Origin of the sequence: Rhodococcus sp. MTM3W5.2 (assembly GCF_001984015.1) — a bacterium.
In the GTDB taxonomy this organism is placed as follows: Bacteria; Actinomycetota; Actinomycetes; order Mycobacteriales; family Mycobacteriaceae; genus Rhodococcus_G; species Rhodococcus_G oryzae.
The window spans coordinates 5,517,388-5,572,351 of the sequence record NZ_CP019572.1; the positions used below are offsets into that span (position 1 = coordinate 5,517,388).

61 protein-coding genes and 4 pseudogenes (2 of these 65 running past the window's edge) are annotated in these 54,964 nt (G+C 70.0%); 26 read left to right on the top strand and 39 right to left on the bottom strand.

Features of this window, described 5'->3' with window-relative positions; all coding sequences use genetic code 11:
* Together BTZ20_RS25255 and BTZ20_RS28740 are read right to left on the bottom strand one after the other, a co-directional pair.
* Positions 1-453, bottom strand: the 5' portion of a protein-coding gene (locus BTZ20_RS25255) for an MFS transporter (protein ID WP_262982519.1). 732 nt of this gene lie to the left of the window's left edge; 453 of the gene's 1,185 nt are visible here — the first part of the coding sequence; its start codon is at positions 451-453; the stop codon falls past the left edge of the window.
* Positions 378-719, bottom strand: a complete 342-nt coding sequence (locus tag BTZ20_RS28740; RefSeq protein ID WP_223263518.1) for a hypothetical protein — start codon at positions 717-719, stop codon at positions 378-380. The genes BTZ20_RS25255 and BTZ20_RS28740 overlap by 76 nt, the downstream gene beginning before the upstream one ends.
* 106 nt (positions 720-825) lie before the next feature.
* On the opposite strand from BTZ20_RS28740, the gene BTZ20_RS25260 reads away from it, so the two are divergent.
* Positions 826-1,275, top strand: coding sequence for a winged helix-turn-helix transcriptional regulator (locus BTZ20_RS25260; RefSeq protein ID WP_077043242.1), 450 nt, complete (start codon positions 826-828; stop codon positions 1,273-1,275).
* Between the two features lie 3 nt (positions 1,276-1,278).
* On the opposite strand, the gene BTZ20_RS25265 is transcribed toward BTZ20_RS25260, so the two are convergent.
* Positions 1,279-3,066: an AMP-dependent synthetase/ligase gene (locus tag BTZ20_RS25265; RefSeq protein ID WP_077043243.1), complete on the bottom strand. Its 1,788-nt coding sequence runs from the start codon at positions 3,064-3,066 to the stop codon at positions 1,279-1,281.
* A gap of 50 nt (positions 3,067-3,116) precedes the next feature.
* On the opposite strand from BTZ20_RS25265, the gene BTZ20_RS25270 reads away from it, so the two are divergent.
* Positions 3,117-3,764, top strand: coding sequence for a TetR/AcrR family transcriptional regulator (locus tag BTZ20_RS25270; protein WP_223263520.1), 648 nt, complete (start codon positions 3,117-3,119; stop codon positions 3,762-3,764).
* A 22-nt stretch (positions 3,765-3,786) separates the two neighbouring features.
* On the opposite strand, the gene BTZ20_RS25275 is transcribed toward BTZ20_RS25270, so the two are convergent.
* Positions 3,787-4,179, bottom strand: coding sequence for an ankyrin repeat domain-containing protein (locus tag BTZ20_RS25275; RefSeq protein ID WP_077043245.1), 393 nt, complete (start codon positions 4,177-4,179; stop codon positions 3,787-3,789).
* 21 nt (positions 4,180-4,200) lie between these two features.
* A complete protein-coding gene (gene serS / locus BTZ20_RS25280) occupies positions 4,201-5,457 on the bottom strand; it encodes a serine--tRNA ligase (protein WP_027501942.1) in 1,257 nt (418 codons plus the stop codon).
* Positions 5,458-5,678: 221 nt separating this feature from the next.
* On the opposite strand from serS, the gene BTZ20_RS25285 reads away from it, so the two are divergent.
* The 5 genes and pseudogenes from BTZ20_RS25285 (at position 5,679) to BTZ20_RS25305 (ending at position 9,545) form a co-directional block, all read left to right on the top strand.
* Positions 5,679-6,671 (top strand): septum formation family protein, encoded by a 993-nt coding sequence (locus BTZ20_RS25285; protein WP_077043999.1) that lies wholly within the window; start codon positions 5,679-5,681, stop codon positions 6,669-6,671.
* A 1-nt stretch (position 6,672) separates the two neighbouring features.
* Positions 6,673-7,023, top strand: a complete 351-nt coding sequence (locus BTZ20_RS25290) for a metallopeptidase family protein (RefSeq protein WP_077043246.1) — start codon at positions 6,673-6,675, stop codon at positions 7,021-7,023.
* 131 nt (positions 7,024-7,154) lie between these two features.
* Entirely contained in the window at positions 7,155-7,463 is a 309-nt protein-coding gene (locus BTZ20_RS25295; RefSeq protein ID WP_077043247.1) for a PE family protein, read from the top strand.
* Between the two features lie 32 nt (positions 7,464-7,495).
* Entirely contained in the window at positions 7,496-8,722 is a 1,227-nt protein-coding gene (locus BTZ20_RS25300) for a PPE domain-containing protein (protein WP_077043248.1), read from the top strand.
* Between the two features lie 107 nt (positions 8,723-8,829).
* Positions 8,830-9,545 (top strand): annotated as a pseudogene (locus BTZ20_RS25305) (ESX secretion-associated protein EspG).
* A gap of 70 nt (positions 9,546-9,615) precedes the next feature.
* Here BTZ20_RS25305 and BTZ20_RS25310 read toward each other — a convergent pair.
* The 3 genes from BTZ20_RS25310 to BTZ20_RS29340 are packed head-to-tail and all read right to left on the bottom strand — an operon-like array spanning position 9,616 to position 11,683.
* The gene (locus tag BTZ20_RS25310; RefSeq protein WP_077043249.1) at positions 9,616-10,197 is read right to left on the bottom strand and encodes an NADPH-dependent FMN reductase; all 582 of its coding nucleotides are present in this window, start codon (positions 10,195-10,197) and stop codon (positions 9,616-9,618) included.
* Positions 10,198-10,199: 2 nt separating this feature from the next.
* Positions 10,200-11,132, bottom strand: a complete 933-nt coding sequence (locus BTZ20_RS29335; protein ID WP_262982520.1) for an MFS transporter — start codon at positions 11,130-11,132, stop codon at positions 10,200-10,202.
* On the bottom strand, positions 11,129-11,683 hold the full coding sequence (locus BTZ20_RS29340) for an MFS transporter (RefSeq protein ID WP_262982521.1): 555 nt from the start codon (positions 11,681-11,683) through the stop codon (positions 11,129-11,131). Before BTZ20_RS29340 ends, BTZ20_RS29335 begins: the two co-directional genes overlap by 4 nt.
* Positions 11,684-11,751: 68 nt before the next feature.
* Here BTZ20_RS29340 and BTZ20_RS25320 point away from each other — a divergent pair, with 68 nt between their 5' ends.
* On the top strand, positions 11,752-12,429 hold the full coding sequence (locus BTZ20_RS25320; protein WP_077043250.1) for a TetR/AcrR family transcriptional regulator: 678 nt from the start codon (positions 11,752-11,754) through the stop codon (positions 12,427-12,429).
* A 93-nt stretch (positions 12,430-12,522) separates the two neighbouring features.
* Here the strand turns inward: BTZ20_RS25320 and BTZ20_RS25325 are convergent, their stop codons facing one another.
* Positions 12,523-12,804: a hypothetical protein gene (locus BTZ20_RS25325; protein WP_077043251.1), complete on the bottom strand. Its 282-nt coding sequence runs from the start codon at positions 12,802-12,804 to the stop codon at positions 12,523-12,525.
* 121 nt (positions 12,805-12,925) lie between these two features.
* Here BTZ20_RS25325 and BTZ20_RS25330 point away from each other — a divergent pair, with 121 nt between their 5' ends.
* From BTZ20_RS25330 to BTZ20_RS25340, 3 genes are all read left to right on the top strand, one after another.
* A complete protein-coding gene (locus tag BTZ20_RS25330; protein WP_077043252.1) occupies positions 12,926-13,141 on the top strand; it encodes a hypothetical protein in 216 nt (71 codons plus the stop codon).
* Complete coding sequence (locus tag BTZ20_RS25335) at positions 13,116-14,357, top strand: HNH endonuclease signature motif containing protein (protein WP_223263857.1); 1,242 nt, start codon at positions 13,116-13,118, stop codon at positions 14,355-14,357. Before BTZ20_RS25330 ends, BTZ20_RS25335 begins: the two co-directional genes overlap by 26 nt.
* A 141-nt stretch (positions 14,358-14,498) precedes the next feature.
* Complete coding sequence (locus tag BTZ20_RS25340; RefSeq protein WP_077043254.1) at positions 14,499-15,335, top strand: alpha/beta fold hydrolase; 837 nt, start codon at positions 14,499-14,501, stop codon at positions 15,333-15,335.
* 99 nt (positions 15,336-15,434) lie between these two features.
* Here the strand turns inward: BTZ20_RS25340 and BTZ20_RS25345 are convergent, their stop codons facing one another.
* The 5 genes and pseudogenes from BTZ20_RS25345 to BTZ20_RS25365 all read right to left on the bottom strand — a co-directional run bounded on the left by BTZ20_RS25345 (position 15,435) and on the right by BTZ20_RS25365 (position 19,674).
* Entirely contained in the window at positions 15,435-16,607 is a 1,173-nt protein-coding gene (locus tag BTZ20_RS25345; RefSeq protein ID WP_077043255.1) for a lipase family protein, read from the bottom strand.
* Positions 16,608-16,685: 78 nt separating this feature from the next.
* Positions 16,686-17,294, bottom strand: a complete 609-nt coding sequence (locus BTZ20_RS25350) for a TetR/AcrR family transcriptional regulator (RefSeq protein ID WP_077044000.1) — start codon at positions 17,292-17,294, stop codon at positions 16,686-16,688.
* 4 nt (positions 17,295-17,298) lie between these two features.
* Positions 17,299-18,104: pseudogene (locus tag BTZ20_RS25355) on the bottom strand (histidine phosphatase family protein).
* Positions 17,986-18,903: a prephenate dehydratase gene (pheA, locus tag BTZ20_RS25360; RefSeq protein ID WP_077043256.1), complete on the bottom strand. Its 918-nt coding sequence runs from the start codon at positions 18,901-18,903 to the stop codon at positions 17,986-17,988. Before pheA ends, BTZ20_RS25355 begins: the two are co-directional and overlap by 119 nt.
* A gap of 39 nt (positions 18,904-18,942) precedes the next feature.
* A complete protein-coding gene (locus BTZ20_RS25365; RefSeq protein WP_223263521.1) occupies positions 18,943-19,674 on the bottom strand; it encodes a hypothetical protein in 732 nt (243 codons plus the stop codon).
* Positions 19,675-19,798: 124 nt separating this feature from the next.
* Between BTZ20_RS25365 and BTZ20_RS25370 the strand changes: the two genes are divergently transcribed.
* From BTZ20_RS25370 to BTZ20_RS25385, 4 genes and pseudogenes are all read left to right on the top strand, one after another.
* Entirely contained in the window at positions 19,799-20,569 is a 771-nt protein-coding gene (locus BTZ20_RS25370; RefSeq protein ID WP_077044002.1) for a DUF2470 domain-containing protein, read from the top strand.
* Between the two features lie 22 nt (positions 20,570-20,591).
* Positions 20,592-21,400, top strand: a pseudogene (locus tag BTZ20_RS25375) (CPBP family intramembrane glutamic endopeptidase).
* Positions 21,401-22,017: 617 nt separating this feature from the next.
* Positions 22,018-22,916: pseudogene (locus BTZ20_RS25380) on the top strand (LCP family protein).
* Between the two features lie 75 nt (positions 22,917-22,991).
* Positions 22,992-23,537, top strand: coding sequence for a ferritin (locus BTZ20_RS25385; protein WP_077044003.1), 546 nt, complete (start codon positions 22,992-22,994; stop codon positions 23,535-23,537).
* A gap of 30 nt (positions 23,538-23,567) precedes the next feature.
* Here BTZ20_RS25385 and BTZ20_RS25390 read toward each other — a convergent pair whose 3' ends face one another.
* The gene (locus tag BTZ20_RS25390; protein WP_077043257.1) at positions 23,568-24,761 is read right to left on the bottom strand and encodes a serine hydrolase domain-containing protein; all 1,194 of its coding nucleotides are present in this window, start codon (positions 24,759-24,761) and stop codon (positions 23,568-23,570) included.
* Between the two features lie 119 nt (positions 24,762-24,880).
* Positions 24,881-25,876 (bottom strand): AraC family transcriptional regulator, encoded by a 996-nt coding sequence (locus BTZ20_RS25395; RefSeq protein ID WP_077044004.1) that lies wholly within the window; start codon positions 25,874-25,876, stop codon positions 24,881-24,883.
* 213 nt (positions 25,877-26,089) lie between these two features.
* On the opposite strand from BTZ20_RS25395, the gene BTZ20_RS25400 reads away from it, so the two are divergent.
* Positions 26,090-26,638, top strand: a complete 549-nt coding sequence (locus tag BTZ20_RS25400) for a ferritin (protein WP_077043258.1) — start codon at positions 26,090-26,092, stop codon at positions 26,636-26,638.
* Between the two features lie 68 nt (positions 26,639-26,706).
* Here BTZ20_RS25400 and BTZ20_RS25405 read toward each other — a convergent pair whose 3' ends face one another.
* Positions 26,707-28,107, bottom strand: coding sequence for a PLP-dependent aminotransferase family protein (locus BTZ20_RS25405; RefSeq protein ID WP_077043259.1), 1,401 nt, complete (start codon positions 28,105-28,107; stop codon positions 26,707-26,709).
* 50 nt (positions 28,108-28,157) lie between these two features.
* On the opposite strand from BTZ20_RS25405, the gene BTZ20_RS25410 reads away from it, so the two are divergent.
* Together BTZ20_RS25410 and BTZ20_RS25415 are read left to right on the top strand one after the other, a co-directional pair.
* A complete protein-coding gene (locus tag BTZ20_RS25410) occupies positions 28,158-28,616 on the top strand; it encodes a carboxymuconolactone decarboxylase family protein (protein WP_077043260.1) in 459 nt (152 codons plus the stop codon).
* Between the two features lie 27 nt (positions 28,617-28,643).
* The gene (locus tag BTZ20_RS25415) at positions 28,644-29,597 is read left to right on the top strand and encodes an NADP-dependent oxidoreductase (RefSeq protein WP_077043261.1); all 954 of its coding nucleotides are present in this window, start codon (positions 28,644-28,646) and stop codon (positions 29,595-29,597) included.
* Between the two features lie 81 nt (positions 29,598-29,678).
* Here the strand turns inward: BTZ20_RS25415 and BTZ20_RS25420 are convergent, their stop codons facing one another.
* Genes BTZ20_RS25420 through BTZ20_RS25435 form a run of 4 tightly spaced genes read right to left on the bottom strand, consistent with a single transcriptional unit; the run spans position 29,679 to position 32,742 of the window.
* Positions 29,679-30,596: a DUF5926 family protein gene (locus BTZ20_RS25420; protein ID WP_077043262.1), complete on the bottom strand. Its 918-nt coding sequence runs from the start codon at positions 30,594-30,596 to the stop codon at positions 29,679-29,681.
* Between the two features lie 23 nt (positions 30,597-30,619).
* Positions 30,620-31,369 (bottom strand): glycerophosphodiester phosphodiesterase, encoded by a 750-nt coding sequence (locus BTZ20_RS25425; protein WP_077043263.1) that lies wholly within the window; start codon positions 31,367-31,369, stop codon positions 30,620-30,622.
* Positions 31,366-32,397, bottom strand: a complete 1,032-nt coding sequence (locus tag BTZ20_RS25430) for a DUF4328 domain-containing protein (RefSeq protein WP_077043264.1) — start codon at positions 32,395-32,397, stop codon at positions 31,366-31,368. Before BTZ20_RS25430 ends, BTZ20_RS25425 begins: the two co-directional genes overlap by 4 nt.
* A complete protein-coding gene (locus BTZ20_RS25435) occupies positions 32,398-32,742 on the bottom strand; it encodes a rhodanese-like domain-containing protein (protein WP_077043265.1) in 345 nt (114 codons plus the stop codon).
* Between the two features lie 123 nt (positions 32,743-32,865).
* On the opposite strand from BTZ20_RS25435, the gene BTZ20_RS25440 reads away from it, so the two are divergent.
* Positions 32,866-33,795, top strand: a complete 930-nt coding sequence (locus tag BTZ20_RS25440) for an LLM class F420-dependent oxidoreductase (protein WP_077044005.1) — start codon at positions 32,866-32,868, stop codon at positions 33,793-33,795.
* Positions 33,796-33,805: 10 nt separating this feature from the next.
* Here the strand turns inward: BTZ20_RS25440 and msrA are convergent, their stop codons facing one another.
* Positions 33,806-34,516 (bottom strand): peptide-methionine (S)-S-oxide reductase MsrA, encoded by a 711-nt coding sequence (gene msrA, locus BTZ20_RS25445; RefSeq protein ID WP_077043266.1) that lies wholly within the window; start codon positions 34,514-34,516, stop codon positions 33,806-33,808.
* A gap of 125 nt (positions 34,517-34,641) precedes the next feature.
* Between msrA and BTZ20_RS25450 the strand changes: the two genes are divergently transcribed.
* Positions 34,642-35,031 carry a hypothetical protein gene (locus BTZ20_RS25450; protein ID WP_077043267.1) on the top strand — a complete coding sequence of 130 codons (390 nt, stop codon included), beginning with the start codon at positions 34,642-34,644 and terminating at the stop codon, positions 35,029-35,031.
* Here BTZ20_RS25450 and BTZ20_RS25455 read toward each other — a convergent pair.
* Entirely contained in the window at positions 34,953-36,089 is a 1,137-nt protein-coding gene (locus BTZ20_RS25455) for an acyltransferase family protein (protein ID WP_077044006.1), read from the bottom strand. The two genes, BTZ20_RS25450 and BTZ20_RS25455, sit on opposite strands and share 79 nt — an antisense overlap.
* A 266-nt stretch (positions 36,090-36,355) precedes the next feature.
* On the opposite strand from BTZ20_RS25455, the gene BTZ20_RS25460 reads away from it, so the two are divergent.
* From BTZ20_RS25460 to BTZ20_RS25475, 4 genes are all read left to right on the top strand, one after another.
* The gene (locus tag BTZ20_RS25460) at positions 36,356-36,979 is read left to right on the top strand and encodes a superoxide dismutase (protein ID WP_072752934.1); all 624 of its coding nucleotides are present in this window, start codon (positions 36,356-36,358) and stop codon (positions 36,977-36,979) included.
* An 85-nt stretch (positions 36,980-37,064) separates the two neighbouring features.
* On the top strand, positions 37,065-37,907 hold the full coding sequence (locus tag BTZ20_RS25465) for an SMP-30/gluconolactonase/LRE family protein (protein WP_077043268.1): 843 nt from the start codon (positions 37,065-37,067) through the stop codon (positions 37,905-37,907).
* A gap of 118 nt (positions 37,908-38,025) precedes the next feature.
* On the top strand, positions 38,026-38,553 hold the full coding sequence (locus tag BTZ20_RS25470) for a peptidase (RefSeq protein ID WP_077043269.1): 528 nt from the start codon (positions 38,026-38,028) through the stop codon (positions 38,551-38,553).
* A gap of 284 nt (positions 38,554-38,837) precedes the next feature.
* Positions 38,838-39,554: a TMEM165/GDT1 family protein gene (locus tag BTZ20_RS25475; RefSeq protein ID WP_077043270.1), complete on the top strand. Its 717-nt coding sequence runs from the start codon at positions 38,838-38,840 to the stop codon at positions 39,552-39,554.
* 3 nt (positions 39,555-39,557) lie between these two features.
* On the opposite strand, the gene BTZ20_RS25480 is transcribed toward BTZ20_RS25475, so the two are convergent.
* The 15 genes from BTZ20_RS25480 to BTZ20_RS28750 all read right to left on the bottom strand — a co-directional run bounded on the left by BTZ20_RS25480 (position 39,558) and on the right by BTZ20_RS28750 (position 53,282).
* A complete protein-coding gene (locus BTZ20_RS25480) occupies positions 39,558-40,298 on the bottom strand; it encodes a hypothetical protein (RefSeq protein ID WP_145982416.1) in 741 nt (246 codons plus the stop codon).
* A 160-nt stretch (positions 40,299-40,458) separates the two neighbouring features.
* The gene (locus BTZ20_RS25485) at positions 40,459-41,133 is read right to left on the bottom strand and encodes a hypothetical protein (RefSeq protein WP_077043272.1); all 675 of its coding nucleotides are present in this window, start codon (positions 41,131-41,133) and stop codon (positions 40,459-40,461) included.
* A gap of 191 nt (positions 41,134-41,324) precedes the next feature.
* Positions 41,325-41,957 carry a hypothetical protein gene (locus tag BTZ20_RS27015; protein ID WP_145982417.1) on the bottom strand — a complete coding sequence of 211 codons (633 nt, stop codon included), beginning with the start codon at positions 41,955-41,957 and terminating at the stop codon, positions 41,325-41,327.
* Between the two features lie 159 nt (positions 41,958-42,116).
* Positions 42,117-43,592 carry an ABC transporter ATP-binding protein gene (locus tag BTZ20_RS25495; RefSeq protein ID WP_083742853.1) on the bottom strand — a complete coding sequence of 492 codons (1,476 nt, stop codon included), beginning with the start codon at positions 43,590-43,592 and terminating at the stop codon, positions 42,117-42,119.
* Entirely contained in the window at positions 43,589-44,377 is a 789-nt protein-coding gene (locus BTZ20_RS25500; protein WP_223263523.1) for an ABC transporter permease, read from the bottom strand. Before BTZ20_RS25500 ends, BTZ20_RS25495 begins: the two co-directional genes overlap by 4 nt.
* A gap of 50 nt (positions 44,378-44,427) precedes the next feature.
* The gene (locus BTZ20_RS25505; protein ID WP_223263524.1) at positions 44,428-45,387 is read right to left on the bottom strand and encodes an ABC transporter permease; all 960 of its coding nucleotides are present in this window, start codon (positions 45,385-45,387) and stop codon (positions 44,428-44,430) included.
* A complete protein-coding gene (locus tag BTZ20_RS25510) occupies positions 45,375-46,700 on the bottom strand; it encodes an ABC transporter substrate-binding protein (RefSeq protein WP_223263525.1) in 1,326 nt (441 codons plus the stop codon). The genes BTZ20_RS25505 and BTZ20_RS25510 overlap by 13 nt, the downstream gene beginning before the upstream one ends.
* Positions 46,640-46,942, bottom strand: a complete 303-nt coding sequence (locus BTZ20_RS28745) for a twin-arginine translocation signal domain-containing protein (protein WP_223263526.1) — start codon at positions 46,940-46,942, stop codon at positions 46,640-46,642. The genes BTZ20_RS25510 and BTZ20_RS28745 overlap by 61 nt, the downstream gene beginning before the upstream one ends.
* 55 nt (positions 46,943-46,997) lie before the next feature.
* Positions 46,998-47,825 carry a class I SAM-dependent DNA methyltransferase gene (locus BTZ20_RS27020; protein WP_077043276.1) on the bottom strand — a complete coding sequence of 276 codons (828 nt, stop codon included), beginning with the start codon at positions 47,823-47,825 and terminating at the stop codon, positions 46,998-47,000.
* Positions 47,822-49,087 carry an MFS transporter gene (locus BTZ20_RS27025; protein WP_077043277.1) on the bottom strand — a complete coding sequence of 422 codons (1,266 nt, stop codon included), beginning with the start codon at positions 49,085-49,087 and terminating at the stop codon, positions 47,822-47,824. The genes BTZ20_RS27020 and BTZ20_RS27025 overlap by 4 nt, the downstream gene beginning before the upstream one ends.
* Positions 49,084-50,112, bottom strand: coding sequence for an enolase C-terminal domain-like protein (locus BTZ20_RS25525; RefSeq protein ID WP_077043278.1), 1,029 nt, complete (start codon positions 50,110-50,112; stop codon positions 49,084-49,086). Before BTZ20_RS25525 ends, BTZ20_RS27025 begins: the two co-directional genes overlap by 4 nt.
* Positions 50,109-51,182, bottom strand: coding sequence for a PLP-dependent cysteine synthase family protein (locus tag BTZ20_RS25530; protein WP_077043279.1), 1,074 nt, complete (start codon positions 51,180-51,182; stop codon positions 50,109-50,111). The genes BTZ20_RS25525 and BTZ20_RS25530 overlap by 4 nt, the downstream gene beginning before the upstream one ends.
* The gene (locus BTZ20_RS25535; protein WP_223263527.1) at positions 51,179-52,006 is read right to left on the bottom strand and encodes a Rossmann-like domain-containing protein; all 828 of its coding nucleotides are present in this window, start codon (positions 52,004-52,006) and stop codon (positions 51,179-51,181) included. The genes BTZ20_RS25530 and BTZ20_RS25535 overlap by 4 nt, the downstream gene beginning before the upstream one ends.
* Complete coding sequence (locus tag BTZ20_RS25540) at positions 52,003-53,133, bottom strand: ATP-grasp domain-containing protein (protein WP_223263858.1); 1,131 nt, start codon at positions 53,131-53,133, stop codon at positions 52,003-52,005. The genes BTZ20_RS25535 and BTZ20_RS25540 overlap by 4 nt, the downstream gene beginning before the upstream one ends.
* Positions 53,028-53,282, bottom strand: a complete 255-nt coding sequence (locus BTZ20_RS28750) for a hypothetical protein (RefSeq protein ID WP_223263890.1) — start codon at positions 53,280-53,282, stop codon at positions 53,028-53,030. The genes BTZ20_RS25540 and BTZ20_RS28750 overlap by 106 nt, the downstream gene beginning before the upstream one ends.
* Before the next feature lie 137 nt (positions 53,283-53,419).
* On the opposite strand from BTZ20_RS28750, the gene BTZ20_RS25545 reads away from it, so the two are divergent.
* Together BTZ20_RS25545 and BTZ20_RS25550 are read left to right on the top strand one after the other, a co-directional pair.
* Positions 53,420-53,812, top strand: coding sequence for a PPOX class F420-dependent oxidoreductase (locus BTZ20_RS25545; protein WP_077043281.1), 393 nt, complete (start codon positions 53,420-53,422; stop codon positions 53,810-53,812).
* Positions 53,813-53,864: 52 nt separating this feature from the next.
* Positions 53,865-54,212 carry a TraR/DksA family transcriptional regulator gene (locus tag BTZ20_RS25550; protein WP_077043282.1) on the top strand — a complete coding sequence of 116 codons (348 nt, stop codon included), beginning with the start codon at positions 53,865-53,867 and terminating at the stop codon, positions 54,210-54,212.
* Between the two features lie 63 nt (positions 54,213-54,275).
* On the opposite strand, the gene BTZ20_RS25555 is transcribed toward BTZ20_RS25550, so the two are convergent.
* Positions 54,276-54,964, bottom strand: the 3' portion of a protein-coding gene (locus tag BTZ20_RS25555) for a hypothetical protein (RefSeq protein ID WP_145982418.1). It continues 43 nt past the right edge of the window; only the last 689 of its 732 coding nucleotides appear in the window; the start codon falls outside the window, past its right edge; it ends in the stop codon at positions 54,276-54,278.

Sequence of the window (54,964 nt, forward strand, 5' to 3'; positions counted from 1 at the left end):
GCCGAGCGGGACGTCGGGCGCCCGGACCACGCCGTAGACCAGCAGCAGCATCGCGCCGGTGACGCTGAACGCACCGATCAGGTCGAAGTCCCGCATCGACCGGGCGGCCGGGCGTGCCTGCACCGGGATCAGCCGGACGCCTGCGAGCAGGATCAGCGTCGCGAGGATCACCGGGGCGAAAAAGACCCAGCGCCAAGAGAACTCGGCGAGCACGCCGCCGACCACGAGGCCAAGCGAGAACCCGGCCGCGCCCGTCCCCGCGTACACCAGCAGCGCCTGGTTGCGTTTGCGCCCCTCGGCGATCGTCGTGGTGATGATCGACAGTCCGGCCGGGGCCATGAAGCCGGCGGCCACCCCGGTCACGAAGCGGGCGGCGATCAGGACCCAGCCCTCGGAGGCGAGTCCCCCGAGACCGGAGAACGCGATGAACACCGCGAGCCACAGCAGGAACATCCGGCGACGGCCAAGCAGGTCGGCCGCCCTGCCCCGAGCAGCATGAATCCGCCGTAGCCGAGTACGTAGGCGCTGATCACCCACTGCAGCTCTGTGGTGGACATCGACAGGTCGGCGCGGATCGAGGGCAGCGCCACGCCGAACATCGACACGTCGACGCCCTCGAGGAAGATCGCGCCGCACAGCACGAGGAGCATGGCCCACTCCCGCCCGCTGAAGCCGTCGCGGTCTCGTTCGAGTAGGGGTGGTTGCGGTGATTCCAGCACTGAACGCTCCTTCGGTCGACCGTCGGGAACCGATCACCCCGAGTTCCTTGCCGTGGGGTCAGTTCCCTCTTGTAACTGGCCCAATCATTCGGCACCATTGAGAACCATGGAAGAAGGCACTTTGAAGGAACCGACTCACTGCGCCGATACCGGCGACGACCGGGACCCTTACCAGTGGGACACCAGGGAGGACTGCGAGGTCCGGCAGATCCTGGACCGGATCGCGGACAAATGGTCGCTGTTGGTGATCGCGCTGCTGGACCGGCGAACCCTGCGCTTCACCGAATTGCGCCGGGAGATCGACGGCATCAGCCAGCGGATGCTGACCGTCACGCTGCGGCAACTCGAACGCGACGGGCTGGTCCGCCGCACCGTGTACCCCGTGGTGCCGCCACGGGTCGACTACGCGCTCACCCCGCTCGGCGAGACGCTGCACGAGACGATCCAGGCGTTGGTCAGCTGGACCGAACTGCATCAGGACGAGGTCGCGAAGGCCCGCGCCGAGTACGACCTCCGCGCGGACGCCGAGCGCGACCTCGTGACCGGCGCCCGCTGACCGTCAGGCGTAGATCTCCTCGACGTCGATCGCGTGCCGCTCGAGGACCACGTTGCGCTTGAGCGACATCTTCGGGGTCAGCTCGCCGGTCTCCTGCGTCCAGTCGACGGCCAGGATCCGCACCTTCTTGATCTGCTCGGCTGAGGACACCTGCGCATTGGTCTCCGCGACCGCGGCATCGATCTCCGCGACGAGAGCCGGGTGACCGATCAGCTCCGCGAGCGGCACCTCGGCGGCCACCCCGTTGCGCTCCCGCCATCCGGGCAGTGCCTCGGGGTCGATCGTGATAAGCGCCCCGACAAAGGGTTTCGCGTCGCCGACGACCATGCACTGACCGATCAGCGGGTGTGCCCGCAGCGCGTCCTCGGGCTGCGACGGCGAGACGTTCTTTCCCGCCGCGGTCACGATGATCTCCTTCTTGCGGCCGGTGATGGTGACGAACCCGGCGTCGTCGATCGTCCCGAGATCGCCGGTCCGGAACCAGCCGTCGACGAAGGCGTCCGCGGTGGCCTCCTCGTTGTGCCAGTACCCGTCGAACACCACCGGCCCGCGCACCAGCAGCTCGCCGTCGTCTGCGATCCGCGCTCCGTGTCCGTCGAGCGGGCGACCCACGCTGCCGACCCGCTGGCGTGACGAGGTGTTCACGGTGACCGCGGCGGTGGTCTCGGTGAGGCCGTACCCCTCGTAGATCGGCAACCCGACACCGCGGAAGAAGTGCCCGAGCCTGGCGCCGAGCGGGCCACCACCGGAGACGGCCAGGTCGCACTCGCCGCCGAGCGCCGCCCGCAGCTTCCCGTAGACCAGCCGGTCGAACAGCGCGTGCCGCAGCCGAAGCCCCAGCCCAGGGCCACCCTCGTCCCTGACCCGACTCCACTCGATCGCGGTCACCGCCGCCTTGTCGAAGATCTTGGCCTTGCCGCCGTCGACGGCCTTCTGCCGGGACGCGTTGTAGACCTTCTCGAACACCCGCGGCACGGACAGGATGAAATTCGGTTTGAACGCGGCGAACTGGTCGACGAGCGTCGTCCAGTCCGAAGTGTGCGCGACGGTGACCTTGGCGTCGAACGCACCCACCGAGATGGCGCGCGCGAATACGTGCGCCAACGGCAGGAACATCAGGGTCCGCTTGCCCTCGACGAGGGCCTCGCTCAGCGCGGTGCGCACGGCCACCGACTCGGCGTACAGGTTCGCGTGGGTCAGCTGCACGCCCTTCGGGCGACCGGTGGTGCCGGAGGTGTAGATGAGCGTGGCCGGCGAGCTCGCCCCCACCGCGGTACGCCGGGCGCGCAGCTCCGCGTCGTCCACCCCCGCGCCGCGGCGGATCAGCTCATCGACAGCGCCCTCGTCGATCTGCAGCGTCTCGCGCAGCGCGGGCGCGGTGGCCGCCACCTCTCGGACCGTGTCGGCGTGCCGCTGCGCCTCGACGATCAGCAGCGTGGTCCCCGAGTCCTCGAGGATCCACTTCGCCTGTGCCGCAGCCGAAGTCTCGTAGATCGCCACCGTGCAGGCGCCCGCGGTCCAGATGGCGTAGTCGAGCAGCACCCACTCGTACCTGGTCGCCGACATGATCGCGACGCGGTCCCCCGGCGCGACCCCGGAGGCGACCAGGCCCTTCGCCACCGCGGTGACGCTCTCGGCGAACCGGGCGGCGGTGACGTCGGACCAGCCCGACCCGGACGGCAGCTGGAAAGGGACGAAATCCGGCGAGTCCTGCGCGTACCGGAACACCGTGTCCGCCATCGACACATCCGCCGGGATGGTGAACGTCGCTGGAACCTCGAACTCGCGCATGCGCAGATCCCTCCGCTAAAATTAGAGAGCTTTTCTAGAAAGCATTGTCAATGCGCGGCGGCCTGTCAATGGCCTGCCCGTGGGCCATGGAGGTGGACATCGGCACGCAGCATCGGGGCACCGAGACCAGGCAGCGGCTCCTCGACGGGGCGCTGACTGTGTTCGCTCGGTCCGGGCCCTCCGGGTTCACCATGACCGCGGTGACCACGGAGAGCGGCGTCAGCGTCGGCAGCCTCTACCACCACTTCGGCAGCTTCGACGGCTTGTCCGCGGCGCTGTACAGCCGGTGCATGTCCGATCTGCTGGACTCGCTGATCGCCGAATTGGTGCGCTGCCGCACCGCGCGGACGGGGGTCAAGGCGATGGCCGCGGCCTACCTGCGCTGGGTGGGGCGGCACCGCGCCCAGGCACACTTCATCCACGCCTCGGCGTACTCGGGCTTCCTGCCCGCGCACGCCGAGGAGCTCGCGGTCGAGAAGACGCCCCGCATGCAGGCGATGTCCGACTGGATGACCCCGCACGTCGAGGCGGGCCGGGTGGTCGCGCTGTCCCCCGCCCTGATCGAGATGCTGGTGATCGGACCGGTCGCGGAGACCAGCAGGCGCTGGCTGTCGGCGGCGCCGGGCATCGACCTGGACGAGGCGGCGAAGGTACTGCCCGAACGGATCTGGCAGTCGGTCCGCGGCGAGCACGGCTGAGCCCGCCGACTCGGCTGACCGACTACGAGCCCCACAGCAGCAGATAGTCCTCCCGGCCGAACATCTTCGCCGAGTCCACCGCGGTCGGATGGCCGGCATTCGGATCGGCCCCGGCGGCGGCGAGCGCACGCACCACGGCCTCCTCGCCCTTGAAGATGGCGCCCGCGACCGGCGACTGACCGCGGTCGTTGAGGCGATCGACGTCCGCGCCCCTGTCGATCAGCAGCTGCACCACCTCGACGTGCCCGTGGTACGCGGCGAGCATCACCAAGGTGTCGCCTGCGCCGTTGGTGAGGTTCACCGGGACACCCGCGTCGACGTAGGCGGCGATGGTCGCGGCGTCGCCCTCCCTTGCCGCGCCGAAGACGCGCTCCGCGATCTCCTGGAGCCGGGGGTCGATCGGATCGTCCGTCATGTCGACCGAAGTTACCGGGAACTACGGCCGCAGGACGTCGGTCCCCACGAAAGGCTGCAGCGCGACGGGCACGGTGACGCTGCCGTCGGCTTGCTGATGGTTCTCCAGGATCGCCACGATCCAGCGTGTGGTCGCCAGCGTGCCGTTGAGGGTCGCGGCGGTCTGCGGCTTGCCGTTCTCGTCCCGGTAGCGGGTGCCGAGCCTGCGGGCCTGGAAGGTCGTGCAGTTCGAGGTCGACGACAGCTCGCGGTAGGCCTGCTGGGTCGGAACCCATGCCTCGCAGTCGAACTTTCGCGCCGCGGACGAACCGAGGTCGCCGCCTGCGACGTCGATCACCCGGTACGGCACCTCGATGGCCGCGAGCATCTCCCGCTCCCATGCGAGCAGCCGCTGATGCTCGGCGTCGGCATCCTCCGGCTTGCAGTAGGTGAACATCTCCACCTTGTCGAACTGGTGCACGCGAATGATGCCGCGGGTGTCCTTGCCGTGGCTACCCGCCTCACGCCGGAAGCAGGAGGACCAGCCGGCGTACCGCTTCGGGCCCTCGCTCAGGTCGATGATCTCGCTGGAGTGGTATCCGGCGAGCGGGACCTCGGAGGTGCCGACGAGGTACAGGTCGTCCTGCTCCAGGTGGTACACCTCCTCGGAGTGCTGGCCGAGGAACCCGGTGCCCTGCATGATCTCCGGCCGCACCAGCACCGGCGGGATCATCAGCGTGAAGCCGTTCGCGGTCGCCTTCTGCGCGGCCAGCTGCAGCAGGCCGAGCTGCAACATCGCGCCGTAGCCGGTCATGAAGTAGAAGCGCGCGCCGGACACCTTGGCGCCGCGCTCCATGTCGATCAGGCCGAGCGACTCGCTGAGCTCGAGGTGATCCTTCGGCTCGAAGTCGAAGGACGGGATCTCGCCGACGGTGTCGAGGGTGATGAAGTCGTCCTCGCCGCCCGCCGGTGCACCCTCCTGCACGATGTTCGAGATGGCGCGGGCCGCGGCATCGAGGGCGGCGTCCGCCTCGTGCTGCGCGGCCTCGGCGTCCTTGACCTTCTGCGCCAGTTCCTTCGAGCCGGCGAGCAGCGCGGGCCGTTCCTCCGCGGACGCCTGACCGACCTTCTTGCCGAGCGCCTTCTGCTCCGCCCGGAGGTTGTCGCCGGCCAGCACCGCGGCGCGGCGGGCCTCGTCGGCCGCCAGCAGCGCGTCGACCAGGGCCGGGTCCTCGCCCCTTGTGCGCTGTGACTCGCGGACGACGTCGGGATTCTCGCGCAGGAACTTGAGGTCAATCACGACCACAAACCTTACTTGGTACGCGAGCACGGCCCTCAACGCGTGCAGGGGAAGGTTCGGCATCGGCGGGACCAACGGGCATGATGGACGAGATGTCGGACGAACACGCCAACGAACGCGACGCCTCCGGGCGGGGCGACGACGCGCGCCTCGACGCCGAGGCGACCCACGAATCGGGCACCCCGTCGGCCGACAAACCCGGACACCATCTGTCCGCGACCATGACCCGGCGCGCCCTCGTCGCGATCGCGCTCGGCGCGGTCATCGCCGCCATCGCGACCGCGGTCTTCTCCGGCGGCTTCAAGAGCGAGAACGACCTCAGCACGCACGCCAACACCGGCGGCCCGATGTCGACCGGCGCTGTGTCGGGCAGCGCGTTCGGCACCGCCCACGCGGGCGACTGCCTGAGCTGGACCGAGGACGACGCCAGCGACCTGGAGAAGGTGGACTGCTCGTCGGAGCACCTGTTCGAGGTCGCCTCCGAGGTGGACCTGAGCAACTTCCCCGGCACCGAGTTCGGCCCAGGCTCGAAGTTCCCGGGCGTGCTCCGGTTCTCCCAGCTCCGCGACGAGCACTGCACCCCGGCGGTGAACGAGTACCTCGGCGCCAAGTTCGATCCGAACGGCAAGTTCAGCGTCGGCCTGATCAACCCGGGGGTCGCCGGCTGGGCGGCCGGGGAACGCACGCTGCGCTGCGGTCTGCAGTACTCGGGCACGACAGGCAACCCGCAACCGATCTACGGGACGGTCGCCGGGCAGGACCAGTCGAAGACATGGGACGCAGGCACCTGCATCGGCATCAACCAGAACGTCCCCACCGACCCGGTTCCCTGCACGGACCCGCACGCCTTCGAGGTGATCTCGGTTGTCGACCTCGGCGCCAAGTTCACCGGTGGCTTCCCGGACATCCCGGACCAGGACAAGTACCTGGAGGAGACGTGTACGCAGGCGTCGAACGAGTTCCTCGGCTCGCCGGACGCGCTGCGGAACAAGACCCTCACCCTGTTCTGGGACAACATCGACCTGACCAGCTGGCTGGCGGGCAGCCGGAAGGTCACCTGCTCGGTCGGCAAGGAACTCGACACCGGCGGGTTCGCCTCGATCGTCAACTCGGCCAAGGGCGACATCCTGATCAACGGTGCCCCGCCGATTCCGCCGCCGCCGGTTCCCGAGGGCCGTTCGCTGCCCGTTCCGCTGCCGGGCGCGGGCAATTGACGTGACCGTGCAGATGACCGAGGCCCGCTTCGAGGAGCTGGTCTCCGAGGCGCTGGACCTCATCCCCGCCGAACTCGCCCGCGCGATCGACAACGTCGTGGTGCTGGTGGAGGACCGCGATCCCGAGGAACCCGGACTGCTCGGGCTCTATCACGGCATCGCGCTGACCGAACGCGACAGCCACTACGGCGGTTCGCTGCCGGACACCATCACCATCTACCGCGAAGCCCTCCTCGACGTCTGCGATTCCGAGGAACAGGTGATCGAGGAGGTCGCGATCACGGTGATCCATGAGGTCGCGCACTATTTCGGCATCGAGGAAGAGCGCCTGCACCAGCTCGGCTGGGGGTAGCGGGCGCGGTCGGCGAAATTGGTGGGAACCGGTCGGGCGCGCGCCGCGTCCAACCTCTTGACGACCAATCTCGGTGTCTGCGGATCGCCTCGCAGGCCCCGCTCCGCCGAGCCCTCAAGGAGGCCGCGACCATGTCAGGCCATGTGTATGTCGCTCCCGAAGCCCTGATCTCCGCCGCGACGCAGCTCGATGCCCTGGCGGCGCGCCTGGAGGCCACGGTCCGGGTCAACGCGCCTGCGCTGCACCTGGCGCCCGCGGGGACCGAAGAGGTCTCTGTCATGGTCGCCAACTCGTTCAACTCGGTCGCCGACAGCTTCCTGCCGTCCGCCGCCACCGGCGTCGCCGAGCTGCGGGTCGCCGCCGAAACCCTGCGCAAGCACGCCGCCGAGTACGAGAACCAGGACCATTCCCTCGGCGCCTCGCTCGCCGCGGGCATGTGAGCGTCCGACACCGGATCTGAGGAGACACCGATATGACCATGGGATTCACCGGCGTCGTCTGGATGCCTCGCGGGGCCACCTGGAACTCGAGCGCCCTCAACGCGGGAGTCGGGCCGGTGCAGCTGTCCGCGGCGGGCGTCGCCTGGACGAACATCTCGGCAGGCCTGATGGACGCGTCCGCGACCATGACCAAGGTGATGGGTGAGCTGCGGGTGGGCTGGGAGGGGCTCGCCTCCGACGCCGCCCTCGCCAAGCTCGTCCCGTTCACCGCCTGGACCGAGGAATCCACGGCGATGGCGACGACGACGGCTGCCAAGGCCGCCGCCGCGGCCAGCACGCACTCGGTGGCCCGGATCACCATGCCGAGCCTGCCCGAGATCGCGGCCGTCAAGACCGCGAAGGTGGTGGCGCACACCGTCGGGGGCTCGCTGGCCGGTGCGGGCGCCGCCGCGGAGGCCGCCGACCGGGCGATGGATCTGCGGGCGGCGCTGGTCATGGAGAGCTACGAGGCCGCGTCGACCGCGGTCTCGGTGCCGCAGAGCTTCACCCCGCCGCCGCAGTTGGCGACCGGGGCGCAGGCCCCGGGCGCGGGCACGCAGGAGGCGGTGCCCACGAACAAGGACGACGTCGACTGGCGGACCAACCCGGCGGGCGCAGCGATGGCCGCGGTGATGGCGCAGGCGCAGAACCCGGCCGTGGTCAGCGCCGCATCGCAGGCCGGTTCGATCGCAGGCGCCGGGTTCAGCACCGTCACCTCGACCGCGACCTCACTCGCTCCCGCCGCGGTGTCCGCGATCACCGGCGGTGGCCCCGGCCAGTCGTTCGGCGGCTTCGCCGCGAGTCCGACGGCGGGTGCCGGTGCGGGCGGCCGTTCGGGCTCGGGTTCGGGCGCCACCCGCACCATGACCTCGGCCGGCGGCATGGGCCGGGGCGGCTTCGGCGGCGGTGGCGCGGGGCGCGCCACGCTGCCCGAGGGTTGGGGCCGCGGCACCGGTGGCGGCATCGGCGGCGGGGTCACGGGCGTACCGGGCGCCTCGGAGGTCTTCGCCTCCGGAACCACACGCGCGGAGGCGGCTATGGCGGCCGGTCCGCGCGGTGGCCAGCTCGGCGCCCCGATGATGGGCGGCGCGGCGGGCGGCGGCCAGGACGACGAGGAACACCACACCCCCGCCTATCTGAAGAACTTCGAGCACTTCAGCGACGGCCGCGTCGTCATCCCCGCGGTCCTGGGCGCGGATCCCCAGGAGTACGAGCGGTGATCGACTCGGGCACCCTTTCCGCGCCGTCCCGGTTGGAGTCGGTGACGCTCGGCCTCGACGAGCTGGACCTGCTGGTGAACGTCCTCGGCATCGACGAGCTGCCGGTGGTGTTGAACGCGACGGCACGGTTCGACTCGGTGGCCGCAAGGGACGCCGCGTTCGACACCGCCCGGGTGTCCCTCGCCGAGCGCGGGCTCCTCGAGGCGGGCGCGGTGCACCCGGACGTCGCCGAATGGCTGCAGGTGCTGGCCCGTCCGTACTGGGAGGTGGCGCTGCGGTGGTATGTGCCTTCGGATGGTCGCTCCGCAGGCTCCGCTCCTGCCGAGGAGATCTCCCGGCTCTGCCTCGCGCACGGACCGACCGGATCGGTGCTCGCCCTCCGCGGGCCGGACTCGTATGTGCTGCAGCGCGCGGAGCATCCCCCGGGGAGCTGATGCTCGACGCGATCGGACGGCAGGCGCCGGTCGACCTCGGAGTGGTCAATGCGCCGACCGAGCAACTGGTCGCCGCGTTGGCGGACTGCGCCGACGCCAGGTCCACCGCGCGACGGCTCGCCGCGCTCGGGGTGGCCGATCAGGATGTCGTGGCGGTCTCCGCCGCGCTTGCCTGCTGCCGGGAGCGCGCCGAGATCGTCGCCATCCGGCACGGCGACGGCAAGATCGAACCGATCGGCGGTCCCGTGACCGTGTTCGACACCGACAGGGGCCGGATCGTCGGTACCTCGAGCGTCTCGGCCGACGGAGTGGCCTGGTCCACGCTGAGCGCGGGCAGCGATGCGCGCTTCCGTCAGGCGATCGACGTTCTGGTCGGCGCCGTCAGCTGACGGGTACCGGCGAATGCCGGCCCCGCCCCAGAACCCGCTTGCGCCCCGCCGATTCGGCGGGGCGCAAGCGTCAAGCCGCCTCGGCGTAGGGCCGGGCCTCGCGTGCCGAGCGCAGGGCGGATCCCCACCATGCGAGCTGCTCGAGCATGTTCACGCCCGCCGAGTGACTGATCGCCGGGTCGACCGGCCTGCCACCGTCGAACACCGACGCAGCGCCATGGAAGCTGACGCTGTCGCGCACGCTCGTTGCGTGCAGTTCCGCGAAGACGAGTCGCAGCTGCTCGACGGCTCGCAAGCCGCCGCCCTGGCCGCCGTACGACACGAATCCGACCGGCTTGGCCCGCCATTCCGCACGGAACAGGTCGATGGCGTTCTTCAACACCGCGGGAAAGCTGTGGTTGTACTCGGGGGTGACGATGACGAAGGCGTCGGCAGCGTCGAGCCGCGCCCCCAGGCCCGCGACCGACGCACTGGGCTGAGCGCCCCAGGCCGGGTGCGCCACAGGCAATTCGATGTCCGCGAGGTCGACGACGTCGAGGTCCATCTCCGAGACCGACGACGCGAGACCGGTGAACCAGCTCGTCACCGTGGGGCCGAAGCGGCCGTCGCGGGTGCTGCCGGTGATGACGACGAGGCGAAGGGGTCGGATCATGATCAGTTCTCCTTGGTCGGATGGGACGGGGCCGGGCGGAGCAGTACGGCGACGGTCGCGGCGGATGCCGCGCAGAGCGCAGCGATGCCGACGAGGGTGAATCGCCAGACGGTGGTCAGTGAGTCGGCGAGCAGGGCGGGATCCGGACCGCGCAGGTTTCCGGATGAAACCTGTTGTGCCAGAGCATCGTCACCGAGTGACACCCGGAGAAGCGTGACCATCGCGGCGCCGACCAGCGCGAGGAGGACGGCATTGGAACCGCCTCGCACCGTGTTGAGCAGGCCCGAGGCCATGCCGACCCGATCTGGTGACACGAGCGCCATGGCCCTCGCGTCGATGATGCCGATGGCCAGTCCCGCGCCTGCGCCGATGGTGACGAGGGGTCCGAGGAGCCCCGCGGCGGAGATCCCTGGGTGCAGCACCAGCAGCCAGGCGTTGCCGAGGGCCATCGCGGCCAACGCCGCGGTGATCACCAGTCGCGGCGGCGCCCCGCCGTTGACCAACCGGGCACCGAGCGAGGGGACCGCGATGATCGGGACCGTGAGCATCAGCATCACCGCGCCGGCGCGGCCCGGCGAGATGCCGTTCACCCCCTGAAGGTAGGTCGGCAGGGTGACGAGCACGGCCGTCGAGCCGAGAGCGAGGCTGGCACAGGCCAGGCACCATGCGGCAAATTGCCTGTCCCGCAACAGGTCGAGATCGAGCAGGGGGTGCGCAGCTCGCTTCTCGATCATGACGAATGCGATCAGCAGCGCCACGCCCGCCGCGAACTGGGCCAGCAGCAGGGGGCTGAGGGAGGCCGCGCCGGGCAACTGCGTGATCGCCAGCATGAGGAGCCCGAGGCCGGCGATGAACGTGACCGCGCCGCGCCAATCGATGCGTACGTCCGCGTCCGACCGGGACTCGGTTGCGAAGGCGGTGCCGATGAGTATCACCGATCCGAGGATCGCGAAGACGGAAATGTTGCCCGCCAGCCCAGTCCGCCGATGAGCAGGCCCGCAATGGTCGGACCGACGGCCAGCCCGACGCCCGCCGCCGTGCCGACGGCGGCGAAGGCCCGCGTCCTGGCAGGCCCGTCGAAGGTGGCGGCGAGCAGCGCGCCGCCGGCCGCCATGATCCCGGCGGCACCGACGCCGGAGACGGTCCGCGCCACGTCGACGATCCAGATGTTCGGCGCGGCGGCCACCGAGGCGGTCCCGGCGACGTAGACGAGTGCGCCGACACGCAGGACCCGGCGCCTGCCGAGCAGGTCGGCCAGCGACCCCGCAATGAGCATGAAGCACGCGGCCGAGAGGAAGTAGCCCGTGACGACCCACTGCAGCGGGCCGCCGGAGGCGTTCAGGTCGTCGCCGATCTCTGGGAGTGCGACGGTCGTCCCCGACATCAGCATCGGCCCGATCACGGCGCCCAGCAGAACGACGGAGAGCGTGATCCGTCCGCCGGCGGGCTCGAGGACGTCCCGGGGAGCTTCGCGTGTCATGGTCATAGCGGCAAAGGTACAACGATCGTTGCACTCTGTAAAACGGTCGTTGTAAGTTTGCTAGAATCAGGGGCATGAGCAGCACAGACGCGACGAGCCCCCGACCCAGGGGCGGGTCCGCCGAGAAGCGCAACGCGATCCTTCGGGCGGCACGCAAGGTGTTCGGCCGCGACGGCTATGCGCGAGCGAGCATCGACACGATCGCGGCCGAAGCCGGCGTCTCCACCCGGACGCTGTACAACCATTTCGGCGGCAAGGAGGCACTGTTCACCGAAACCGTCACCGACAGCGCAACCGGGGTCTCCGCGGCTCACATCGCGACGGTGGGCCGACACCTCGACAACGTCACCGACCTTCAGGAAGACCTCGTCGCGCTCGGGTTCGATCTGGTCATCAGCCCAGTGCAGGAGGAGTTCGCGGACCATTTCGCGATGGTCCGACAGATCAACTCGGAGGCGGCGCACTTCCCCCAGGTGTCGCTGGAGGCCTGGCAGGAATCGGGCCCACGGCGCGTCCATCGCGAGTTGGCGCGGGGCTTCGAGCGACTCCAGGCGCAGGGCCTACTGCGCCCGGCCCGATCCGAGCGCATGGCGCAGCATTTCCTGGCACTGGTCGGTACCGAGGTGCAGCAGCGCTCCGCCAGCGGCTCCGCTCCATTCGACAACGCCGAGATACGTGACATCGTCGAGGACGGTGTCCGAGCATTTCTCGGCGGCTACCTGCCCCCAGACCGCGGCGCGCCTGCCGAGTAGCCGATTGCCGGTGGCCGCGGGCCCGTTTGCCCGTCGACCCGGAATTGGCGTGTCACCGCGCATCTCCCAGTGCCACCGTTTTGTGCAGAAGATTCAGTCGAGGTACCCGGCCTCTGGGTTGATCGAGCCGAGGAAGTCGCGGATCGATTCCCGATGCTGATCGATGGTCAACAGTGGAGGCACCGCGGCTGGATCGCCGGCCACGAATGTCGTACTGCTGAATCCGTACCCCTTGTTCGGGCCGGAATCCCACGCGTAGTCGCAGCGGCGACCTGGACCCAGCGTGACCGTGAAGACCTCGCCATCAACGGTCAGGACGAAGGGCCCGGCTTCCGGGCTCAGCCGATGGTCACCCGCCAGCTCATCAGCATTCATGACCCGACACTCTCACGGGAACCAATACTTCTCCGAAGTTGGCTGGAGCGGCGACCGGCGGCTTGATGACGACCCCATCCGAGACTTTGTCATCGAACATGTGTTCGAGTAGACCTCGAGCATGGATCTCGACGAGATGCTCACCGCGCCACCGGATGTGGCCGCGTGGCAGCTCGCGGACGCCGAACTCCTCAGGTTGATCCCCGAACTCTCGCTGCGGATGCGGCAACTCGAGGCGCTGCGGGTCCGGCTGATGCACCAGGTCGATCAGCGGTGCGTGGCCGAACAGGTCGGGGCCTCCTCCCCGGCAACTGGCTCGCCGGCGCGACCACCATGACCCCGGCCAGGCGAACAAGATCGTCAAACTCGGGAGGGAACTGGCGAAGCATCCGGAGGTCGCCGCCGCATTCGACGCCGGCGAGACCGATTGCGACCAGGTTCGGGTGATCGTCGAACTCCTGACCAAGGTGCCCGACCCCGATGCCCCGGCCCGCTCCGACGACAACACCGCCGACACCGCAGCCGAGACCGACAGTGACGGTGGTGGGGACGGTGGTGGGGACGGCGACGGCGACGGCGACGGCGACGGCGAGAATGTGTTCGACATCGTCGGAACCGACGCCACCCGAACACAGGCCTGCGCCCGCTACCTCCTGTACGCAGCCCGCACCGAAGACTCCACCACCCTCGCCCGGCGTGCGAAGGCACTCGATCAGATCCTCAACGGGGACAAGAAGAATCCCGACTCCGAGAACGCCGAACTCAACGAGTTCCACGCCTCGCCCGGACTCGGCGGCCGCGTCCACCTCAAGGGACACCTCGACGCAGCCTCCGGCGAAGCCCTGCTCACCGCCTTGTCGGCGCTGTCCAAGCCGCGCCCCGGGGCAGACAACCGCGACGGACAAACCGGCAAAGACCAACGCACCCCAGCCCAACGCCGAGCCGACGCCCTCACCCACATCGTCCGCTCCTATCTCGACACCGGGCAGGCACCCACCGAGGGCGGCGAACGACCCCACATCAACGTCTTCGTCGACGCCGACGACCTCGCCGCCACCACCGACGACCACCAGCACCACGAACACCGTCACCACCACGGGCGACGGCGTGGACCCGCCTGGATGCCCTGGTTGGGGCCGATCTCGCTCGATCTCGCCGCCCGAATCTCCTGCGACGCCGACATCACCCCCATCACCATGGACACCCACGGCAACCCCATCGACGTCGGACGCACCACCCGCCTCATCCCCCGCAAACTCCGCCGCGCCCTCAACTCGCGCGACTGCGGCTGCGCCTTCCCCGGCTGCGGACGACCCGCCGCCTGGACCGAAGGCCACCACATCCAACACTGGTCCAACGGCGGACCCACCAACCTGTCAAACCTGGTACTGCTCTGCCGCTTCCACCACACCACCATCCACCGCGGCGACTGGACCGTTCACATCAGCAACGACGACGGCCACCCCTGGTTCACCCCACCCACATGGATCGACCCCAGACGACAACCGGTGCCGGCACACAACCGGCGCAACCAACTCCCCTTCGCCGCCTAAAGGCGAAAACCATCGGGCACCGCCCGACACCACCCACAAACGGGAGGCGCCGGCGGTGCCCTGCGCCGTGAACGACTTCCTGTCCTGGACATCGGCCGGCACAGGTGTTAATTGTGAGTAGGGGCAAAATCAGGGGGAACAATGGTCACATCTTCGAACCGGTCGGGATCGGGCGAGCCTGTACTGCTCCTGCACGGATTCACACTGTCCCATCATGTTTGGCACCGCGTGGTCGACAGCCTCTCCAGTGATTTCGATGTGCTTGCGATGACGATGCCGGGCCATTGGGGCGGCCCTCGACTCCGCCTTCGCGACCTCGGAGTCCGCGGCATCGCCGACGGCATCGAGCGCGAGCTCGACGCCATCGGATGGGATACCTGCCATATCTCTGGCAATTCGCTCGGCGGCCAGGTGGGATTCGAACTCGAACGCCGAGGTCGAGCACGGTCGCTCGCACCGATCAATCCGAGCGGCGGATGGAAGAGGTTCTCCTACACCGAGTTTCGCTTGGGAATCGGATTCACCCTCCAGTATCCGCTGGCTGTGACCTCGCGACTGCTCGGCGATCGGGCCGCGAACCGCGAGTTCTTTCAACGCCCGGTCATCCGCAACTGCAGTAGGGACATGTCCCGCGTCAGTCCCGAGGATGCGGCCGATGTCATCCGCGCGGTATCCCACTGCCCGGTCTACATGCCGATCCAGTTGGCATTTCTGCGCGACGGACCCCTCACCGGCCTCGAAAACGTCACGGCGCCCACCTCGTTGATCCTGTCGGAATTCGACACCTTCGCGACGCGTGACACCTGCATGCAGCGGCTGATCGATGAACTCCCCGACCACGTCGAGGAAGTCACCCTCCCGGGCGTCGGCCACATTCCGATGCTCGAGAATCCCGAGATCGTGGCGGACGCTCTCCGAGCACACCTGAACAAGGCGACGATGGATGAAACCCGATCGGCCACATCACCGACCGGTTGACACGGCGCCGCGTCCTCCCCAACGGCACGGGGCGCCACCGTGATTCGGTGGCGCCCCGCGCGGTTACGTTCCATGCAATGCGTAGCGGCGATCGGTTGCCTAGCAGAAGCTCCCCGTGCACGGCTTCTCGCCGGCGAACAGCTTCGCGATGAACGGGGTGCTGTCCGGCACCGACGCGGCCACCGTGCCGCCGTGGTCCGTCGGGTAGGTACGGAACGCGAAGTCCACCCCGTTCGCGGTCAGATCGGCGACCAGCTTCAGCGTCAGCGGGATCGGGACGTCCATGTCCTGCTGGCCCTGCGCGATGAGCAGCGGGCGGTCATACCCGCTGGTGGGGACGGTGATGATCGAGCGGACCGCCTCCATGAACTCGGGGGTGTCCACGGACCTCGAGAGCAGCTGCCCGATCCCGACGTCGGCGTACTTGGTGCGCGCGTCGACGTAGCAGATCGAGGTCTCCACATCGGCGAGAATGCTGCGCCCGAGCGGGCTGAGGTACGAGTCGATATCGACGTCCGGTCGTGCGGCCCGGAGCCCGTCGAGGACGTTGGCGATATACACCGTGGTGCCCTTGAGCGGCAGCTTCGGGAACGCCGGGCCGCCCAGCGGCAGCGCCATCTCGATGTTCGAGGGCGCACCGGTCGTCACTGCGCCTCGATAGTCCAGCTCCGGGGCATAGCGAGTGGCGATATTCGCGGTGAACAGCGTCGCGTGACCACCCTGCGACTGCCCCGTGGCGACCCACTTCTTCGACAACTCGGGCGTGACCGCGCGGGCGGCCCGCACCATGTCGATCACGCTGTGCGCGGCCGAGCGCCCGTCCAGGTATGGATGCACACCGGGGGTGCCGAGCCCGACATAGTCGGTCGCCACCACCGCGTAGCCCTGGGCCAGCCAATGGCCGAGATGGGTCAATGCCCGCTCGGTCGGCGGATTGACGCTGGGCGCGCACTGGTCCGCGACCCCGGTGGTGCCGTGCGCGTAGGAGATCACCGGCCAACCGCCCTCGGGTGGCGTCCCCTCGGGCAGGTAGACGGCGCCCGTGCTGAGCATCGGCTTGTCCTGCGGCCCCTGGGACCAGTACGTCAGCAGCGACGACGCCGCGGTGCCGGGCAGCCAGCGATCGCGTGGCAGTTCCTCGTTGCTCACGACGGAGCCCGGGGCCTCGGCCTCGCCGACGACGGGGGCGGCCGCGGCCGGCGACACGGCCCACGTGGCGGCGACAAGAGTCACGCCCGCAGCCACCAGGGCGGTACGAAGTCGGTGGGTCATCACTCTCTCCTCACGGCAGTGTGCCCGGTCACATTCAGAGCCGGGCACACAGACCATAAAGTTAGACCTACCGGTCGGTCAAGCAATCTTCCAATCGCGGACCCGCGCGGCGAGATCGTCGACCAGGAATGCGAATGCCCGGTCCACCCGTGGGCGGTCACCGGTGGCGAGCAGGTCCATCGACAGGCCCCTGATCTGGGCGAGGATCAGGGTGGCCAGCTGCGACACCTGCTCGTCCGGGCAGCCGGCCCCGCGCAGGCCGTGCTCGAGGGCGGCCAGCCACTGGCCGACGAGTTGCTCGAGGAAGCGCTCGTTCCCGGTCGGGTCGAGCACCGCCTGCACGTAGATCTCGAGCATCACCCGGAAGCGCGGCAGCGTCTCCGGCGTTGTCCGCGCGTCCCACCAGGCGGTGAGCAGGGCGATGGGATCGGCACCCGACTCGGCCAGCAACTCCGCGGGGATCGACTCTCCGCGCATCCCCTCGATCACCTCGGCGAGCAGGTTCTCCTTGCTGCCGAAGTGGTGCAGCAGCGACGCATGCGACACCCCGACCGCCTTGGCAAGCGGGCGCATCGACAGCTCCCCGACCCCGTTGGCGATCACGTACTCGGTCACCGACGCGAGCAGCTCGTCCCGCCGACCGGCGTACCGCAGGGTGCGCTTGTCCACACGATCGGACTCGGGCACCGCCTCAGCCCATCGGGTCGTCGGGCCCGGCACTGGCGAAGGGCTCGAAGGGCGGCACCAGCAACCCCCACCGCACGCATCGCCAGCCACCGTCCGCGGTCGGCACCAGCTCCACGGTCTGGGTGTTGTCCAGGTGCGTATTCGCGGAGAAGACGCCGTTGATACCAGCGAGATGCGCCGCGACCAGGCGGATCGCGGCGCCGTGGCTGACCACCAGCACGTCGCCGGAGCCCGTCTCGGCGTCGTCGTCCGCCTGCTCCTCGAGGAACTCCTCGCGCAACGAACTCAGCACCGGCACGTAGCGCTCGAGGATGTCGTGCCCGGACTCACCCCCGGCACCCGCACACCGAGGTCGCCGGCGTGCCAGGAGTGGTAGACCTTCATGAACAGCTCGTGCGACTCGCGGTCCGAGCGGTCCTCCAACTCCCCCGCCTGCGCCTCGTGGATGCCCTCGCGCACCTGAGTCGCGATGCCCGATTCCCGCTCGACGAACTGTGCGGTCTGCCTCGCCCGCAAGGCAGGCGAGGCCACAAGGGCACGGGGCGCACTGCCCGCCACCGAGAGCCCGAAGGCCTGGGCCTGGCTCTCCCCGTACTCGGTGAGCCGGGCCCCCGGCAGCCGGGTGTCCAGCCGCCGCTCGACATTCGCCTCGGTCTGGCCGTGGCGAACCAGGATCAGCTTGCCCATGCCGTCACCTCCCGTCCGATTCGCCGGACCGTACCCGGCGCAACCACTCTGTCGCCTCCTCGTCCGACGGCGGCCGCACCCCGCCGGGGGTCGCGGCGGGCCACGAACCGAGGAAACGCACATCGTGCTTGCGGTGCAGGGCCTTGAGCGCCTCGGCCACCGCGGTGTCCTCGAGGTGCCCGATGCAGTCCAGGAAGAACCGGTAGGTGCCGAACTCGATGCGGGTCGGCCGCGACTCGATCCTGGTGAGATCGATTCCGCGGGTGGAGAACTCCGCCATCGCACCGACAAGGGAACCGGGTTCGTTGTTGAGCTGCAGGACCACCGCGGTGCGGTCCGCGCCGGTGGCCGCGGGTACCGGAGCCGGGCGCGTCACGAGGACGAAACGCGTTCGCGCGCCATCGAAGTCGGCCACCGAATCGGCGAGCACGCTGAGCCCTAGCCGTTCGCCGGCCAGCGCGGTGGACACCGCGGCATCGGCGATCCCCGCCGCGACATCCTCCGCCGCACCGGCATTGGAGGACGCGGATTGAACCTCGGCGTCCGGGAGCTTCCGCTCGATCCACATGCGGACCTGCGCTCCCGCGACGGGGTACGCGCGGATGGTGCGCACCTGGTCGAGGGTGGTCCCGGCGCGACCGAGGATCGTAAAACTCACGTCCAGTTCGGTTTCCGCGACGATCTGCAGCCGCTCGTCGACCGCGAGCGCGTCCAGGGTCGGCGGCACCGGCCCCTCTACCGAGCTCTCGATCGGGACGACAGCGCCGTCGACGCGGCCCTCCCGGACCAGCGCGAGCGCGGCAGGCGGGCTGGGCGCGGACACTCGCTCCACCGGACCGTCGAAGGCCCCACCCGATTCCATCTGGGCGAGGGCCATCTCGGTGAACGTTCCGGACGGTCCGAAGTAGGCGATACGAGGCACACGACAAGGTTACTCACCTGCCGCGATGGGAGCCGGAGTTCAGGGCGCAGCGGTGGCGGTGATCCCGTGTGCGGCGAGGTGACGCTCCGCCTCCTCGGCGTCGTCGACCTCGATGCTCAGCAGCACCGTGCGAAGCGCCTCGGCGGCGTCCTGGTTCAGCCCGGCGACCCGGGCCGGGTCGGGGGCAACGAACGCGGTCCTGACGTCGTCCCCACGCAGGGCCGCAACCGTGGCCGTGAGGATCGCCAGCGCCTCCGCCCCTGAGGTCGCCCTGGCCACGAAGCCCGCATCGGAGTGCGCGAGGACCGCCAGGAAGTCGGCCACCTCGTCGGGGGCCGAACCCGCGCGCAGTCCGGGGTGCGCCCCCGCATCGGCGACCCGGGTGGCGACCTCGGCCACCCAGCCGGCCTCCGCGTCGTCGTCGGGGGCAACGAACACTGCCAGGGGCGCCGACAGCGGGTGCGGGTTCGACTCGGGTTGCGTCAGCTCGATGGCGTCCTCGAGCTGGTCCAGGCTGCAGTCGATGTCGAAGCGTGCGACCACGGGCCCGTCCGACGCGAGGGTGTCGGGCGCGACGTCGAGCGACACGACGACGGACTCGTCCATGCCAGGGCCGAGTGCGCTCGCCGCCACCACCGGGGGACCGAAGATCGCGCCGAGGCGCCTGTGCGACACCGCGGCCGCGTCCGGGCACCGCTGCGAGAGCAGGCCCGTGAAGGGCGGCTGACGATCGTTCGGCGTCGGCGGATGAAGGGTGAGCAGGGTGGACACGGCCCCAACCGTAGTCGCCGCGGACGGAGATCTTGCGGGCCATCGGGTCCTGCCGTAACTTAGGCATGGCTAACCTACTGTGATCGGCATCTCCGTTGCCCCGACCGAACGAAGCGAGCGCCACATGACTGCTGCCACAACCACCCAGGGTCCGTCGACCGCGGAGCGGGTCCGCAGCGCCTGCGCCCGAGCCCAGCAGGCGGTGCTGGCCATCGACGGCAGCGATCCCGTCGAGGTCTCCGTGCATCACCTGCGGGCCTGCGGCGACGTGGTGCTCACCGTCCGTACCGACTCGGTGGCCACCGCACTGACCTGGCAGGCGGGCCGAGCCGGGCTGCCCGCGGTGCTCGAGCTCACCGACCTGACCCCGCTCTCCCTGCGGGAGCCGGTGCGGTCGTTGGTCTGGCTGCGCGGCGCCCTGCACCCGGTGCCCGCCGAGGCCTCCCGCGCGCTCGCGGCCGCCGTCGCCGACGAGCGCCCTGACCCCGCGTTGCTCGACGTCGGCCACACCACCACCCTGCTGCGACTGATCCTGGACTCGGCGGTCGTGGCGGATTCGCACGGCGCGGAGCCGGTGCCGGTGGACGCGCTGCTCGCCGCCCGTCCCGACCCGTTCTGGGAGGTCGAGGGCCCCTGGCTCGAACACCTGGAGTCCGACCACGGCGAACTCGTCGACCAGCTCGCCGGCCGATTGCCGCGGGCGCTGCGGACCGGTCGCGTCCGCCCGCTCGGCATCGACCGTTACGGCATCCGGCTGCGTGTCGAGGGCGAGACGGGCGACAGCGACGTCCGGATGGCCTTCGCCCACCCGGTGGACGACGTGTCCGAGCTGAGCCGCGCCCTGCGCCTGCTGGTGGGCTGCCCGTTCGTGAACGGCCTCCGCGCCCAGCGCTGACACGCGGCATACCCTCACCGGTGTGACCCGGTTCGACGCCTGGCTCCGGCCTATCCCGCCCCCGCAGACCGAACCGCCGCTCGACGCCGCAGGTCGTCGCGCCCTGTGGCTCGAGATCACCATCGTGCTGCTGGTCACCTTCGGGCTCAGCGGCCTGTCCGGCATCCTCTCGCTCATCGAGGACGCGCTCGCCCCCGGCGGACTCGCCGACCAGACGGTGGCACTGAACGCCTCCCGATCCGAGCACGGCTGGATCGACCTCGGCCGCCAGCTGCTCGGCATCGTCAGGCTCTGCGCCTGGGCCGCGCTCGGCCTGTACCTGCTCTGGCGCAGCGGCCTGGGCCCTCGAAGATCGGACTCGGCCGGCCGCGAGCCCGCGCCGACCTGCTGCCGGGGGTCGGGCTGGCCGCGCTGATCGGACTGCCCGGACTCGCCCTCTACCTGGTCGCCAATGCCGTCGGCGCAAACCTGACCGTGCTGCCCAGCACCATCGAGGAGCACTGGTGGCGGCTGCCCGCACTGCTGCTGTGGGCGCTCGCGAACTCCGGCGCCGAAGAGGTGCTGGTCGTCGCGTACCTGATCTCGCGGCTGCGCAGGCTCGGCTGGAGCGAGAACTCGTCGCTGCTGGCCTCCTCGCTGCTGCGCGGCAGCTACCACCTTTATCAGGGCCTCGGCGGCGGCATCGGCAACGTCGTCATGGGCCTCGTCCTTGGCCGGTACTGGCAGCGGACCAACCGGCTGTGGCCGCTGATCGTCGCGCACTGGCTGATCGACGCGGTCGCCTTCGTCGGGTACACCGCCCTGCGTGGCCACGTCTCCTGGCTGCCGTGACCAGTAGAGTCGAGCCGTGAACGGCGAGGATCCCCAGTACCGCGACCCCCGCGATCCGCGGGTGGGCCGCGGCGCGCCGCCGCGCGGACCGCAGCCCCAGCAGGGCCGTCCGATGCCCCCACAGCAGGGCCGTCCGGTCCCGCCGCAACAGGGCCGTCCGATTCCCCCGCAGCAGGGCCGTCCGCTGCCGCCACAGCAGCCGCGACAGGGCCAGCCGATGCCTCCGCGGCGGGTGCCGCCGCCCCAGGGCCAGGGCAGGCCGATGCCCCGGGCCCCGAGGGCACCCAGGTGATCCGCCGCGACGGCCGACGCGCCGAGCCGACGCAGGGCGCACGTGCCTGGTCGCAGGCTCCCGAGCCGGCGCCGCAACACGGCGCCCGCCCGGGCGCGACCGAGCCGACCAGGGCCCACCGCCCCCAGGGCGGGTCGCCCTACGCACCGACCCAGACACCGGAGCCGTACGCCGACCCGTACCGCAGGCAGGCCGACCGCGTCGGCCCTCCGGTCCAGCCGCCCCGCCGAACCGGTCCCGCGGCGCCTCCCCGCAGCCGCCCCGTCCCGCGAAGACGCGCCGGAAGGCGAACTGGGGCCGTCGAATCGGGCTCGTCCTTGTGGCACTGCTGGTCCTCGTCGGCGGCTCCGTCGTCTACCTGGACCGCGGACTGAACCGGGTCGACGCGCTCGCCGACTACCCCGGGCGGATCGGCGACACCCCTGGCACCAACTGGCTGCTGGTCGGATCGGACAGCCGCGCCGGGATGACACCCGAGGAGGAGGCTGCGCTGGCGACCGGTGGGGACACCGGGAACGGTAGAACCGACACCATCATGGTGGTGCACATCCCAAGAGCGGCGCCGCGACGATGGTGTCCATCCCCCGCGACTCCTACGTCAGCATCCCGGGCGAGGGCAAGAACAAGGTCAACGCGGCCTTCGCGATCGGCGGTCCCCAGCTGCTGGTGCAGACCGTCGAGGAGGCAACGGGCCTGCGGATGGATCACTACGCCGAGATCGGGTTCGGCGGGTTCGCCGGCATCGTCGACGCGATCGGAGGCGTCAATCTGTGTGTGCCGTACCCGATCGACGATCCGCTCGCCGGCATCAATCTGCAGCCGGGCTGCCAGGACCTGAACGGGGCGCAGGCCCTCGGCTTCGTGCGCACCAGGGCCACCCCGATGGCGGACCTGGACCGGATGAACAACCAGCGGGCCTTCATGTCCGCGCTGCTCGCGCAGTCGACGAGCATCGGCACCCTGATCAACCCGTTCCGGCTGTGGCCGCTCGTCACCAAGACGGCCGACACGATCCAGGTCGACGAGGGTGATCACCTGTGGAACCTCGCGGGCCTGGGATGGGCGATGCGCAGCGACCTGGTCACCACCACCGTGCCGGTGGGCGGCTTCGAGGTCCTCGACGTCGGCGACGTGCTGTTGTGGGACCGCGAGCGCGCCTCGTCGTTCTTCGAGGCCCTCGCCGAGGATCGACCCGTTCCCCCCGAGCTGCTGACGACGGGCTGAGGGCCGCGTCCGACGGCCTCCCGGCACCAGGCGAGCTCACCAACTCCGGTGCCCGCGCCGGTAATCTTCACGACCATGACCAACTCCCGGCAGCGCAGCGAGTTCCACGACCTCCTCAGCGAACAGGTGCGCAACGAGTTCACCGCCTCGCAGCAGTACATCGCGGTCGCGGTGTTCTTCGACGGGTACGACCTCCCGCAGCTGGCGGCGCGCTTCTACGGGCAGGCCAACGAAGAACGCAACCACGCGATGATGATGATCCAGTACCTCATCGACAACGACCTGGAGGTCACGATCCCCGGGATCGACGCCGTGGTCACCGAGTTCGACTCGGTGCGCGCGCCTGTCGAGTTGGCGCTCGAGCAGGAGCGGCAGGTCACCGACCAGATCACCAAGCTCGCCCGCACCGCCCGCGACACCGGCGACTATCTCGGCGAGCAGTTCATGCAGTGGTTCCTCAAGGAGCAGGTCGAGGAGGTCGCCTCGATGACCACCCTGCTCACCATCGTCGACCGGGCTGGCGAGAACCTGTTCGCCATCGAGGATTTCGTCGCGCGGGAGATGAGCTCGACCGCGCCGAAGGACGGCATGGCGCCCCGGCCCGCAGGCGGCTCGATCTGACGACCGCCTGCGGTCCGTGAACCGACCCCGTCAGACCGGTGCGCCCACCACCCGGTGGCGGTACGCGGCCGTCTCGAAGTCGAGATAGGCGCCGAACGAGACGGGGTCGGCGAACGGCAGGATCTGAGTGGCCCAGTAGCCCGCGATCCCGTTGGACCGGTCGATCCAGTAGTACGAGTTCGCCAGCCCGGCCCACCCGAGGGATCCCGCGGGCCTGCCGGTGGGCGCGTCCTCCTCGTTCACCATGAAGGTGTACGCCCACGACTTGCGCTGTCCCGGAAAGAACTCGGCGTTGTTGGAGAGTGCGGGGATCACCCCCGGCAGCACCGTCACCTCTTGTCCGTCGAGGCCGTTGCACGCGGCGGCCTGCACCGTGTCGGCCCGCAGGACCCGCCCACCAGGCGCGTCGCCGTCGTTCAGCCACATCCGCAGGAACTTCAGGTAGTCGCCCACCGTGGAGTACAGGCCGTGCCCGCCCATGTGGACCTCGGGGTCCTGCGGGAGCACCAGGTCCATCGGCGTGAGGCGGCCGTCGGCTTCCCGCTGGTGAATGGCTGCCAGCCGCTCGGCCATCGACCCGGTCAGGGTGAACGCCGTGTCGTGCATGCCCAGCGGCCCGAACACCCGCTCGGCCATCACCTCGCCGAGACGGCGGCCGCGGATGGACTCGACCACCTGGCCCGCCCAGTCGATGTTCGTCCCGTACTGCCACTTCTCGCCGGGATCGAAGAGCAGCGGCGTTGACAGCGCGGCCTTGGACGCGGTGGTCACGCTTGGCTGGCCGTGCTCGACGCCGAGCCGGTGGTAAACCTCGTCGAAGAAGTCGTAACCGAAACCTGCGGTGTGCAACAACAGCATCCGCGTCGTGATGTCGCGTTTCGGCGCCCGCAGGATCGGCGCACCCTGGCCGTCGAAACCCTCGATCACCTGGATGTCGCCGAGCTCGGGAACGTACTCGCGGGCGGGCGCGTCGAGATCGAGCAAGCCCTCCTCGACGCACTGCAGCACCGTGGTGCCGGTGATCGCCTTGGTCGTGGAGAAGATCGCGAAGACGGTGTCGAGGGTCATCGGCTGGTCGTCGGCCAGCGACCGCACCCCGGCGGCTCCCTCGAACACGGTGCCCTCGCGGTCGGTGACCATCGCGACGACACCGGGAACCCGCGGCGCACCGTCTGTGGTCACACCGTCGAGAACTGCGCCGAGTGCGGCGTTTGGATCGGACATCCCACTCTCCTGTCATGCCTGAAGTCGATGTGGGAAGTGACGCTATGGCCGGCCGACGGGGGGCGATGTCTCAAGTCGGCACCGCCTGTCTCGCCTCGGCACAATCCCCATGACCGGCGTCACAGTTGAGCGCGGCGCACCGTCTGGGCCGGGTTCTCACCGAAGCGGCGGCGGTAGGCCGCGGCGAACATCCCCAGGTTGACGTACCCCCAGGCCCCGGCGGCCTCGGCCACCGTGCTCGACCGCCCGGCCAACAGTTCCCTCCGCACCCCCTGCAGCCGTTGTTCACGCAGGTAGTCGCGTGGGGTGGTGTCGAGGTAGCGGCGGAACGCGCCCGACAGCGCTCGCACACTGACGCCCGCGGCGAGTGCGATCTCCGACGCCGTGGGCAGGTCAGGGGCATTCTCGTCGATGTACCCCACGGCCCGGCGCACATAGCCGGGGGCGTGGAGCGCGGTCGGCGGGCCGAGCTCGGTGCCCGCGCGGGTGGTCCAATCGGTGAGTAGCTGCGCCGCGATCATTTCCTGCAGGTTGACGCCGACCCGACCGCCGGCGACCCGGTCCGGCGCCTCGGCGAGCGTGCGCACGACGTATTCCATCAGCGCCAGCCAGGTGCTCCCTGGGCCGCCGATCACGCACTTGTGTTGCCACAGGCGGTCATCGGGGACGCTGCCCCACCAACACAGCGCCAGGTCCGCCAGCAGCTGATGCGGAATTGTCAGGTTCAGCTGGAGGTGTTCGGGGTCCGCCTCGAACCGGTAGTCGACGCGGCTGCAGTCCGCAACGAAGGTGCCCCCGCTGGTGACCTCCGCCGACCTGCCGGGGGCGACCGAGTGCCGGGTTTCGCCTCGGATCGTCGTGAGCACCAACACGTTTCCCGCCTCAGGCGCGAACTCGCCGATCGTGACCGGGACGCCGTAGGAGAACCGGGTGAGCGTGATGTCCGCGATCTTCGCCGAGTACATACTCGCCGCGGGCGTCAGGGCACGGCCGGTCGGACGGACGAGATAGGGCATGTAGACCGAGTCGGACCACTGCTTGATCTCGTCCCAATCCCGTGACACCGCCGATCCGCGCACCGGCAGGAGCTTCCCGAGCGGGTCGAGGGTGATCACGTCCGCTGCCGGCTCCACGGCGCGGCCTACGGTCGGCATGACCCCAGGGTATCGGTGGACGCCGGTCCTGGGGACAGCCCATTCCCCACCGAAACCGGCAGGCGGCGCCATTTAGGTTCGGCTCAATTAGGTTTCACTAAATTAGGGAATACTCCCCTCAATAAGGCTCGACTTGGATGACATGCGGCCTGACCAGCTATATCGTTTCGCCGCATGAGCGATTCCGCAGACACTCATCGGACCAAATTTCACGCGCTTCTGCACGATCAGATTCGCAACGAATTCAACGCCTCGCATCAGTACATCGCGACGGCGGTCTTTTTCGACAACGCGGATCTGCCCCAGCTGGCCAAGCATTTCTATTCGCAGGCCGTCGAGGAACGCAACCACGCGATGATGATCGTCCAGTACTTCCTGGATCGGGACATGACCGTGGAACTGAGTGGCGTCGACGCCTCGAAGTCGTACTTCGAGAACACCCGCGAACCGATCGCGCTTGCACTCAAGCAGGAGCAGGTGGTCACCGAACAGATCATCCAGCTCGCGAGCACCGCCCGCGAGGAGGGTGACTACCTCGGCGAGCAGTTCATGCAGTGGTTCCTCAAGGAGCAGGTCGAAGAGGTCGCCTCCATGACCACCCTGCTCGCCATCGCCGATCGGGCAGGCGACAACCTCTTCCACCTCGAGGACTTCGTCGCCCGCGAGATGAACAGCGTGGGCGACACCGCGGGTGCGCCGCCTGCCGCGGGCGGGTCGATCTAGACCCTCGAGCCGGACATGGCATCGCGGCCGAGGGTGTGTACCGCACACACCCTCGGCCGCTTTGCGTTTCAGCGCAGTCGGACGGCGACACCCAGCGCCCGGCACAGCGCCTCCAGTGCGCCGGCGAAGGCGTGCTCGGCGGGGGCCCCGTAACCGACCACCAGGCCGTCCCGCGGGGCGTCGCGCGCATCCGGATGCCGGAAGGTCGACAGTGCGCCCACCGCAAGACCTTCCGCGGCAGCGGCCGACAGGGCCCGCGCCTCGGCGCCCGGCGGCAGCTCCAGCACCGCGTGCAGACCCGCCGCGATACCCGTGACCCGGACTGCGGGAGCCCGATCCGCGAGGGTGGCCACCAACTGGTCGCGGCGCCGGTGATAGCGGCCGCGCATCAGCCGGATCTGGCGGTCGTATCGACCCGAGACGATGAAGTCCGCGAGCGTCAGCTGATCGGGCACGCTGACCCACCGCTCCCAGATTCCCTTGACCTCCAGCACGGGGTCGACGAGGCGGTCGGGCAGCGCCATCCAGCCGAGGCGCAGCGCGGGCGAGAGACTCTTGCTCACCGAGCCCATGTACACCACCCGCTCGGGGTCCAGGTCCTGCATCGCCCCGACCGGCTGGCGGTCGTACCGGAACTCGCCGTCGTAGTCGTCCTCGAGGATCAGCCCTCCCGATCGGCTCGCCCAATCGACCGCCGCCGCACGGCGTTCCGGATGCAGCGGCCCCCCGATCGGGAACTGGTGGGCGGGCGTGAGCAGCGCGGCGGCCGCTCCCGACCGCGCGAGCTCGTCGACTCGCGCGCCGTCCGAGTCGACGGACAGCGGCACCGTGCGCACCCCCGCGGCACCGAGCAGCTCCCGGTGCACGTGCAGGCCATGGCCCTCGACCACGACGGCCCCACCCAGCAGCGGGGCGAGCAGGGTCAGAGCGTGGGCGGTGCCCGCGCAGACGACGATGCGGTCGGGGTCCGCGCGCACGCCGCGGGCGCGGGCCAAATAGTCCGCCAAGGCGTTTCGTAGCTCCGGCCGCCCTCTCGGATCGCCGGGGCCGAACGCGTTGCTCGGGGCCGCCGTCAGGGCACGCCGCGTCGAGGCCAGCCACGCGGACCGCGGAAACGAGGCAGCATCCGGGGAACCCGGCATCAGGTTGTGCGCGGGCCGGACCGGCGGGGCGGGCCGCGGCGTCCTGGGGTCGGCAACGGGCGCGGCCCGCGGGGCAACCCGGGTGCCCGAACCCCGGCGGGCGGTCAGCCAGCCCTCCGCGACCAACTCGGCGTACGCGTCCGCGACGGTGTTCCGCGCGATGCCGAGATCCGCGGCCAGCGTGCGCGAGGGCGGTAGCAGTGCACCAGAGGCCAACCGCCCGGAGCGGATGTCCTCCCGGAGGGTCGCCATCAGCGACGAGCGCAGACCACCGCGACCGCGGAGGTCGAGGTGTAGATCCAGTCCAGAATTGGCCCATGATTCCACCCCTGAATTGAACCACTCATTCGGTCCATTACCCGCCTAGAGTCATTCCCATGACGACAACCGAGACAGCACAGCGGGTCAACATCTTCAAGCAGTCCCCCGAGGTCTACCAGGCGATGATCGCCCTCGACGCCGCCGCAAAGAAGGGCCTCGACCCGGTCCTCGTCGAGCTCGTGCTCACCCGTGCCTCACAGATCAACCACTGCGCCTGGTGCCTGGACATGCACACCCAGGACGCCCGCAAGGTCGGCATCAGCGAGCAGAAGCTCTACCTGCTCAACGCCTGGGAGGAGGTGCCGGGTCTCTACACCGAGCGTGAGCGCGCCGCCCTGGCCCTCACCGAGGCGGTCACCGTGCTGACCGACGGCTTCGTTCCCGACGAGGTGTACGCGCGGGCCGCCGAGCAGTTCGAGGAGCGGGAGCTGTCCCAGCTGATCGCCGTGATCTTCACCATCAACTCGTGGAACCGGATCGCGGTCAGCACCCGGCGCGTCCCGCCGATCCGCTGAGCTCGCGCCCCTGAGAGGAATCGAGAAGTGAAAGCTGTTCGGATCCAGGAGAACCGCGGCGCGGACAACCAGGAAGCGCTCGTCCTCGAAGAGGCGCCGTACCCGCAGGCCGCGACAGGCGATGTGATCGTCCGGGTACGCGCCGCCTCCTTCGTCCCGGACGAACTCGACTGGCCGGGAACCTGGACGGACCGGGCCGGCCGTGACCGGACCCCGAGCATCCCGGCCCACGAGGTCGCCGGTGTAGTCAGCGAGATCCATTACGGCACTACCGGTTTCGAGGTCGGGGACCGTGTGTTCGGCCTGACCGACTGGCACCGCGACGGCGCCGCCGCCGAGTTCGTGGCCGTGGAGGCCCGCAACCTGGCCACGATTCCCGAGGCGATCGGGTTCCGTGAGGCCGCCGCCCTCCCTCTGGCGGGCCTCACCGCCTGGCAGGGACTCTTCAGGCACGGCGGGCTGACCTACGGCGACGCGTCCGGGCGGACGGTCGTGGTGCACGGCGGCGCAGGAGGCACCGGTTCGCTGGTGGTCCAGCTCGCTCATGCCGCGGGCGCGCGGGTCATCGCGACCGGCAGGGCGGCGGGCGAGGAGGCGGCACGCGGTCATGGCGCCGACGACTACGTGACGCTCGACTCCCGTGACCTCGACTCCGGCGGCCTCGACGAGACCCGGTTCGGTCCGGCGGATCTGGTGTTCGACACGATAGGCGGGGACGTCCTGGCCCGCTCGGCCGCGCTCGTGCGGCCCGGCGGCACGCTGGTGTCGATCACGGCGCCACCCCCGGTCACCCCGGCCGACGGTCGCGCGGTCTTCTTCATCGTCGAGCCCGACCGGCACGAACTCCTGGAACTCGCGCGGCTGGCGGAGCGGGGGGTACTGCGCCCCCACGTCGGCGCCGCCTATCCGCTCGCCGAGGCGCGGACCGCGTTTCTCGCCAAGCGACGGGGCATCCCCGGCAAGGTCGTCCTCGACGTCTGAAAAAGGCGGCTGCGCCGCCCGTGCGTGCTTGTGGAGTCCAGGGACTCGTCAAGCACTCACGGGCGGCGCAGCCGCCTCTGATCAGCGGAGGGTGACCTGGCGGGCGCGCAGACCGTCGCGCGAGCGCAGCTCGTCGGAGGTGAGGGGCGCGTCGACGGCCAGCGCGTCGGCCAGCCGCACTCCGAGGTCGGCGGTCGCGGGCGCCCACTCCTGGGCGTGCCGCTCGGGGTCGAGGTCGAATACCGGCACCAGCAGCCCGTGGGTGCGGAACGAACCGGCGTACCGCGACCCCTCGCCGAGGTGCAGTCCACCGGCCGCATGCACGCGGGCCAGAGCCAGCATCAGCTGGTCCTCGTCCTCGGGCCGCACCCAGCGCAGGTGCGCCTTCTCCCCGGCGTCGACCCACCACGCGGCGACGATGCCCTCGCCGTCGAGGCGAGCGGACGGCATGATCACCGAGTTGGCCTGCTCGACGGTGGCGGCGACCTCCGGCGCGGGCGTGACGCCCTCCGGGATCCACCAGTTGAAGTCCTGGAACACGCTGATCTCGAGCAGCGTGCCCGCCTCGATCACGTCGCCGAGACGCGGTCCGCCCGGCTGGGCGTCGGTCGCGGCGAGGGACTGCCCCGGCTCCGCGCTCACGGCCCAGTTGACGGCGGCGGCCAGATCGGCCGAGAGATCGGCGGACTGACCGGGCACCTGCAGGCCGACGAAGCCGGTGCCACCGGAGGTCGCGTCGTCGCGGACGAGGCCGGCGACCGCTCCCGGCAGCACGGTCGCGGCCACGATCGTGCGCTCGCCGCCGGTCAGCGGCAGCGTCGCCGTCGCGGACGGGACGAACTCGCGCATCGCGACGAGATCACACTCGGCTGCCAGTCCCTCGAACGGGCGCGGCACCGCGGCGGCCGCGGCGCTCTCCTGGGCGGCGCGGCGCTCGGCGAGCTTCGCCGCGCGGTTGCTGCCGGGCTTCGGACCACTGTTTCTTTTGCTCTTACCCACGTCGGGAAACCTACACGTCGCGGCTACTGAGCGAGCCACTCCTTGGTCCGGCCAGGATGGTTGGTGGCGATCCAGCCGACGCCGAGCTCCCGGCACAGCTGCACGTCGTCGAAGTCGTCGACCGTCCAGCAGTACGTGGCCCTGCCCGCCGCGGCCGCCCGGTTCACGATCTCGGGGTGTTCGCGCAGCGACTTGATGGACGGGCCGACCGCGGTGGCGCCGACGGTGGTCGCCGCGCCGCCACCCAGGTATCGGGACGACTCCCCGAGCAGCACCGTGGGCAGCAGCGGCGCCGACCGACGGATCCGCCAGACCGCGGCAGCCGAGAAGGACATGATGACGGCGCGAGAGTGGTCCGCGGACACGGGTGCGGACAGCCCGAACCGGGACAGCTCCGCGAGCACCTTGCTCTCCACCAGCCCGCCGAAGCGGACCGGGTGCTTGGTCTCGATGAAGAGCTTGGTCGGGCGGCTGGTGTGGTCGAGCACCAGCGTGATCAGCTGGGCGAGGGTGAGCACCGGCTCCCCGTTGGCACCGAACTCGAGCTCGTTGAGGTGCTTCAGCGTCATCTCGCTGACCAGCCCGGTGCCCGTGGACGTGCGGTCGACGCGCCGGTCGTGCACGCACACCAGGTGCCCGTCGCGGGTCAGCCGGACGTCGCATTCCAGCCCGTCGGCGCCCTGGTCGAGGGCCAACTCGTACGCGGCGAGGGTGTGTTCGGGCAGGGCGGCGGATGCGCCGCGATGCGCGACGACGCGGGGCTCGGGGGTCACGGCGCCCCCGCTTCCACGCGCTCCGGGGTCCGGGCCGGCTCGGCAGTCCCGGCGGGCTCGACAGTCCCGGCGGGCTCGGCAGTCCCGGCGGGCTCGACAGACTTGGCTGACTCGGGTACCGCGACGAGCCAGCGGGTCAGCTCGCGCTGCTTCCCGGTCGGGCTCAGGCCGTCGACGCGGTGGATGACCAGCAGCGTCAGCACCGCGACAGCGACCGCCACCAGATCGGTGACCGCCGCGAGCAGCACCCCGTCGGCCTGCGCCTGCAGCGAGTCGAGCGTGCGCCACCACAGATTCACCACGAACAGCACACCGCCGCACGCCCAGGTGACCCACCACACCCGGATCAGCTTGCGTGTCTGCGGGTCCGGCTCGTCCAGCTCGGTCAGGAACACCCCCGGCATCGCCAGGTTCACCACCGGGACCAGGCAGCCGAGGGCGAGCGTCGACGGGCGCCGCGGGTCGACGTGTCCGCTGCGGGCGAAGGCACGGCGCCGGGCCCCCACCAACCAGGCGACAGTGGCCACGGCGGCGCACACGGCGACGATCGGGGCGAGCAGACCGGCCGCGGCGACCAGCCCGTCGGACACCGCGAGCAGCCCCGGCCCGATCAGCGTGCTCCGGTTGCGCAGCAACAGGCCGTAGCGGAACAGTTCGGCGAGCGCGGCCAGCGCGAACAGCGCGGCCGCCGCGCTGAGCAGGGCGGGAGCCAGTTCGGCGAGCTGCTCACGACGCCCGGCCACCGGTTCCCGGTCGGGAGCGGCGGGCACGTCGCGCAGGCCCCATCGGGGGATCTCGCGGTAGGACGGCGGGCCCGGTTGGGCCGGGGTCCGGGCCGGGCGGACCCGGTTCGTCGCCGCCCCTGGCCTTCGGGCGACCCATCGGAAGTTGCGCAGGTTCGGCGGTTCCGGGCGCGCCGGATCCGTCGGCGAGAGCAGCACACCGTGGCACCGCGGGCACCACTGCGCCGGGCCCCCGACGACCGGCCATCGGGCGGCGCAGCGCGCACAGACCTGAACGGTGCTCATCTAGTAGATCTTTGCCGACCCGCCGCCGTCGGCGGTCAACGGCCGGCCACATTTCTGCCAGGCCACCATCCCGTCGACGACGTTCACCGCGTCGAACCCGACCTGGTTGAGGTATTCGACCACCCGCATCGACCGGCCGCCGGAACGGCACACCACATACACCTCGGCGTCCATGTCGATCTCGGCCATCCGCGCGGGCACGTCGACCATCGGGATGTGCAGGGCACCGGGCGCGTGCCCCTCCGCCCACTCCTCGTCCTCGCGCACGTCCAGCAGGATCACCGAGTCGGACAGCTCGGCCGGTACCTCCGCAGCGGGCACCGAGGGCACATCACCAAAGCTCACACCATCGATACTGTCACGTTCGGCGGCGGCTCGTCGGTGGAGGCGGGAACGATTCCCCCGGCGCGCGGGGTGCCCGCGTCGTGGTGCATGCGCGCCCGCGCCGGATACGGCAGGCTGGCACGCATGGAGCTGAGAATCTTCACCGAACCGCAGCAGGGCGCCACCTACGGGCAGTTGCTGCGCGTCGCGCAGGCCGCCGAGGACCTCGGCTACGGCGCCTTCTTCCGATCCGACCACTACCTGGCGATGAACTCCGACGGGCTGCCCGGCCCCACCGACGCCTGGATCACGCTGGCGGGCCTCGCCCGCGAGACGTCCACGATCCGGCTCGGCACGCTGGTCACCTCCGCGACGTTCCGCTACCCGGGGCCGCTGGCGATCAGCGTGGCCCAGGTGGACGCGATGAGCGAGGGCCGGGTGGAGTTCGGCATCGGCGCAGGCTGGTACGAGGAGGAGCACCTCGCCTACGGCATCCCCTTCCCGTCGCTGAAGGAGCGTTTCGACCGGCTCGAGGAATCGCTGGCGGTGATCACCGGCATGTGGGAGACCCCGGTCGGCGAGTCCTTCTCGTTCGACGGCGCGCACCACCGCATCGAGGATTCGCCCGCGCTGCCGAAGCCGTTCCACCACGCCGGGCCGCCGATCATCATGGGCGGCATGGGCAAGCGCCGCACCCCCGAGCTGACGGCCCGCTACGCCGACGAGTTCAACCTGCCGTTCGTCTCCCTCGACGGCACCGCCACCCAGTTCGAGCGGGTGCGCCAGGCCTGCCGCACGATCGACCGCGACCCCACCGAACTCACCTACTCCAACGCGCTGGTGCTCTGCTGCGGCCGCACCGAGAGCGAGCTCGCCGCCCGCGCGGCGCGCATCGGGCGGGAGGTCGCCGAACTGCGGGAGAACGGCGCGGCCGGTTCACCCGCCGAGCTCGTCGACAAGATCGGCCGGTACGGCGAGCTCGGCGCGAGCCGCATCTATCTGCAGACCCTCGACCTCGAGGACCTCGACCACCTGGAACTGGTCGCGAACGAGGTACTGCCGCAGCTCGGCTGAGGGCAGTACCTCAGCTCGGCGGCAGGATGTCCTTCTGCGCGGGCACCTCGTCCTGCTTCAGCAGGCCGACCGGGCAGCTGACGCCGGTGGCATGCACCGGGCAGTAACCGCCGGGATTCTTGGCGAGGTACTGCTGGTGATAGTCCTCGGCGTAGTAGAACTCGCGGAGCGGGGCGATCTCGGTGGTGATCGCCCCGTACCCGGCATCGGCCAACCGGACCGCGAACGTCTCCGCGGTGGCGTGTGCGATCGACTGCTGCGCGTCGTCGGTGGTGTAGATCGCCGAGCGGTACTGGGAGCCGTGGTCGTTGCCCTGCCGCAGGCCCTGCGTGGGGTCGTGGTTCTCCCAGAACTGCTGCAGCACGCTCGCGTAGCTGATGACCGCCGGATCGAAGACCACGAGCACCACCTCGGTGTGCCCGGTCCGGCCCGAGCAGACCTCCTCGTACGTGGGGTTGAGGGTGAACCCGCCCGCGTATCCGGCCGCGGTGCTGTACACACCGTCGAGCTGCCAGAACTCCTTCTCTGCGCCCCAGAAGCAGCCCATGCCGACGACCGCGGTCTGCATTCCCTCAGGGAACGGCGGGGTCAGCGGGTGTCCGTTGACGTAGTGGGCGTCGGGAACCCGCAGCGGCTGGGTCCGGCCGGGCAGCGCCTCGTCGGCGCTCACGATCGCTGTTTTCGCCGCCGTGCGGCCGAGGATGTCGTCGTACCAGGACATGATCCGATGCTACGCGCGGCCGCCGCCGCGGCGGTTCCGTCGTCGTTGCGCGGGCTCGGAGGCCGCCCGCCTCGGTAAGCTCGCCGGTGCAGTTGGGGGGCCGACCGTCGTCGCAGGAGGCGTAGATGTCACCTCAGGAACCCGAGGGCGATGCGCAGGGATCACCGTTCCCGCCGCCGTTCAAGTGGGGCGCCACGCGGCCGGCCCCGAAACCCGCGCAGCAGCGACCCGAGGGACCCCGCCCCGAGCCGCCGGTTGTCCTCGCGCAGCCGCCTGTTTCTCCGAGGCCGCTGTCCCCTACCCCTACCCCGCCCGCGATCTCGACCCAGCCCGCGGCCCCGTCGGCCGACACCGAGCTCGGCGCGCCACCGGTCAGCCCGCCCTGGCTCGCACCGGAACCCGTCGCCGGGCACGGCCAACAGTCCGCGCCTGGGCGTCAGTCGGTCGCGTTCGCGGTGCTGATCGGCGTGCTGGTCCTCGTGGTCGCCGGCGTCGTCGCGTTCGTCGTGCTCTGATCGGACCGCCCGAAGCGGTGTGACTGCGCGCCGATCCATCGGCTCGAGGGCACCTCCACGAACCGGTACAGCAGCTCCGCCGCCCCGGCCGTCACCAGCAGGAAGGCGAGCACCGCGCCCGTCCGGCCCAGGTGACCGACGGTGTTCTCGTACACCCGGTACAGGATCAACGTGTGCAGCAGGTAGATCGCGTAGCTGCGGGTCGCGGTCCAGCGCACGACACTCAGCCGACCGAGGTAGCCGTCGTACCGCACCAGCGCCAGCACCGCGCAGGTGACCACGACCATCGTCCACAGGTAGCGGTCCCCCGCCCAGTAGACGTGACTGTCGGTGGCCAGGCGCACCACCTCGGCCTGCGCCATGGTCGCCACGATGACCCAGCGCCAGTTCGCCAGCCGCGCCCAGCCCAGGTAGATGATCTGGCCCATGAACACCGCGGGCAGAGTCGCGGCGACCTTGGACAGCATCGGCACCGCGTACGGCTGCGGCACGTACAGGTTGTAGAGCAGCACCGCGCTGCACAGCGCCGCCCCCGCGAGGGGTACCGCGATCGGGATCGTCCTCAGCAGCGGCCGGGCGGCGACGCAGTACAGGTAGAAGAGCACCTGCACGACCAGCGTCCAGGTCACCCCGAGCACCGCGACCTCAGGCGTGAGGAAGAACCCACCGAGCACGAAGCTGAGCGCCGCCTCCGAGTTCGAGATCCCGTCCTGGCCGCTGAACATCCCATTGATGCCCAGGCGCACCAGGACGATGGCGACCAGGATCGCCACCCACAGCGCGGGCAGCAGCCGGCCGACCCGGTTGAAGAGGAACCGACCGGGGGTGTGCCGAGTGGCCGACGCGGTGAGCATCAGCCCCGTGAGCATCATGAAGATCGCGACGCCGAGGAACGAAAGGTGCTGATTGAGTCCGCCACCGGCCACCAGCACCGTGTAGACGCCGTCGATCAGCCACCAGCCGGAGCCGAGGTCGTCGATCAGGTAGTACGAGATGTGCGAATAGATGACGGCGAGCACCGCGATCGCGCGGAGGAGATTGGCTCCGCCGAACTCGATCCGAGGCGGCGATGACGCGCGCACGGAAACGTGTTGCAGTCGGAGCACCACCCAATATTAAGGTTTTGTTCACCGACCGGACGAACCGGTGTCGGAAATCGGGGCGTCCGGCGACCACCCCTGGACGCGTCGCTCGCATCCGCGCCCGCTTGGTCGCAAATCTTGCGGACGGTGTACGAATGAGATTGGGTTATGCCCGAGAAGGATCGACCCAAAATCGAACTTGGTACACGCCGGGCGTGCGCGCCCGTAAGGAAGGGACCCTCGTGTCTGTCTACTCGCTGCCTGAACTGCCCTACGACTACGCCGCCCTCGAGCCGCACATCTCCGGCAAGATCATGGAGCTGCACCACGACAAGCACCACGCCGCCTACGTCGCAGGCGCCAACGCCGCCCTCGACAAGCTCGCCGAACTCCGCGCCGCCGACGCCGTCGCCCCCGTGGTCAACCTGCACGAGAAGAACCTCGCCTTCCACCTCGGCGGCCACACCAACCACACCGTCTTCTGGAACAACCTCAGCCCCGACGGCGGCGACAAGCCCGAAGGCGAACTCGCCGCAGCCATCGACGACCAGTTCGGCGGCTTCGACGCCTTCCGCACCCACTTCAACGCCAACGCCAACGCCATCCAGGGCTCCGGCTGGTCCATCCTCGCCTGGGACTCCATCGGCCAGCGACTGATCATCGTCCAGCTCTACGACCAGCAGGGCAACATCTCCATCGGCCTCACCCCCCTGCTCATGCTCGACATGTGGGAGCACGCCTTCTACCTCGACTACCAGAACGTCAAGGGCGACTACGTCAACGCCTTCTGGAACATCGTCAACTGGAACGACGTCGCAGCCCGCTTCGACCGCGCCCGCACCCAGACCGCAGGCCTCATCGTCTAAGCAGCTCCGCCGCACGACCCACTCCGCCGCGCCCGACCCCGGGCGCGGCGGAGTCGTTTCCGGCAAACGGTCGTATCGTTAAGGGATGGACACCCTCGTCGAGGGTCTGACCTTTCCCGATGGGGCACGCTGGCACGACCGGCACCTGTGGTTCTCGGACACGCACGCCGGTGAGGTGTTGGCGTACGACCCGCTGACGGGCGCGCTCAACACCGTGGCCGAGGTGCCCGGCCGACCCGCGGGCCTGGGCTTTCTCCCCGACGGCCGGCTCCTCATCGCCTCCACCCGCGACCTGCTCGTGCTGCGCCGGGAACCGGACGGCACCCTGGTCGTGCACGCCGACCTCTCCGGGGTCGCCACCTGGTATCTGAACGAGATGTGCGTCGACCGGTTCGGACGCGCCTACGTCGGCAACGTCGGCGACGGCAGCGATCCCCCGCGGCCGCCGCGGCCCGCCGATCTGGCGATGATCGAACCCGACGGCACCGTCCACGACGTCGCGACCGCGATGGTGCTGGCGGGCGGCATGGTCGTGACCTCCGACGGCAGCACCCTCATCGTCGCCGAGAGCCGATCCACCCCCGGCCGGCTGACCGGCTTCACCATCGAACCCGACGGCGGGCTCGAGCAGCGGCGGGTGATCGCCGAGTTCGACGCCTCGGTGCACCCCGACGGCCTCGCGATCGACGCCGAGGACGGCGTCTGGGTCGCCTCCCCGTTCGGGGACGAGGTCTTCCGCGTCGACGCCGAGGGCGCCATCACCGACCGCCTGTCCGCGCCCCGCCCGTACTCGCTCGCACTTGGCGGGCCCGACGGCCGCGACCTGTTCGTCTGCACCGCCGAGACGTGGGTTCCGGAGGAGGCGGAACGAGACCGCGCCGGCGCCGTCCGGCGGGTCCGGGTGCGGGTTCCCGCCGCGCAGGAGTAGTGCGTTCCGCGATCCGGCTGGCACTCCATCCCGCTTGTCTGCCAGCCGAGTTCGGCGCATCCTGGAGGTGTCCCGGGGCGCGCTCCCGGGGCGCCCGTCGCACGGAAGGGGGACGGACGTGAACCAGCACGGACACATCGGCGTCTCGCCGTTCCATGCCGCCGGGGCGTTGCGCGGGTTCATCATCTCCGGCCGGTGGCCCGACACCACCAAGGAGTGGGCCCAGCTGCTGGTGCTCGCCGTCCGGGTCGCCTGCGTACCCGGGTTACTCCCCACCTCAACGGTTTTCGGCGCTCACGAGGACCTTCCCGAGGACCCGGAACCGGGCACCGTCGGACTCGTGGTCGCGGAGGGTCCGGTGCTCGGCGAATCCGCCGTCACACCAGGATGTTTCGCGGAACATCTGCCGCCCGCCCTGCTGGTGCTGCACCCTCCGTCGGAGACCATGCCGTCGTTGCCGGAGTGTGTGGGCGCGGCCTCGGGCTGCCTGTTACTGCCGGGCGTGCCGCACCTCGGACTGGACCACCGGGCAACGTGGGTGGAGGCGGACGCCGACGGCACCGTCACGTCCCTGGTCAGCCGGATGAGCCTCGATCCCAACTCCGACCCCGACACCGCCGTTTTGGCCATGCTGCTGGCCTCTTGACGCGGACCGGAAGAACAAAGTTCGGCCTCCCAAACTTGTTGTGCGCTTTGTGATCTCGTGAACCTCGGGTAGTCTTACGCCTAGCGAAGGGGAGTAGCCCCCAATCGAGCAGTCGACATACTGGTCAGCATCGCGAATTCCGATGCGCCCGGCTGCCCGAACCGACGCCGTCGTTCACTCGACCGGCCCGGTGGGCGAGACCTTCGGCTGTCGGCGTCCACACGTCGGCGGCCGGAGGAACGGTTCCCAACATCCTCCGAAACCAGATAACGGAGGAGGTTCGCATGCTTGCCGCGCTGCTGCTCAGCTTCGGCGTCATCTTCGTCGCCGAACTCGGCGACAAATCCCAGCTCATGGCGATGACGTTCGCGCTGCGCTACAAGTGGTGGATCGTGATCGGCGGCATCACCGTCGCCACCACCGTGGTGCACCTGGTCTCCGTCGGCGTCGGCCACTACCTGGGCGTGGCCATCCCCACGAACCTGATCAGCACCGTCGGTGGCATCGCCTTCCTGATCTTCGCCCTCTGGACCCTGCGCGGCGACAGCCTCAGCGACGACGAGCAGAACAAGGCCGCCCGGGTCGGCACCTCGGCGTTCCTCGCGGTCGCCTCGGCGTTCTTCCTGGCCGAGCTCGGCGACAAGACGATGCTCGCCACCATCACGCTGGCCGCGGACAACGACTGGGTCGGCGTGTGGATCGGCTCGACGGTCGGCATGGTCGCGGCCGACGCCCTCGCGATCGTCGTCGGCGCCGTGCTGGGCAAGCACCTGCCCGAGCGGTTCATCCAGCTCGCGGCCGCCACCCTGTTCTTCGTCTTCGGCGTGATGCTGCTGCTCCAGGGCCTGTTCCCCGGGACCGTGGCCGGCCCGATCGCAGGCGGCGCGATCCTCGCGGTCGCGGCCATAGCGGGAGGCGTGCGGTACGTGCGGTCCCGGCGGGCCGCGGCCCCACCTGTCGGGGAGACTCACGAAACCCCTCGACAGGTAGGCGCGGAATAGAGGTCAGGAACCCGCGCTCCCGGTACTCCCCATTCCCCCGGCGGGCAGGACCCGGGTGTTCCCGGACGCCACCCAACCATCGGACGCCGGGACACCGGTGCCGGTGAAGGTGAAACCGTTGGTCCCGTCGAGAGCCACGTTGGGCGCCTTGTACTCGAACACGAGACTGACAGAGCCGCCCGCGAACATGTTGCCGTTCCTCCCCGGCCAGAGCGCCCAGCCCCCATCCGGCGCCGTGACCGTGACGTCCCCCGTAGCGGGGTCCACCGTCACCGTCGAATCCAGATCCACGACGGGCGACGGCGGCGTAGGTGTAGGGGTAGTGCCGGTCACCTTCACCTTCACGAACTGAAAGCCCTTCGGAGCGTGATGGGTGACGCTCGTGACGTCCACGTTGACCTCGGGTGCGGCGACCTGGAATGCGGCTTCCTCGGCCACGACGACTGCGGTAAAGGTGGCGTTGGCACCCGGGTCGACCTCCTTGACACCGGAATACACGCCCATGTAATTGCCGAGCATCCCCTTATCCCAAAAGCCGTTGCGGTAACACGGCCCAAAATCCGGGTACTGCGCGCTGGTGTCGCGGCAGGGACGCAACAGGTTCTGCCACATCTCGTCCAGCTGTCCGGCCGCGCTTCCCGTTGACACGGCCCCAGCGCCACCCGCACCTGCCACCGCACCACCCGTGACGATGGTCAGTGCCGCGAGCACGGCCCCACCCCTACGCACCAGATGTCCAATCATTGATAGATATCCTTTCGGATTGCAGAGCCCTGCCCCGTCGAGCAGTCCCCCGCTGAATGCGGTGAGAGGGCGAGACGCGGGCCGGCTTGGCTCGGAGAGTCTTCGCGGCGACCGTGCCGGCCGCCGGTTACAGGAGTATTCGAAAGCGGGTCGCGCGCAGTCAGCTTCCCGAGCTGCCGAAGCCTCCGGGCTGCGGGGCCTCGGCCTCGGCCTCGGTGACCTGGGTAGTTCCCTTGGCCACCCAGCCCTCCGACGCCGGGACGCCGGTACCGGTGAAGGTGAGGCCACTGGCGCCGTCACGAATCGGCTCAGTCGCCGTATAGCGCAACTTGACGAACACCTTGCCCGAAACAAAGCGAGTCGGATCGGGCGCGTTGTTGATCACCACCTCCGGGATGGCCCACCCACCGGCGGGCGCCGCGACCGTGACATCCCCCCTGACGGGATCGACCGCAGCGGACGAGTCCAGAACCGTGATCGGGTATCTGCCGGGAGTCCAGTCATAGGAGGTGACCTCCGCCCGCGTGAACTCAAACCCGTCCGGCGCTCGGTGCGTGACAGTGGCAACCGCCACGTCCGGGATCGAACCGGGACCGAGATAACGAGCCCCGAACTCGGCGGTGAACGTAACCTCCTGACCCACGACGGCCCGGCCGGGACCCTCGTAGTGCACGGCAATGTCACCACGGCTCTGGGTATCCCGGAAGCCCTCGTCGACGCAACCATCGCACGGGACCTCTGAGCTTCCGAGCCCCGCGCTTCCCGTCGGCGCCGCCCCTGCGCCTCCCGCACCGAGCATCGCACCACCCACGACGATGGTCAGCGCTGCGAGCACCGACCCGCCCCTATGCACCAGGCGTCGAGCCATTGAACAGTTTCCCTTCGGTTTGCAGAGCCTGACGCCGTCGATCAGTCCGCCGCTGTGCGCGGTCGGAATTCGAGACACAAGACTCTGAGTCGGAGATGCTTGCCTGCGACCCGGTCGGGCCGCCGATTGAATGGGTTTCGAAAGGGGAACGCGCGCAATCAGTTTCCCGAGCTGCCGAATGTCCCTAGATCCACGGGGGTGACCTTCGTGAACCCCGTCGCCACCCACCCCTCCGACGCCGGGACGCCGGTACCGGTGAAGGTGACCCCGGTTGTGCCATCGAGGTACGACTTGACCACCTTGTAGCGCAACCCGACGGATAGGTACCCGGTGAGGGAGCCGGCGTCGGTTGCCGCCGTCGGGATGGCCCAGCCACCTGCGGGCGCCGTGACCGTCACATCCCCCGTGACGGGATCCACCACCGCGGTCGAGTCCAGCTCCACGTCGGGCGCGAATCGCGGGCGGGAAATTACCTCGGCCCCGACGAATTCAAGTCCTCGCGGAACATGGTGAGTGACGCTCGTTACTGCCAAGCCGGGTGTGCCATCCCGGGCCGAGAGGCCCGGGTAATACGTGACTTCGCTGCCCACTTCGGCCTTGGCGGGACCCTGATATCCCAGCAGGATGTTGCCCCTCGCACCGTGATCCAAGAAGGCCTCGCCGTTGCACAGCTGTTCGTAGAGCCCGACGCAGGATTGCCCAAGACTCCCGGTCCCATCTCCAGGCTCACCTGCGGCGGCCCCCGCACCTATCGTCGCGCCGCCAACCATGACGGCCAGCGCAGCGAGCACCGACCCGCCCCGACGCACCAGGTGTCCACCCATCAACCATGTCTCCTTCAATGTTGGGGGAACCGGCCCACCGCCCGCCCCCAAGAACTCGCCAAGAGTAGGGGGCGAAACGGCGCTCCGCGGCGGAATCGAACGATTGCCTTTTCCCAGGTCAAAGCGTTAAACACTGCCGGAACTGGTCCGCGGCTCGCGCGGTTCCTCACAGCGGGCGGCGGACTTCCCCAGATCCAGCACCTCACCCGCGACCGCGCCAACCACCGCGGCGTCGTGGCTGATCACCAAGAGCGACGTCCCCTGCTCGCGAGTGAGTTCCGACAGGATCTCGAGCACGCGTCGCTGCGATACCGAGTCGAGCCCGGTCGTCACCTCGTCACAGATCAGTAGCGCGGGCGACGTCGCCAGCGCCCGCGCGATCGCGGCGCGTTGCGCCTCGCCGCCCGACAGCGAGGACACGCGTGCTCGCGCGATGTCCGCAGCGAGACCCACCTGCCGCAGCGCGATCGTCGCGGCGTTCTCGGCGGCCGCCCTGGACATGCCCCGCAGTCGCATCGGACCGCGGGCGATCTGCTCGCCCACGCTCCGGAACGGATCGAAGGCCGCCTTCGCATCCTGGAACACGTAGGCGATCGCCGCTGCATGCGCGCGGGAACGCCCCCGAGCGTCTGGCGCCAACGGCTCGCCGTCGAGCAGTACCCGACCCGCCGACGGCCGGTGCAGCCCGGCGACAACACGGGCGGCGGTGGTCTTGCCGCAACCGGACGGACCGACCAGGGCAACGCACTCCCCCGGACCGATGGCCAGGGAGAAGTCCCGCAGGACCGGGTCGCTCCGGTAGCCCGCGGTCACCCCGTCCATCACCAGCCGGGGGCTCCGAGCCCCGGTCCCCGAACTCCGGCCGCGCTCGCGACGCGCTGCGCCGGCCTCGAGCAGGACCAGCGTCTGCGGGTGGGTGGGCGCGTCGAGAAGCGCCACGTCGCCGGACTCAACGACCCTGCCCTGCGACATCACGACCACGCTCCCGGCCACCGCCCGGACCGCATCGAGGTCGTGTGTGAGCAGGACGATCGTCAGCCCCTCGCTCGCGAGGCGGGCGATCTCGTCCAGCACGGCCGACCGGTTCGCGGGGTCCTGGCCGGTGGTCGGTTCGTCCAGGATCAGGCAGTTCGGGTCCGTCAGCAGGGTCTGGGCGAGGGCCAGGCGCTGCTGCTGACCGCCGGAGAGCTGGTGCGGGTAGCGGTCCAGCAGCCGCACGCCCTCGGGAAAACTGGCGCGCCGCAACGCATCCGGCACGGTGACCCGGCGCCCCGCGCGGTGTGCGGCGTGTTCGACATCGCGGAGCACGCGCCCGATCCGCAGCCAGGGCGTGAGCACCGCGGAGGGCTGTTGCGGCACGTATCCGAACCGGACCCCCTCGCACTCGAGCCGGCGCGACTCGACGATCACGCCCGGCCGCCGCTCCCCCATCAAGGCCAGTGCCGTGGTGGTCTTCCCGCTCCCCGAGCCGCCGATGACGGCGGTGACGGCGCCGGCCGGGATGTCCAGGTCGACGCCGTCCACCAGCATGCGGCCCCCGGCCCGCGCGGTCAGTCCACGCACCCGGATCGCCTGGCGTCGCCCGTGCACGACCTCGGTCATGTGCCACTCCTCCCCGGGGACGACTCTCGCGACGCCGCCCTGGCGCCCGAGTCGAACAACAGATTCACCCCGACCGCGAGCCCGATGATCAACAGGGTCGGGACCAGCACACCCCAGGGGGCGAGGGCGATTCCGCTCCGGTTGCGATCGACCATGACCGCCCAATCGGTGCCCGAGGCGTCGGCCGTCAGCCCGAGGAAGCTGGCGGACGCCACCAGGTAGATCGCGCCAACGAAGCGCAGCCCGGCGTCGGCCGCCAGCACGGGCAGCAGGGTGCGCCCCAGGTAGCCCACGTTGCGGCGCCACCAGGTCTCCCGCTGCAGACGCAGCGCCTGCATCGCGGGGCTGTGCGCGGCGTACAACGCCGATGCTCGCACCAGGCGGGCGGCATCCGGGAATTGCAGGACCGCCACCGTCAGCGCCAGCACCGCGGCGTTCGCCTCCGTCATCGCCACCACCAGGAGCAGCAGCATCATCGACGGGACCGAGAGCAGCAGGTCCAGCGGGCGCATCAACGTCTCGTCCACCCACCGCCGCCCCGACGTCGCCGCGGCCACTCCCCATGGCACGGCGAGCAGGTAGATCGCGAGCACCGCCGCCGCGGCGATGAGCACCAACGATCGGCCGCCGAGCAGGGCCTGGGTCAGCACGTCGCGGCCCTCCGCGTCCGTGCCTAACGGCCAGTCGCCGCCCGACGCGAAGGCCGGGCCGCGGGGGCCGGGTTCGGCGACGAGCGGTCCGCCGAAAGCCACAAGGAGTGCGGTCGTCGTGAGCGCCGCGCCCACCAGGACCCCCGAGCCTCGGCCTCCGCGCCTGGGACCCTCGGGGCGCGCTATCACCGTGCCTCCCGCGCAACGGGATTCAGTGCGAACGCCGCGATGTCGGCGAGCAGGTTCACACCCACGGTGATCAGCGAGAACAGCACCACCAGGCCCAGCAGCAGCGGCACGTCCCGGCCGCTGACCGCCCCGACCAGTACCTGCCCGAGCCCGCCGAGCGCGAAGACGGCCTCCACCACGACCACGCCACCGAGCAACCAGTCCGACACCCGTGCGAGCTGCTGCACGGCCGGCGTGATCGACCCGGGCAGCGCGTGCCGCCAGACCACCCGGCGCATCGGCACGCCGAGCCGCAGGGTGTGCCGGGTGTATTCGGACTCGAGCGACGTGATCATCGATGACCGCACCAGTCGCGACAGCGAGCACACCGGTCGCACCACGAGCACCGTCACCGGGAGCAACCACAGCTCCGGCTGCGCGAGCAGCGGACCGCTCGCGCCGATCGCGGTGGGGGCGAACCACCCGAGCCACACGGCGAACACCGCGACCACCACGATCGCCAGGGCGAACTCGGGCACCGCGTACAGCGCGACGGTGAGCCAGGAGATCGCCCGGTCCACCCGCCCGCCCCGCCGCACCGCCGCGGTGACCCCCAGCAGCAGGGCCACCGGGATCAGGCCCGCGAGGGCGAGCAGCGCCAGGGTGACCGTGGGAACTATTGCCGCGGACAATAACTCGGACACCGGACGCCCCGATATCGCCGAGGTCCCCAGGTCTCCGCGGGCCAGGCCACCGAGCCAGCCCCCGAGCTGATCGAGCAGCGGCCGGTCCAGGCCGAGGGCGTGGCGGAGCCGGGCGATGCGTTCGGGGTCGGCGTCGTCGGCCGCGATGGTGACGGCGGCGTCCCCGGGGAGCAGGGCCGCGAACAGAAACACCACCACCACGACGCCGAGAACCTGCGCACCTCCGAGAGCGGTGCGCAGGGCGACGTACCGGACGAGCATCAGGAAAGCCACGCCTTGTCGAAGCGCGCGTAGCCGAGGGTGTTGCTGGGGGCTCCCTCCGCCACGCCGTCGACGGTGGGTGCAAGCCCGTGCAGCCCGTCGGCGAAGCCCCAGACCAGCAGGCCGCCGTCGGAATACAACTGCGACTGCATGTCCCGGTAGGCGCGGGCTCGCACCTCCTCATCGGTGGTGGCGCTGGCGGTGGCGAACAGGGCGTCGAACTCGGGCCGACGCCACTGCGTGTAGTTCTTGGCGGACGTCGACAGCATCCGCTGCGCGAGGTGCGATTCGATGGGCATCGCGCCCGACCGGAAGCTGGACAGCACGCCCTCGTCGAGGGTGCGGGTCCAGTAGGTGGAGCCCTCGCCCACCTTCACCTCGATCCGTAGTCCGGCGCGCCCGGCCTGCTCGGCGAAGATGTTGGCCGCCTCGACGAATCCGTTGGTCGCACCGGTCGTGAGCAACTCGATGCGGGTGTTCTCGGCGCCGGCCTTCCGGATCAGCGCCCGCGCGGCCTCGAGGTCGGCGGTGCGCTGCGGCAGGTCGTCGGCGTAGTACTTGGCGCCCTTGCCGAACAGGTCGTTGCCCACCACCCCGGACGTCCCCAGCACGGTGTTGACGAGCTGCTCACGGTCGACGAGCGCGAACATCGCCCGGCGCAGATCCACGTTGTCGAACGGCGGGCGATCCACCTTCATCGCGAAGCCCGACATCGAGCTGCGCGGCGAACGCAGGATCCGGACCCGACGGTCCCCCTCGTAGGTCCGTGCCGACGTCGGGCCGAGATCGTCGGCGTACTCGGCCTGACCGCCGAGCAGTGCGTTGATCCGCGCGGTCTCCTCCGGTGCGATCAGGATCTCCAGTTCCTCGAGATGCGGTGCCCCGTCCCAGTAGTCGGCGAATCGGCGGCTTACGAAAGAGCGGCCCGGCTCGAAGGAGACGAAGGTGAACGGTCCGGAACCGATGGGACGGGTGAAGTCGGTGGTGCCCTCGGGGATGACGTAGGCGCCGAAGGCGGCCAGCACGTTGGCCAGGTCACCGCACGGGCGGGTGCAGGCGAATTCGATGGTGCGATCGTCGATCGCGCGGGACCGCCCGATGTCGATCACCTCGAGCGAGGCCCGCGGTCGCAACGCATTCCGCGGGTCCTGGATGCGGGCGTAGGAGTACAGCACGTCGGCCGCCCGAACCGGTCGCCCGTCATGGAACGACGCCTGTCGAAGTTCGACCGTCCATGAGGTGGCGTCCGCGTTCGGTCGCCAGTTCACGGCGAGCCGCGGCACCGGACCGAGGTCGTCCCCGTACTCGACGAGCTTGTCGTACAAGGCGTTCGAACGGGCGACATCGGCGTAGAGGTTGGTCTTGTGCGGGTCGAGCGCCTCCTGCGCTCCTCCCCCGCGAACACTGCCCGCAGCCGTCCGCCGTCTCTGGGCGCGGCGCTGCTCGCCGCCTCACCGTCGGCCGCGCCGCAGCCACCCAGCAGGACGGCACCGGTCGCGGCCGCGCCGAGGCCGAGGAAGGTCCGGCGGTTCAGGTGCGGCAGGCCCGTGCGGGTGAGCGGATTCATGATTCTCTCCTTGGGATGTACTGACAGGGTGTGATGCGAAGCCGCGGCGTGCGGCTCAACAGGCCTCGGCGACGATGTGCAGCCGATCACCGGACAGGTCGGCGGATCCAAGGGCCGGGACCGGATCCGACCGCCGATCTCGCGGCCATCCGCCCTCGGCGCGTGGTCCGGGCGCATCGAACATCGCCCGGACCGTGAAACCGGCCCTGCGCAGGTGGCTCGCCAGCTCGACCGGGAAGAGCAGCCGCCATGCCGACTCCTGGACCAGCGGCTCGGTGAAGGCCGGAAGCCGCCATTCCCGGCGTCGGCGCAGCAGCTGGGCGGCGCGATCGACCCACAGGGTGGTCTCCGCCCGCCACATCTGGCCGCGCCATTCGAAGGCGGAGTGGCTCGGACCGTCGAGGAGTTCGGTGTTGCCGAGGAAGAATGCGCCGTTCCGCATCTCCGCAATCAGCAGGCCCCCGCGCCGCAGGTGGTCGCGGCAGCACCGGAGACAGGACTCGAGCTCGGCGTCGGTGTGGCAGTAGAGCAGCGAGCTGTCGAGACAGATGATCGCGTCGACGGCGGCGCCGATGACGAAGCTCCGCAGATCACCGACGGTGGCCGACACCCCCGGGTAGGTCCGATTCGCGTATCCCACCATCGCCGTCGACCGGTCGATGCCGAGCCCGTGGTAGCCGCACCCAACCAAATGCCCCAGGTCCCGACCGGTTCCGCAGCCCAGATCCAACACGGTGACGGGCTCACCCGCGACCGCCGACGGCAGGAACGTCCGCAGCACATCGTCGACGAAACGAGCGGCCACATGGTCCGGATCGGGAAAGCGCGCCTCGTAGAGTTCCGGGTTGTCGGTCAACAGGTTTCGTGCCTCGGGAACGCTCACGCGGTCACCCCGCTCGGGTCGGCGAGCAGCCGGCGCCGCTGCAGCAGCCACACCGCGGCTGCGGACCCGGCCCCGAGCAGGATGCAGACACAGACCCCCGGCCAGCCGTTGGAGACCTCGACTCCGTAGCCGATCACCGCGTTGCCCCCGGCCGCCACCACCCCGGACACCAGGTAGAACATGCCGAACAGGGTGCCCGAGATGCGCGAATCGCCATATGCCGGAATCAGTTCCATCACGAACGGCTGGGCCACCATGATGCCTGCCTCCAACACGAGCGCCGAGATCACCACCACGGTCAGCGCGAGGACGACATACCGGATGTCGCCGACGGGACCGATCCACAACACCGGCAGCAGGAGTACGAACGCACCACCCATGAGTGCGAGCCCACCCGCTATCGCGGTGCCGCGCGCGGCCCGAGCCTGCAGCCACCTGGTGATCCGGACCTGGAAGAACAGGCTGAAGACGGTGGTGCTGAGGAAGAGCACTGCGACCGCGCCCTGCCAGGAGGTGATCCGGCGGGCCAACACCGGGTAGACCAGGTACATCTGGCTCTGCAGGGCGAACATCCCGAGCATGGACAGGGTGAACAGGACGAACCGACGATCGGCGAGTATCGATCCCCAGCCCCGCAACACGCTCGTCTCGGACGGCTCCACCTCGTACGCGGGAAGACAACGCAGCTGGGCAAGCGTGAGCGCGGCGAAGATCGCGGCGGCGGTCACAGCGACGGTCCGGAAATCGACCGCGAGCAGCGCGGCACCGACCAGCGGGCCGGACAGCGCACCGGCCTGCGCGAACACGTTGAACACCGCGAAGGCCTCGGCCCTTCGGTCCGGTTCGGCCACGGCGATGTAGGACCGGACCGCGGGGTTGAACAACGCCCCGGCGAGTCCCGACAGGATCGAGGCGGTCAGCAGCACCGGCACCGAGGTCCCGAAGCCGAACACCGCGAAACCCACACAGCGCAGCGCACATCCCGCGATGATCACCCGGCGCGGTCCGAGCCGGTCCGACGCTGTCCCTCCGAGAAGGAACATGCCCTGCTGGCTGAGCGTGCGGACGCCGAGAACGACACCGGTGATCGCCACGGAGAGGCCGAGGCTACCGGTCAGGTGCATCGTGAGGAACGGCACCAGCATGTAGAAGCCGGTGTTGACCCCGTACTGGTTGACGACCAGCAACTGCACCGATCGGGGGAAGCTGCGCAGGGTCGCGAATGTCCCCGCTCTCGGCGGGGCACCCTCCGTTCGGGTCACGACCGGGCCTCCTCGCTCCGGCGCACGCCGAGACCGGGCTCCCCGGTCGGCCGCAGCCGCCCGTCCTCCCCGCCGAGGCCATGCCAGGGGTCACGGGCGAGCAGCAGGTGCCCGTCGAGATCGCACCACCGGGCCAACGCGGCCAGGTGCACCGCGGGCGCGATGCCGAGCGAACTGGAGACCAGGCAACCCAGCATCACGTCCAGCCCGCGGCGGCGGGCCTCCTCGGCGAGCACCCGGGCCTGGTGTACCCCACCACATTTGGTCAGTTTGATGTTGACCGCGTCGGCGAGCCCGTCGAGGCCATCGAGGTCGGCAACGGTCGAGATCGACTCGTCCGCGATCACCGGGACGTCGGTCCGGCTGCGGAGCTCGCGTTGACCGCCACGATCCGCGACCGCGAGCGGCTGCTCCATCGCGACGATCGGAAGCCCGCGCACCTCCTCGAGGATGCGAAGCGCCGTTCCCGCGGTCCATGCCTCGTTCGGGTCGACGATCAGCTCGGCACCCGGCGCCGCCTCGGCGACCGCCGCCAGCCTCCGCACCGAGGCTCCGACATCGGCGTCCGACTTGACCTTGAGCAGCCCGAATCCGCTGGCCGCCAGGGCGGCCGCCTGGTGTGTCATCTCCGGCGGCGAGTCGATTCCGATCGTCCTGGCGATCGGTATCTCGGAGAGCAACGGCAACCCGAGCTGCGCGGCCAGTGTCCGGCCCGACCCCCTCGCCTCGTACTCGGACACCGCCGTGCGCAGCGCGGACGCGACCGCGGGGTGTGCGCCGCCCGGGACGCGGACCCGGTCGAGTGAAAGGCCTTCCCAGCTCGCGCGGACGCGGCGGAGTTCGGCAACGATCCGCTCCGGCCCCAGTTCCGCATGGGCGGACGAGACCACCTCGCCCCGCCCGACGAGCTCGGCGTCGGCGCCGCCGAGGGCGATCTCGACGGCCGTGCGGCCGGTCATCACGGATCTGCTGATCCGGAACGGGCGCGCGAGCTCGAGCGTCGTCGCCCGCCAGGTGAGCCTCATCTGGTCTCCTCGTCTCGTCGGTCGGCGGCATCGCTCGGTATGGGAACCGTTCGGCACCGCGTCCAGCACGTCGCGGGGTGCCGGCAGTCGGATATCTCGTGGGGCCTACTGCGCGGGGCGCCCAACAGGCCGTGTTCACGACACCAGTCGTCGTCGAAGATGCTGCGCAGGTACCGTTCCGGGCCGTCCGGGAAGACGGTGACGACGGCGCCCGGCCACTGTGCAGCCGCCCATCCCGCCACCGTGGCGGCGGCGCCGGTGCTCCAGCCGCCGGTGTGGAAGCCCTCGCGGGCGAGGGCGCGGCAAGCGTGTACCGCCTCGCGCGGCCCAACCCAATGGACCTCGTCGAACAGGTCGTACCGCACGTTTCCGGGGTGCACGCTGCTGCCCAGCCCGCGCATCAGGCGGTGCGCGGCCGGTTGGCCGAAGATCCTCGATCCCAGCGCGTCGACGCCGATGATCCGCAGGTCGGGCCAGCGCTCCCGCAGTCGGCCGCCGACGCCGCTGCTGTGACCGCCGGTCCCCACGCTGCAGACCAGTGCGGACGGTTTGCCGATTCCCGCGGCCGCCAGTCCGGTCATGATCTCGTCCGCCAGGCCCCGGTATCCGGCCGCGTTGTCGGGATTGTCGTACTGGTTCGGCCAGTACGACCCGGGTTCGGCGGCCACAATGCTCCGCAACCTGTCGAGCCGGGCCTGCTGCCAGCCGCCCTCGGGATGCGGCGTATCCACGATCACGACCTCGGCACCCAAGGCGGACAGCAGGTTCCGCATCGCGGGCTCGAGCTCGTCGTCCACGACCAGGGTCACCGGATGTCCCAGCGCCTGGGCCACATAGGCGAGACCGAGCCCGAGTGTGCCGCTGGTGGACTCGACCACCCGGGCACCCGGCTGCAATTCCCCGCGCCGCCGCGCGCCCTCCAGCATCGACAGTGCCGATCGCGCCTTGAGCCCGCCTACGCCCAGCGACTCGATCTTCGCGAAATAGCCCGGATGAGCCAGCGGCACAGGAGTTTTCACCGAGACGAGCGGGCTGTTACCGACCCGTCGGAGCAGGTCGACCCCCGTCATCTGGCCGCCCGGTACAGGTGGATGGGACCGGCGTCGCCGGTGAGCCAGAAGAACGGGTACGGCTCGGCCGAGAGCGCGTCGACGCCGGCGCCGAGCAGCTCGCGGGCCACCGCCGCACCGCTCTGCGCGAAGAGGGCGACCGAGGTCGGCCGTCGACCCGCGGCGACGAGCCGGAGCAGCCGGTCGAAGGTGCCGTTCCCCAGCATCATTCCGCTGGCCAGGACCGCGTCACACTCGCCGAGCCAGGGTGCGAAGTCGGTGACGACGGGTTCACCCCACTCGGTGGTGCCACCCTTGAGGTCGCAGGGGACGTACCGCACCCCGCGCTCACGCAGACAGGACAGCAGGGAGTTCACGACGCCGATCACCAGCACGTGGGTGCCGGGAGGGGCCTCGAGAAGGCCCGTCACCTGACGCGCCCGGGCCAGCGAACGTCGCAGCGAATCGCCCGCCGGAATCCAGCGTGTCGTCGCGTTCGGGTCGTCCTCGAACGGCCGCCGGTGGGCGAGGTACGCATCGAGGGCGGCGACCTGGACGGCGAGATGGGGATGGCCCAACAGCTCCGCGACGGGGGTACCGGCGAGCGCGTGCACGAGATCGACGTCGACCGATCCAGGTTCCACCGCACACGAGCCGGTTGCGGCGCCGACCCGCAGACTGATCACCTGGTTCCGGTAGCCCCCGCCGCGCCCGGCATGCCGCACGCCCTGGGTGGTGGTGAAGGCGACGGACACCGACACGTCGGCCGTGGGTGTGAGCGCGGGGTCGGTGCGATAGCGCTCCAGGAGTTCGGCGACGCCGCCCGGCGTCGCGACGGCGGTCACGGCGCGGATTCCTCGCGGTAGCCGACCGAGATCGTCGCCATCAGCTGCTCGGCGATTGGCCGGGCCCCGGTCGGCTCGTCCGAGGTGACGAGAACGCTGCCGAGATAGCTGTTGTTGTCCGCGCCCACGGTGACTCGATGGCCCGGTTGCTTGAAGTCGACGGCCGCGATCGCCGGGTGTGCGGCGACCCCGCTCGCCCCGTCGATCCGGTCGAGGACCCCGACCCGGTCGGGTACGAGCATCTGCACCGCCGCGCTGCGCGGCCGCCCACCGGTGTCGTCGCCACCGGCGGTGCTCGGGTCACGCCCTAGCGCCAGCTCCACGGCGACCCGGGGCAGGTCGATGCCCTCGACGTGCCGGATCAGCTCGGTGATCTGATTCCCGGCCGGTCGGGGATTGATCTCGATGATGCGGGGACCGGCGCCCGTCAGGCGCAGCTCCGTGTGCACGACGCCGTGGTCCAGCCCGACCGCGCGGATGGCACTCTCGGCGGACGACACCAGCCCGGCACGGTCCGCCGCGTCGAGCCGGGCCGGGAACATGTGCCCGGTCTCCACGAAACCGGAGGCCCCGCCGAGGCTCTTGTCGGTGACGCCCACCGTGTGGATCTCGCCGCCGCGAACCCAGCTCTCCACGCTGAACTCCGGGCCGACGAGGTACTCCTCGAGCAGCACCACCGGTTCCCGCCACTGGCCGCGGGCATTGACCTCGAACCGGCGGAGTTCCGCCGCGGCGGCGGCGACCTCCGCCCAGCCGTCCGCGCGCCGCACGAACATCCCGGCGCACAGATCGGTCGGCTTGACCACCAGCGGAAATCCGACATGCTCGACCGCCGACACCAGACCCGCCTCATCGTCGAGAGGAACGAGCCGATGACGCGGGCCGGGGATGCCCGCCCGGTCCAGCCTGTCCCGGGTGCGCCGCTTGTCGCACGCGACCCCGACCGCCTCCGGCCGCGGCCCCGGCAATCCGAGCTCGGCAGCGATCTCCGCCGCCAGCGGCAGGTAGTAGTCGCAGCTGCTCAGGACGCCATCGAGGCGCGATTCGGCGTGGATACGGCGCGCCGCATCCACGGCGGCGACGGCGTCGTTCGTGTCCGTGGTGACGATCGCGCGTCCCCGGCGCAGCGGGTGGGGAGCTCCGTCGGGGTGGTCTGCGGGTAGTGCCCGGGATCTCTGGTCAGGAAGGTGAAGGTCGCACCCGCGTCGGTCACTGCTCTCGGCAGCAACGTGCCCATCGCGCCGACCCAACTCTCCACCATCAGCAGGTGTGCCACGCATGACCTTCCGCTCGATCCCAAACCGGACCAGCAGAAGATACTGACAATCGTTATCGTTAGCAATAGCGGGTGGACCGACGGAGGAGTTCGACGGACACTGAAGGGGTCTCACTGGCACCCACAGGAGGGGTGACATGACCGAACAGATTCCCCCGGAACCGATCGCGGCCGCCAAGGTGGTGTTGCTGCAGACCCGCAAACGGGACGGCAGCTGGGTCGACACCCCCGTGAACATCGCGGTCGACGGGACCCACGCGTATTTCCGAACACCCGGCAGGGCCTCGAAGAACAAGCGGCTACGGAACTTCCCCGAGGTCCGGATGTGGCCCTGCACCTGGTCGGGCAAGCCGACCGGCGAGGAGGCGGATGCGACCGCGCACCTGCTCACCGGCACCGAGGCCGACGCCGCCGGCCGGGCCATCGATCGCCGCTTCCCGATCCTGCAGCGAGTCATGGTGCGGGCGGCACACAAGGTCATGCGCACCCCCACGCTCCACTACGAGCTGACGGACTTCCACGCGCCGTGACCGGCTCGCGGCCCGACGGAAGCAACGGCGGCGCTCCGGCGTTGTACCCGACATGACCGAGTCCGCCGCTGCCACCGCCCGTGACCGGATCGCGGCTGAGCAGGCCGCGACCGTGCACCGGATCGAGTCGCTGACGGCGCGGCTGGCCGACATCCTGGACGGGTCGGAACTCACCACCAACGACGACGAGCACGACCCCGAGGGCTCCACGATCGCGTTCGAGCGGGCGCAGGTCGCTTCGCTGCTCGACGACGCTCGGCAGGAACTGGAGGACCTCGACGCTGCCCGGCGCCGGGTCGAGGACGGCAGCTACGGGGTCTGCGCGAAGTGCGGGCGGCCGATCGGCGCCGAGCGGCTCGACGTGCTGCCGGCAGTGTTGCGCTGCATCGACTGCTCCTGACCCGGCGAGAAGATCGAGGTGGTGGTGGTCGCGACTGGTCCAACCGCGACCACCACCGGTCGGTCAGGAGCCGGTGCTGCCGCTGGCGCTGCCGATGGGATCTTGAATCGGCGTGACCGTCGTCGTCCCCGTCGCCAGCCAGTCCCGCGTTTCCGGGACACCTGTTGCCTCGAACGTGATGCCGCTGGTGCCGATGGCGAGAACGCCCTGGACCTCGTAGGTGAGGTTCACATACAGCTGGTCCACAACACTCAGCGGCTGTCCGGACGCAGGCTTGACGAGGACGGCCCCGGTGACAGGATCGACCTCGGACGTGAGCTCGACCGGGACACTTTCGTAGCGATTTCCAGCCGGTATGTACCTGTACGAATTACCGGTCACGGTCTTCAACACGAAACCCGCGGGCACATGGTGGACGAACTTCGTCATACCCCGGTTCGGGTCACCCGAGTTCTTGATGGTGGCGAAGAAGCGCGCATCCTCGCCGGTGGCGATCGTCTTCGGGCCACCCTGCGTGACGGTGAAGTCCGCAGTCGTTGCATCCACCCACCAATGACTGATGTTCAGGCAGGGAGATTTCGCAATCGAATCGACCTGTGTCAGGGATCCACTCATCTGGCAGACCGCACTCGCGGTGCCCGCACCGACCGTGAGCCCGCCGGCGACGACGGCCGCGGCGGCAAGGATCGATGCCCCGCGGCGCATCATGTTGTGGGACAAGGTGTTTCTCCATCTCGATGTGAGTGAGCCGG

What these genes read in the sequence shown, in the direction of transcription:
- BTZ20_RS28745 (WP_223263526.1), bottom strand. Translation starts at nt 46,942, where the DNA reads ATGAATCCGCTCACCCGCACGGGCCTGCCGCACCTGAACCGCCGGACC.
- BTZ20_RS25340 (WP_077043254.1), top strand. Translation starts at nt 14,499, where the DNA reads ATGGTCACATCTTCGAACCGGTCGGGATCGGGCGAGCCTGTACTGCTC.
- BTZ20_RS25475 (WP_077043270.1), top strand. Translation starts at nt 38,838, where the DNA reads ATGCTTGCCGCGCTGCTGCTCAGCTTCGGCGTCATCTTCGTCGCCGAA.
- BTZ20_RS25330 (WP_077043252.1), top strand. Translation starts at nt 12,926, where the DNA reads ATGGATCTCGACGAGATGCTCACCGCGCCACCGGATGTGGCCGCGTGG.
- BTZ20_RS25495 (WP_083742853.1), bottom strand. Translation starts at nt 43,592, where the DNA reads ATGACCGAGGTCGTGCACGGGCGACGCCAGGCGATCCGGGTGCGTGGA.
- BTZ20_RS25320 (WP_077043250.1), top strand. Translation starts at nt 11,752, where the DNA reads ATGAGCAGCACAGACGCGACGAGCCCCCGACCCAGGGGCGGGTCCGCC.
- BTZ20_RS25465 (WP_077043268.1), top strand. Translation starts at nt 37,065, where the DNA reads ATGGACACCCTCGTCGAGGGTCTGACCTTTCCCGATGGGGCACGCTGG.
- BTZ20_RS25275 (WP_077043245.1), bottom strand. Translation starts at nt 4,179, where the DNA reads ATGACGGACGATCCGATCGACCCCCGGCTCCAGGAGATCGCGGAGCGC.
- BTZ20_RS25385 (WP_077044003.1), top strand. Translation starts at nt 22,992, where the DNA reads ATGACCAACTCCCGGCAGCGCAGCGAGTTCCACGACCTCCTCAGCGAA.
- BTZ20_RS25400 (WP_077043258.1), top strand. Translation starts at nt 26,090, where the DNA reads ATGAGCGATTCCGCAGACACTCATCGGACCAAATTTCACGCGCTTCTG.
- BTZ20_RS25300 (WP_077043248.1), top strand. Translation starts at nt 7,496, where the DNA reads ATGACCATGGGATTCACCGGCGTCGTCTGGATGCCTCGCGGGGCCACC.
- BTZ20_RS25480 (WP_145982416.1), bottom strand. Translation starts at nt 40,298, where the DNA reads ATGATTGGACATCTGGTGCGTAGGGGTGGGGCCGTGCTCGCGGCACTG.
- BTZ20_RS25325 (WP_077043251.1), bottom strand. Translation starts at nt 12,804, where the DNA reads ATGAATGCTGATGAGCTGGCGGGTGACCATCGGCTGAGCCCGGAAGCC.
- BTZ20_RS25530 (WP_077043279.1), bottom strand. Translation starts at nt 51,182, where the DNA reads ATGACGGGGGTCGACCTGCTCCGACGGGTCGGTAACAGCCCGCTCGTC.
- BTZ20_RS25410 (WP_077043260.1), top strand. Translation starts at nt 28,158, where the DNA reads ATGACGACAACCGAGACAGCACAGCGGGTCAACATCTTCAAGCAGTCC.
- BTZ20_RS25345 (WP_077043255.1), bottom strand. Translation starts at nt 16,607, where the DNA reads ATGACCCACCGACTTCGTACCGCCCTGGTGGCTGCGGGCGTGACTCTT.
- BTZ20_RS25440 (WP_077044005.1), top strand. Translation starts at nt 32,866, where the DNA reads ATGGAGCTGAGAATCTTCACCGAACCGCAGCAGGGCGCCACCTACGGG.
- BTZ20_RS25525 (WP_077043278.1), bottom strand. Translation starts at nt 50,112, where the DNA reads ATGAGGCTCACCTGGCGGGCGACGACGCTCGAGCTCGCGCGCCCGTTC.
- msrA (WP_077043266.1), bottom strand. Translation starts at nt 34,516, where the DNA reads ATGTCCTGGTACGACGACATCCTCGGCCGCACGGCGGCGAAAACAGCG.
- BTZ20_RS25390 (WP_077043257.1), bottom strand. Translation starts at nt 24,761, where the DNA reads ATGTCCGATCCAAACGCCGCACTCGGCGCAGTTCTCGACGGTGTGACC.
- BTZ20_RS29340 (WP_262982521.1), bottom strand. Translation starts at nt 11,683, where the DNA reads ATGACCATGACACGCGAAGCTCCCCGGGACGTCCTCGAGCCCGCCGGC.
- BTZ20_RS25285 (WP_077043999.1), top strand. Translation starts at nt 5,679, where the DNA reads ATGACCCGGCGCGCCCTCGTCGCGATCGCGCTCGGCGCGGTCATCGCC.
- BTZ20_RS25310 (WP_077043249.1), bottom strand. Translation starts at nt 10,197, where the DNA reads ATGATCCGACCCCTTCGCCTCGTCGTCATCACCGGCAGCACCCGCGAC.
- BTZ20_RS25260 (WP_077043242.1), top strand. Translation starts at nt 826, where the DNA reads ATGGAAGAAGGCACTTTGAAGGAACCGACTCACTGCGCCGATACCGGC.
- BTZ20_RS25430 (WP_077043264.1), bottom strand. Translation starts at nt 32,397, where the DNA reads ATGAGCACCGTTCAGGTCTGTGCGCGCTGCGCCGCCCGATGGCCGGTC.
- BTZ20_RS25450 (WP_077043267.1), top strand. Translation starts at nt 34,642, where the DNA reads ATGTCACCTCAGGAACCCGAGGGCGATGCGCAGGGATCACCGTTCCCG.
- BTZ20_RS25270 (WP_223263520.1), top strand. Translation starts at nt 3,117, where the DNA reads ATGCGCGGCGGCCTGTCAATGGCCTGCCCGTGGGCCATGGAGGTGGAC.
- BTZ20_RS25370 (WP_077044002.1), top strand. Translation starts at nt 19,799, where the DNA reads ATGACTGCTGCCACAACCACCCAGGGTCCGTCGACCGCGGAGCGGGTC.
- BTZ20_RS25545 (WP_077043281.1), top strand. Translation starts at nt 53,420, where the DNA reads ATGACCGAACAGATTCCCCCGGAACCGATCGCGGCCGCCAAGGTGGTG.
- BTZ20_RS25265 (WP_077043243.1), bottom strand. Translation starts at nt 3,066, where the DNA reads ATGCGCGAGTTCGAGGTTCCAGCGACGTTCACCATCCCGGCGGATGTG.
- BTZ20_RS25295 (WP_077043247.1), top strand. Translation starts at nt 7,155, where the DNA reads ATGTCAGGCCATGTGTATGTCGCTCCCGAAGCCCTGATCTCCGCCGCG.
- BTZ20_RS25550 (WP_077043282.1), top strand. Translation starts at nt 53,865, where the DNA reads ATGACCGAGTCCGCCGCTGCCACCGCCCGTGACCGGATCGCGGCTGAG.